At 57.5% G+C, this 55,572-nt stretch carries 59 protein-coding genes (2 of these 59 only partly in view); 25 read left to right on the forward strand and 34 right to left on the reverse strand.

Annotated features, from left to right (window positions below):
• The 3 genes from ACR0JG_RS05115 to ACR0JG_RS05125 all read right to left on the reverse strand — a co-directional run.
• Positions 1-80: the 5' portion of a DNA translocase FtsK gene (locus ACR0JG_RS05115; protein ID WP_480567900.1), read on the reverse strand. The gene continues 2,839 nt to the left of window position 1, outside the view; only the first 80 of its 2,919 coding nucleotides appear in the window; its start codon is at positions 78-80; its stop codon lies beyond the left edge, outside the window.
• A gap of 14 nt (positions 81-94) precedes the next feature.
• Positions 95-1,276: an aminotransferase class I/II-fold pyridoxal phosphate-dependent enzyme gene (locus tag ACR0JG_RS05120; protein WP_480567902.1), complete on the reverse strand. Its 1,182-nt coding sequence runs from the start codon at positions 1,274-1,276 to the stop codon at positions 95-97.
• Positions 1,277-1,384: 108 nt separating this feature from the next.
• The gene (locus ACR0JG_RS05125) at positions 1,385-2,713 is read right to left on the reverse strand and encodes an amidase (RefSeq protein WP_480567904.1); all 1,329 of its coding nucleotides are present in this window, start codon (positions 2,711-2,713) and stop codon (positions 1,385-1,387) included.
• An 88-nt stretch (positions 2,714-2,801) separates the two neighbouring features.
• On the opposite strand from ACR0JG_RS05125, the gene ACR0JG_RS05130 reads away from it, so the two are divergent.
• Complete coding sequence (locus ACR0JG_RS05130; RefSeq protein ID WP_480567906.1) at positions 2,802-4,028, forward strand: FAD-dependent monooxygenase; 1,227 nt, start codon at positions 2,802-2,804, stop codon at positions 4,026-4,028.
• Here the strand turns inward: ACR0JG_RS05130 and ACR0JG_RS05135 are convergent.
• The 5 genes from ACR0JG_RS05135 to ACR0JG_RS05155 form a co-directional block, all read right to left on the reverse strand.
• Positions 4,025-4,210 carry a Trm112 family protein gene (locus tag ACR0JG_RS05135; RefSeq protein WP_170398842.1) on the reverse strand — a complete coding sequence of 62 codons (186 nt, stop codon included), beginning with the start codon at positions 4,208-4,210 and terminating at the stop codon, positions 4,025-4,027. The two genes, ACR0JG_RS05130 and ACR0JG_RS05135, sit on opposite strands and share 4 nt — an antisense overlap.
• Positions 4,207-4,848, reverse strand: coding sequence for an LON peptidase substrate-binding domain-containing protein (locus tag ACR0JG_RS05140; RefSeq protein WP_170694078.1), 642 nt, complete (start codon positions 4,846-4,848; stop codon positions 4,207-4,209). Before ACR0JG_RS05140 ends, ACR0JG_RS05135 begins: the two co-directional genes overlap by 4 nt.
• 27 nt (positions 4,849-4,875) lie before the next feature.
• The gene (locus ACR0JG_RS05145; RefSeq protein WP_480567908.1) at positions 4,876-5,793 is read right to left on the reverse strand and encodes a tetratricopeptide repeat protein; all 918 of its coding nucleotides are present in this window, start codon (positions 5,791-5,793) and stop codon (positions 4,876-4,878) included.
• A gap of 87 nt (positions 5,794-5,880) precedes the next feature.
• The gene (locus ACR0JG_RS05150) at positions 5,881-6,669 is read right to left on the reverse strand and encodes an exodeoxyribonuclease III (RefSeq protein ID WP_170596801.1); all 789 of its coding nucleotides are present in this window, start codon (positions 6,667-6,669) and stop codon (positions 5,881-5,883) included.
• Positions 6,670-6,987: 318 nt separating this feature from the next.
• Positions 6,988-7,674 (reverse strand): response regulator transcription factor, encoded by a 687-nt coding sequence (locus ACR0JG_RS05155; RefSeq protein WP_170398869.1) that lies wholly within the window; start codon positions 7,672-7,674, stop codon positions 6,988-6,990.
• Positions 7,675-7,835: 161 nt separating this feature from the next.
• On the opposite strand from ACR0JG_RS05155, the gene ribA reads away from it, so the two are divergent.
• Positions 7,836-8,930, forward strand: coding sequence for a GTP cyclohydrolase II (gene ribA, locus ACR0JG_RS05160; RefSeq protein ID WP_480567910.1), 1,095 nt, complete (start codon positions 7,836-7,838; stop codon positions 8,928-8,930).
• Positions 8,927-9,427 (forward strand): L,D-transpeptidase family protein, encoded by a 501-nt coding sequence (locus ACR0JG_RS05165; protein WP_480567912.1) that lies wholly within the window; start codon positions 8,927-8,929, stop codon positions 9,425-9,427. Before ribA ends, ACR0JG_RS05165 begins: the two co-directional genes overlap by 4 nt.
• Here ACR0JG_RS05165 and ACR0JG_RS05170 read toward each other — a convergent pair.
• Positions 9,411-10,070: a YggS family pyridoxal phosphate-dependent enzyme gene (locus tag ACR0JG_RS05170; protein WP_480567914.1), complete on the reverse strand. Its 660-nt coding sequence runs from the start codon at positions 10,068-10,070 to the stop codon at positions 9,411-9,413. The two genes, ACR0JG_RS05165 and ACR0JG_RS05170, sit on opposite strands and share 17 nt — an antisense overlap.
• A gap of 101 nt (positions 10,071-10,171) precedes the next feature.
• Positions 10,172-11,179, reverse strand: coding sequence for a porin (locus ACR0JG_RS05175; RefSeq protein WP_170398881.1), 1,008 nt, complete (start codon positions 11,177-11,179; stop codon positions 10,172-10,174).
• Between the two features lie 278 nt (positions 11,180-11,457).
• Here ACR0JG_RS05175 and ACR0JG_RS05180 point away from each other — a divergent pair, with 278 nt between their 5' ends.
• The 4 genes from ACR0JG_RS05180 (at position 11,458) to holA (ending at position 16,068) form a co-directional block, all read left to right on the forward strand.
• Positions 11,458-11,940, forward strand: coding sequence for a DUF3576 domain-containing protein (locus tag ACR0JG_RS05180; protein ID WP_170398884.1), 483 nt, complete (start codon positions 11,458-11,460; stop codon positions 11,938-11,940).
• A gap of 72 nt (positions 11,941-12,012) precedes the next feature.
• Entirely contained in the window at positions 12,013-14,565 is a 2,553-nt protein-coding gene (gene leuS / locus ACR0JG_RS05185) for a leucine--tRNA ligase (RefSeq protein ID WP_480567916.1), read from the forward strand.
• Positions 14,552-15,043 (forward strand): LPS assembly lipoprotein LptE, encoded by a 492-nt coding sequence (lptE, locus tag ACR0JG_RS05190; protein ID WP_170398890.1) that lies wholly within the window; start codon positions 14,552-14,554, stop codon positions 15,041-15,043. Before leuS ends, lptE begins: the two co-directional genes overlap by 14 nt.
• Positions 15,040-16,068 carry a DNA polymerase III subunit delta gene (holA, locus tag ACR0JG_RS05195; RefSeq protein ID WP_480567918.1) on the forward strand — a complete coding sequence of 343 codons (1,029 nt, stop codon included), beginning with the start codon at positions 15,040-15,042 and terminating at the stop codon, positions 16,066-16,068. Before lptE ends, holA begins: the two co-directional genes overlap by 4 nt.
• A gap of 3 nt (positions 16,069-16,071) precedes the next feature.
• On the opposite strand, the gene ACR0JG_RS05200 is transcribed toward holA, so the two are convergent.
• Positions 16,072-17,250 carry a TIGR03862 family flavoprotein gene (locus ACR0JG_RS05200; RefSeq protein WP_480567920.1) on the reverse strand — a complete coding sequence of 393 codons (1,179 nt, stop codon included), beginning with the start codon at positions 17,248-17,250 and terminating at the stop codon, positions 16,072-16,074.
• 44 nt (positions 17,251-17,294) lie between these two features.
• Here ACR0JG_RS05200 and ACR0JG_RS05205 point away from each other — a divergent pair, with 44 nt between their 5' ends.
• Positions 17,295-17,591, forward strand: a complete 297-nt coding sequence (locus ACR0JG_RS05205) for an HNH endonuclease (protein ID WP_170514846.1) — start codon at positions 17,295-17,297, stop codon at positions 17,589-17,591.
• Here the strand turns inward: ACR0JG_RS05205 and ACR0JG_RS05210 are convergent, their stop codons facing one another.
• The 3 genes from ACR0JG_RS05210 to ACR0JG_RS05220 are packed head-to-tail and all read right to left on the reverse strand — an operon-like array spanning position 17,592 to position 19,680.
• Positions 17,592-18,329, reverse strand: coding sequence for a VOC family protein (locus ACR0JG_RS05210; protein WP_170636386.1), 738 nt, complete (start codon positions 18,327-18,329; stop codon positions 17,592-17,594). It abuts the gene before it with no gap.
• On the reverse strand, positions 18,326-18,934 hold the full coding sequence (locus ACR0JG_RS05215) for an enoyl-CoA hydratase/isomerase family protein (RefSeq protein ID WP_480567922.1): 609 nt from the start codon (positions 18,932-18,934) through the stop codon (positions 18,326-18,328). Before ACR0JG_RS05215 ends, ACR0JG_RS05210 begins: the two co-directional genes overlap by 4 nt.
• Positions 18,931-19,680 carry an SDR family oxidoreductase gene (locus tag ACR0JG_RS05220; RefSeq protein WP_170801501.1) on the reverse strand — a complete coding sequence of 250 codons (750 nt, stop codon included), beginning with the start codon at positions 19,678-19,680 and terminating at the stop codon, positions 18,931-18,933. Before ACR0JG_RS05220 ends, ACR0JG_RS05215 begins: the two co-directional genes overlap by 4 nt.
• Before the next feature lie 132 nt (positions 19,681-19,812).
• Here ACR0JG_RS05220 and ACR0JG_RS05225 point away from each other — a divergent pair, with 132 nt between their 5' ends.
• The 5 genes from ACR0JG_RS05225 to lpxK all read left to right on the forward strand — a co-directional run bounded on the left by ACR0JG_RS05225 (position 19,813) and on the right by lpxK (position 25,812).
• Positions 19,813-21,336, forward strand: a complete 1,524-nt coding sequence (locus tag ACR0JG_RS05225) for a DUF2125 domain-containing protein (RefSeq protein WP_170801502.1) — start codon at positions 19,813-19,815, stop codon at positions 21,334-21,336.
• Positions 21,337-21,461: 125 nt separating this feature from the next.
• Complete coding sequence (locus ACR0JG_RS05230; RefSeq protein ID WP_480567924.1) at positions 21,462-22,808, forward strand: TldD/PmbA family protein; 1,347 nt, start codon at positions 21,462-21,464, stop codon at positions 22,806-22,808.
• The gene (locus ACR0JG_RS05235) at positions 22,795-23,595 is read left to right on the forward strand and encodes a 3'(2'),5'-bisphosphate nucleotidase CysQ (protein ID WP_480567926.1); all 801 of its coding nucleotides are present in this window, start codon (positions 22,795-22,797) and stop codon (positions 23,593-23,595) included. Before ACR0JG_RS05230 ends, ACR0JG_RS05235 begins: the two co-directional genes overlap by 14 nt.
• Positions 23,592-24,827 (forward strand): 3-deoxy-D-manno-octulosonic acid transferase, encoded by a 1,236-nt coding sequence (locus ACR0JG_RS05240; protein WP_480567928.1) that lies wholly within the window; start codon positions 23,592-23,594, stop codon positions 24,825-24,827. Before ACR0JG_RS05235 ends, ACR0JG_RS05240 begins: the two co-directional genes overlap by 4 nt.
• Positions 24,814-25,812, forward strand: a complete 999-nt coding sequence (gene lpxK, locus ACR0JG_RS05245; RefSeq protein WP_480567930.1) for a tetraacyldisaccharide 4'-kinase — start codon at positions 24,814-24,816, stop codon at positions 25,810-25,812. The genes ACR0JG_RS05240 and lpxK overlap by 14 nt, the downstream gene beginning before the upstream one ends.
• Positions 25,813-25,850: 38 nt before the next feature.
• On the opposite strand, the gene ACR0JG_RS05250 is transcribed toward lpxK, so the two are convergent.
• On the reverse strand, positions 25,851-26,516 hold the full coding sequence (locus ACR0JG_RS05250) for a DsbA family protein (RefSeq protein ID WP_170562293.1): 666 nt from the start codon (positions 26,514-26,516) through the stop codon (positions 25,851-25,853).
• 14 nt (positions 26,517-26,530) lie between these two features.
• The gene (locus tag ACR0JG_RS05255; protein WP_170398930.1) at positions 26,531-27,037 is read right to left on the reverse strand and encodes a DUF721 domain-containing protein; all 507 of its coding nucleotides are present in this window, start codon (positions 27,035-27,037) and stop codon (positions 26,531-26,533) included.
• An 81-nt stretch (positions 27,038-27,118) separates the two neighbouring features.
• On the opposite strand from ACR0JG_RS05255, the gene mutY reads away from it, so the two are divergent.
• Positions 27,119-28,174: an A/G-specific adenine glycosylase gene (gene mutY, locus ACR0JG_RS05260; protein WP_480567932.1), complete on the forward strand. Its 1,056-nt coding sequence runs from the start codon at positions 27,119-27,121 to the stop codon at positions 28,172-28,174.
• A 59-nt stretch (positions 28,175-28,233) separates the two neighbouring features.
• The gene (locus tag ACR0JG_RS05265) at positions 28,234-29,370 is read left to right on the forward strand and encodes an alkane 1-monooxygenase (protein ID WP_480567934.1); all 1,137 of its coding nucleotides are present in this window, start codon (positions 28,234-28,236) and stop codon (positions 29,368-29,370) included.
• Positions 29,371-29,444: 74 nt separating this feature from the next.
• Here ACR0JG_RS05265 and ACR0JG_RS05270 read toward each other — a convergent pair whose 3' ends face one another.
• The 4 genes from ACR0JG_RS05270 to ACR0JG_RS05285 all read right to left on the reverse strand — a co-directional run bounded on the left by ACR0JG_RS05270 (position 29,445) and on the right by ACR0JG_RS05285 (position 33,375).
• Positions 29,445-30,827 carry an adenylate/guanylate cyclase domain-containing protein gene (locus ACR0JG_RS05270; RefSeq protein ID WP_170398937.1) on the reverse strand — a complete coding sequence of 461 codons (1,383 nt, stop codon included), beginning with the start codon at positions 30,825-30,827 and terminating at the stop codon, positions 29,445-29,447.
• A 132-nt stretch (positions 30,828-30,959) separates the two neighbouring features.
• Positions 30,960-32,063 carry a DNA methyltransferase gene (locus ACR0JG_RS05275; protein ID WP_480567936.1) on the reverse strand — a complete coding sequence of 368 codons (1,104 nt, stop codon included), beginning with the start codon at positions 32,061-32,063 and terminating at the stop codon, positions 30,960-30,962.
• 105 nt (positions 32,064-32,168) lie between these two features.
• Positions 32,169-32,786 carry a ribonuclease HII gene (locus ACR0JG_RS05280; RefSeq protein ID WP_480567938.1) on the reverse strand — a complete coding sequence of 206 codons (618 nt, stop codon included), beginning with the start codon at positions 32,784-32,786 and terminating at the stop codon, positions 32,169-32,171.
• Positions 32,787-32,895: 109 nt separating this feature from the next.
• Positions 32,896-33,375, reverse strand: coding sequence for a hypothetical protein (locus ACR0JG_RS05285; RefSeq protein WP_170425883.1), 480 nt, complete (start codon positions 33,373-33,375; stop codon positions 32,896-32,898).
• A gap of 175 nt (positions 33,376-33,550) precedes the next feature.
• On the opposite strand from ACR0JG_RS05285, the gene ACR0JG_RS05290 reads away from it, so the two are divergent.
• The 3 genes from ACR0JG_RS05290 to ACR0JG_RS05300 all read left to right on the forward strand — a co-directional run bounded on the left by ACR0JG_RS05290 (position 33,551) and on the right by ACR0JG_RS05300 (position 36,161).
• Positions 33,551-33,838 carry a hypothetical protein gene (locus ACR0JG_RS05290; protein WP_170398948.1) on the forward strand — a complete coding sequence of 96 codons (288 nt, stop codon included), beginning with the start codon at positions 33,551-33,553 and terminating at the stop codon, positions 33,836-33,838.
• Positions 33,810-34,511, forward strand: coding sequence for a winged helix-turn-helix domain-containing protein (locus tag ACR0JG_RS05295; protein ID WP_170398951.1), 702 nt, complete (start codon positions 33,810-33,812; stop codon positions 34,509-34,511). The genes ACR0JG_RS05290 and ACR0JG_RS05295 overlap by 29 nt, the downstream gene beginning before the upstream one ends.
• Before the next feature lie 90 nt (positions 34,512-34,601).
• A complete protein-coding gene (locus ACR0JG_RS05300) occupies positions 34,602-36,161 on the forward strand; it encodes a DUF427 domain-containing protein (protein ID WP_480567940.1) in 1,560 nt (519 codons plus the stop codon).
• Between the two features lie 119 nt (positions 36,162-36,280).
• Here the strand turns inward: ACR0JG_RS05300 and ACR0JG_RS05305 are convergent, their stop codons facing one another.
• The 6 genes from ACR0JG_RS05305 to ACR0JG_RS05330 all read right to left on the reverse strand — a co-directional run bounded on the left by ACR0JG_RS05305 (position 36,281) and on the right by ACR0JG_RS05330 (position 39,968).
• Positions 36,281-37,078: a DUF1217 domain-containing protein gene (locus tag ACR0JG_RS05305; RefSeq protein WP_480567942.1), complete on the reverse strand. Its 798-nt coding sequence runs from the start codon at positions 37,076-37,078 to the stop codon at positions 36,281-36,283.
• The gene (flbT, locus tag ACR0JG_RS05310) at positions 37,075-37,476 is read right to left on the reverse strand and encodes a flagellar biosynthesis repressor FlbT (RefSeq protein WP_480567944.1); all 402 of its coding nucleotides are present in this window, start codon (positions 37,474-37,476) and stop codon (positions 37,075-37,077) included. The genes ACR0JG_RS05305 and flbT overlap by 4 nt, the downstream gene beginning before the upstream one ends.
• The gene (flaF, locus tag ACR0JG_RS05315) at positions 37,476-37,850 is read right to left on the reverse strand and encodes a flagellar biosynthesis regulator FlaF (protein WP_170425892.1); all 375 of its coding nucleotides are present in this window, start codon (positions 37,848-37,850) and stop codon (positions 37,476-37,478) included. The genes flbT and flaF overlap by 1 nt, the downstream gene beginning before the upstream one ends.
• 77 nt (positions 37,851-37,927) lie before the next feature.
• Positions 37,928-39,145 carry a flagellin N-terminal helical domain-containing protein gene (locus tag ACR0JG_RS05320; RefSeq protein WP_170406757.1) on the reverse strand — a complete coding sequence of 406 codons (1,218 nt, stop codon included), beginning with the start codon at positions 39,143-39,145 and terminating at the stop codon, positions 37,928-37,930.
• Between the two features lie 210 nt (positions 39,146-39,355).
• Positions 39,356-39,703 carry a flagellar biosynthesis protein FlgN gene (locus ACR0JG_RS05325; protein WP_170425894.1) on the reverse strand — a complete coding sequence of 116 codons (348 nt, stop codon included), beginning with the start codon at positions 39,701-39,703 and terminating at the stop codon, positions 39,356-39,358.
• Positions 39,696-39,968 carry a rod-binding protein gene (locus ACR0JG_RS05330; RefSeq protein WP_170425896.1) on the reverse strand — a complete coding sequence of 91 codons (273 nt, stop codon included), beginning with the start codon at positions 39,966-39,968 and terminating at the stop codon, positions 39,696-39,698. The genes ACR0JG_RS05325 and ACR0JG_RS05330 overlap by 8 nt, the downstream gene beginning before the upstream one ends.
• Before the next feature lie 115 nt (positions 39,969-40,083).
• Here ACR0JG_RS05330 and ACR0JG_RS05335 point away from each other — a divergent pair, with 115 nt between their 5' ends.
• The 3 genes from ACR0JG_RS05335 to ACR0JG_RS05345 all read left to right on the forward strand — a co-directional run bounded on the left by ACR0JG_RS05335 (position 40,084) and on the right by ACR0JG_RS05345 (position 42,904).
• Positions 40,084-41,313 carry a flagellar hook-length control protein FliK gene (locus ACR0JG_RS05335; RefSeq protein WP_480567946.1) on the forward strand — a complete coding sequence of 410 codons (1,230 nt, stop codon included), beginning with the start codon at positions 40,084-40,086 and terminating at the stop codon, positions 41,311-41,313.
• Between the two features lie 3 nt (positions 41,314-41,316).
• Complete coding sequence (locus ACR0JG_RS05340) at positions 41,317-41,982, forward strand: flagellar hook capping FlgD N-terminal domain-containing protein (protein WP_480569024.1); 666 nt, start codon at positions 41,317-41,319, stop codon at positions 41,980-41,982.
• A gap of 121 nt (positions 41,983-42,103) precedes the next feature.
• On the forward strand, positions 42,104-42,904 hold the full coding sequence (locus tag ACR0JG_RS05345) for a phosphotransferase family protein (protein ID WP_480567948.1): 801 nt from the start codon (positions 42,104-42,106) through the stop codon (positions 42,902-42,904).
• Here ACR0JG_RS05345 and ACR0JG_RS05350 read toward each other — a convergent pair.
• From ACR0JG_RS05350 to ACR0JG_RS05370, 5 genes are all read right to left on the reverse strand, one after another.
• Positions 42,899-44,200 carry an NAD(P)/FAD-dependent oxidoreductase gene (locus ACR0JG_RS05350; RefSeq protein WP_480567950.1) on the reverse strand — a complete coding sequence of 434 codons (1,302 nt, stop codon included), beginning with the start codon at positions 44,198-44,200 and terminating at the stop codon, positions 42,899-42,901. The genes ACR0JG_RS05345 and ACR0JG_RS05350 overlap by 6 nt on opposite strands.
• On the reverse strand, positions 44,197-45,015 hold the full coding sequence (locus tag ACR0JG_RS05355) for an ABC transporter permease (protein WP_223117155.1): 819 nt from the start codon (positions 45,013-45,015) through the stop codon (positions 44,197-44,199). Before ACR0JG_RS05355 ends, ACR0JG_RS05350 begins: the two co-directional genes overlap by 4 nt.
• On the reverse strand, positions 45,012-45,902 hold the full coding sequence (locus ACR0JG_RS05360) for an ABC transporter permease subunit (protein ID WP_170508943.1): 891 nt from the start codon (positions 45,900-45,902) through the stop codon (positions 45,012-45,014). The genes ACR0JG_RS05355 and ACR0JG_RS05360 overlap by 4 nt, the downstream gene beginning before the upstream one ends.
• On the reverse strand, positions 45,902-47,029 hold the full coding sequence (locus ACR0JG_RS05365; protein WP_170425908.1) for an ABC transporter ATP-binding protein: 1,128 nt from the start codon (positions 47,027-47,029) through the stop codon (positions 45,902-45,904). The genes ACR0JG_RS05360 and ACR0JG_RS05365 overlap by 1 nt, the downstream gene beginning before the upstream one ends.
• A 70-nt stretch (positions 47,030-47,099) precedes the next feature.
• The gene (locus ACR0JG_RS05370; RefSeq protein ID WP_170508945.1) at positions 47,100-48,185 is read right to left on the reverse strand and encodes a polyamine ABC transporter substrate-binding protein; all 1,086 of its coding nucleotides are present in this window, start codon (positions 48,183-48,185) and stop codon (positions 47,100-47,102) included.
• A gap of 140 nt (positions 48,186-48,325) precedes the next feature.
• Between ACR0JG_RS05370 and ACR0JG_RS05375 the strand changes: the two genes are divergently transcribed.
• Together ACR0JG_RS05375 and ACR0JG_RS05380 are read left to right on the forward strand one after the other, a co-directional pair.
• Positions 48,326-49,009: a GntR family transcriptional regulator gene (locus ACR0JG_RS05375; RefSeq protein WP_170406782.1), complete on the forward strand. Its 684-nt coding sequence runs from the start codon at positions 48,326-48,328 to the stop codon at positions 49,007-49,009.
• A 75-nt stretch (positions 49,010-49,084) separates the two neighbouring features.
• Positions 49,085-50,482, forward strand: coding sequence for an aspartate aminotransferase family protein (locus ACR0JG_RS05380; RefSeq protein ID WP_480567952.1), 1,398 nt, complete (start codon positions 49,085-49,087; stop codon positions 50,480-50,482).
• Positions 50,483-50,522: 40 nt separating this feature from the next.
• Here the strand turns inward: ACR0JG_RS05380 and ACR0JG_RS05385 are convergent, their stop codons facing one another.
• On the reverse strand, positions 50,523-51,839 hold the full coding sequence (locus ACR0JG_RS05385; RefSeq protein ID WP_480567954.1) for a lytic murein transglycosylase: 1,317 nt from the start codon (positions 51,837-51,839) through the stop codon (positions 50,523-50,525).
• Between the two features lie 70 nt (positions 51,840-51,909).
• Positions 51,910-52,617 (reverse strand): helix-turn-helix transcriptional regulator, encoded by a 708-nt coding sequence (locus tag ACR0JG_RS05390; protein ID WP_170425977.1) that lies wholly within the window; start codon positions 52,615-52,617, stop codon positions 51,910-51,912.
• An 82-nt stretch (positions 52,618-52,699) separates the two neighbouring features.
• On the opposite strand from ACR0JG_RS05390, the gene ACR0JG_RS05395 reads away from it, so the two are divergent.
• Both ACR0JG_RS05395 and ACR0JG_RS05400 read left to right on the forward strand, forming a co-directional pair.
• The gene (locus ACR0JG_RS05395; protein WP_480567956.1) at positions 52,700-53,398 is read left to right on the forward strand and encodes a glutathione S-transferase family protein; all 699 of its coding nucleotides are present in this window, start codon (positions 52,700-52,702) and stop codon (positions 53,396-53,398) included.
• The gene (locus tag ACR0JG_RS05400; RefSeq protein WP_480567958.1) at positions 53,395-53,781 is read left to right on the forward strand and encodes a DUF1801 domain-containing protein; all 387 of its coding nucleotides are present in this window, start codon (positions 53,395-53,397) and stop codon (positions 53,779-53,781) included. The genes ACR0JG_RS05395 and ACR0JG_RS05400 overlap by 4 nt, the downstream gene beginning before the upstream one ends.
• Here ACR0JG_RS05400 and rnr read toward each other — a convergent pair.
• A protein-coding gene (gene rnr, locus ACR0JG_RS05405) for a ribonuclease R (protein ID WP_170465552.1) crosses the window boundary here: on the reverse strand, positions 53,772-55,572 show its 3' portion. The gene runs 458 nt beyond the window's last position; the window shows 1,801 of its 2,259 coding nt (coding positions 459-2,259); its start codon lies off the right edge, out of view; it ends in the stop codon at positions 53,772-53,774. The genes ACR0JG_RS05400 and rnr overlap by 10 nt on opposite strands.

A 55,572-nucleotide genomic window follows, 5' to 3' on the forward strand; every position in this document is an offset into this window, starting at 1 on the left:
TCTTTGCTACGCCGTTCAATGGCGGCTTGCGTGTTGCTGTCCAGCAGCGGGTCACGGTTTCGCGCGTTATATGATGCCATTTTGCCCTCGTACCTCACGAATAGATGCAGTCGCGGAGTGTAATCAGCCCGCGCTTCATCTCTGTTTTTGGGGCCACCATCGCGACCCGGATAAATTGCTCGCCCGGGTTTTGCCCCGGATCACCTTGAGAAAGATATGCACCCGGCAGAACCCGTAAGCCGGTTTCCTGCCAAAGCTTCAATGCGGTTTCTTCGCCGTTTTCGACGGGTAGCCACAGGAAGAACCCGGCCTCGGGCGGCATGTAGCCCTGTACGCCTGCGAAAACCTCATCCGCGACGGCGTATTTCTCCTGATACAGCGCGCGGTTTTCCTGCACATGCGCTTCATCCGCCCAAACCTTGACGGCGGCGGCCTGCAGCGGGGCGGGCAAAGGGGCACCCGCATAGCTGCGCAACAGTTTGACACGGCTGATTGTTTCAGGTCCACCTGCGATCAGCCCCGACCGCAGCCCGGCCAAGTTCGACCGCTTGGACAGAGAGTTGAACAGCGTGACACGTTCGGGGTCAGCACCCAGTTCCTGCGCAACGGTCAGCGCGCCAACCGGCGCGGCGTCGCGGTAGATTTCGGAATAGCATTCATCGGAAAAGATGCGGAAATCGTACTTTTCAGCCAATTGAATCAGCTCAACCCAGTAATCGCGCGAGGCGACCGCCCCCTGAGGGTTCGCGGGCGAGCAGATATAGGCTACAGCAGTACGGTTCAGAACCTCTTCGGGCAGGCCTGCATAGTCTGGCAAATGACCAGTGGCAGCGGTTGCCGGCACGAAATATGGCTGCGCTCCGACCGAAATCGAGGCAACCATGTAGACCTGATAGAAGGGGTTCGGGCACAGAATGATCGGTTGCTGCCCGTTTTTCTGCTCGGGGCAGAGCGCCATTGCAGCGTTATAAAGACCCTCGCGCGTACCGTTCAGTGCCATCACATTGGCATCTGCATCCATCGACACACCATAGCGGCGGTTGATCCAACCCGTGATCGCTGCGCGCAATTCAGGTGAGCCTTCGTTCGGGGGATAGCCCTGAAACCCGGCGGCGTTTTCCATGATCACGTCGGTCACCCAAGATGGGAAATCATGCTTGGGCTCGCCAATGGTCATGTGAACGACTTCACCACCCGGCTGATGATGATCCAACAGGGCGCGTAGACGCGGAAATGCGTATTCCGGTAGGTTCGAAAACCGCTCGGGGAAATTCATGATACTGCCTCAATTTCGGGGTCATTTTGCGCCCCGTTTTATGGCAGATTACAGATCGACCCGGGCTTCGTCCAGACAAAGAGGTGCCGAATCAGGGGATTGTGGCATTCAGGTCAAAGCGCTTTCGGCTGCTAACCCGAGCCGTAACAAGGCCTCTTCCGACCCCGGATAGCCCAACATCATCAGCCCGCAACCGGGTGTTCCCGTGGGCAAAGTCAGTGCCGCAAGCCCCATCAGATTACCGATCCGGGTGTTGCGGAGAGCCAAGAGATTTTCGGTAACATAGTAGTCATGATCATTCATCAACCGGTCGAGATTGGGCGGTAGGATCGGGGCCGTCGGCGCAAGCACGGCGTCAAAGCCCGCAGAGGCCGCATCCCAAGCCTGTCGACAAGCGGTTAGTTTCGACCAAGCGGCCACGTAATCGGGGCCGGAATAGGCCTTGCCCATTCGGAACCGTTCAAGGATTTCGGGATACATCGCCTCGGGGTTCGCTTCTATCACATCTCGCCACAAGCCGTAGGCTTCGGTTGTATAGAGCACACCCGACAGGCTCATCGCTTCGTTCAGCTCAGGCACGTCAAGCGTAACGATCTCGGCCCCGGCCTCTTTCAGGCGCGCCAGCGCATCTTCATAGGCGTTGGCTGGAGCTTCGCGCAGATCGTCCTTGGCCACGTTCTGCAAATCAGCAAAGCGGCGACCGATCAATGACGCCCCGCGCAGATCAGCCGGGGCGGTGCCCTCAAGCACAGCAAGCATATGTGCGGCGTCCTCAACTGATCGCGCCAGAGGCCCAACGGTATCGAATTTCAGACACAGCGGCACGACGCCCTCAAGGCTAATGCGCCCCGCCGTGGTTTTCAGCCCCACCAGATCGTTCCAGGCCGAGGGAATCCGCACCGATCCACCCGTGTCCGAGCCAACGCCGCCTGCAGCAAGCCCCCAAGCCACCGAAGCTCCTGCACCTGAAGATGAGCCGCCCGGCACTGCGTCTTCGTCATTCACGCATGGAGGCGTAGCCGTCACAGGGTTTAGACCCAAACCCGAGAACGCCAATTCGCTCATATGCGTTTTACCCAGACAGACCGTACCCATCGCGGTCGCGTTCCGCACCACCTGCGCATCGGATTCGGGCACGCGGCCTTCCAACAGGGCTGAACCGGCCTCGGTCCCTACGTCTGCCGTGTCAAACAGGTCTTTCCAGCTGATCGGGACGCCATCCAACAAAGACCGACGCAGGCCAAGTTTGGCCCGCTCTTGCGCCGCAAGGGCCTCGGCGCGGGCGCGATCGTGGGTCACCCGGGCATAGATCCGATCGCGATGTGGATGGGCGTCAATCGCGCTGAGATAAGTTTCTGTCAGTTCAACCGGATCGATCTGCCCCATTCCGATACCACGGCCCAAATCACATGCCGTCATGGTCAGCCAGTCTTGCATCCGGTCCCCTCCCGAGTAATTCCGTGATCGGACGGTAGCGACAGGACCGCACATGGACAATCCCGAAAGGGCGCGCATATTGCAGCACATGGAACACAGATCCGATATCCTGATCGTTGGTGGTGGCCTGAACGGCCCTGCCCTTGCGCTGGCGCTGGCCCAGACCGGGCATTCAGTCGTGGTTGTTGACGCTCTGGCAGAGAAAGTGCGCAAGAATGCGACCTTCGACGGGCGCGCTTATGCGCTGGCATTGGCGTCGCAACGTCTGCTCGACGCAATAGGCGTTTGGGAAAAGGTGGAAGAGCACGCCCAGCCGATGCTGGAGATCAAGGTAACGGATGGCCATGCCGGTGCCGGACCTTCCCCGTTCTTCATGCATTTTGATCATGCCGAGATCGAAGAAGGCCCGATGGGCTATATGGTCGAAGATCGCCACCTGCGGCGGGCTTTTCTGGAGACCATGACCGAACAAGACGGGGTTACCGAATTCAGCGGAAAAACGGTCGTGTCTCAGGACATCTCGGCAAACGGGGCAACACTTACACTGGATGACGGGTCCACCTTGTCCGGCAGCCTTCTGGTGGGTTGCGATGGCCGCCGCAGCGGGACCGCTATGCGCGCCGGAATCAAGCGAACCGGCTGGGACTATGGACAGACCGCTCTGGTCTGCGCCATTGAACACGAGCTACCGCATCACGGTATCGCCCATCAGTTCTTCATGCCCCCCGGCCCGTTGGCGATTCTGCCGCTGACCGGGAACCGCAGTTCCATCGTCTGGAGCGAACGCACTGAGACCTCCGCGCAGATCAATGCGCTGCCCGAGGCAGATTACCTACAAGTTCTGCGCCCGCGCTTTGGCGATTTCCTGGGGGATATCCGCCTGCAGGGTGACCGGTTCACATACCCGCTGAACCTAACCATTGCCAATTCCTTCATCGCCGATCGCTTGGCTTTGGTCGGAGACGCCGCCCACGGCATGCACCCGATCGCAGGGCAAGGCCTGAACGCAGGTTTGCGTGATGTCGGCGCTTTGGCCGAGGTTCTGACCCTTGCGGGACGACGTGGCGAGGATATCGGATCAACGCTGGTACTGGAGCGCTATCAGGAGTGGCGCCGGTTCGACACAGCCTCGCTTGCGATGGCGACGGATGTGTTCAACAAGCTGTTTTCGAACGATAACCCTCTGCTCCGTATAGGTCGGGATATTGGAATGGGTATCGTGGGATCGCTGCCCGGGCTACGCCGTGGTTTCGTGCGCGAGGCTGCAGGTCTGACCGGAGACCTGCCGAAACTGCTGCAGGGACGTCCGATTTAGTCCAGCTCGCGCGCCTCATCCACCAGCATCACCGGAATGCCATTGCGGATTGGAAAGGCCAGAGCGGCGGCTTTTGACACCAGCTCTTGCCGTTCGGCATCATAGTGCAGCGTCGTATGGGTTTGCGGACAAATCAACGCCTCAAGCATATGACGGTCAAAGGCGTGTTCAGTATCGCTCATTGCAGTTTTTCCTCATTCGATCCGCCGCGCATGGCGAATTCAATCAATGTCACCAATGTCTCGCGCCGGGTGCGCAGGCAGGGAGCCTCAAGCAGGGCCTGCTTTTCCTCGGGGTCAAACTCCAGCATCATCGACAGGGAATTGACCAAAAGCTCGTCATCGGCATCTTTCATCGTGTCCCAATCGGTGGACAACTGACGGGACGAGAAAAACCGTTCCAGCAAACTCAGGAACCTGTTCCGATCAAAACCGTCATCGACCTCGGCCTTGCCCAGATCACGGTCAAACCCATCCCAGGACACCGAAACCCGGCGATACGGGGTGAAACTGTCCAGCTCCGATCTGACCCTGAACCGAGAGATTCCCGTCAGCGTAATCAGATACCTGCCATCTTCGGTCTCGGAAAACTGAGTGACCCGTCCAGCGCAGCCAATCTGGTGCAGTTTGGTTTCGTCGCCCTGACAGGTGTTCGGCTGCACCATCCCGATCAGGCGCTCTTGCGTTTTCAGTGAATCGTCCAGCATCTGCAGGTAGCGCGGCTCAAAGATATGCAGCGGCAGGCGAGACCGTGGCAGCAGCAGCGCTCCGGGCAAAGGGAAAACGGATACCGTTTCCGGCAAATCGGCAGGATGCATCATGTACCCGATTTTAGTTCTGATCGGAGATTAGGCAAATATCATTGAGCTGAGCTTGCGCCGCCCGTTCAGAACAATCGGGTCATTGGGCTTGAGCGCATCGAAAATTGTGAAGAGCTGCGCCTTTGCTGCCCCATCATTCCACTCGCGATCGCGGCGGAACAATTCCAACAGTTGAGCCACTGCCTCTTCGACATCGCCATTGGCATGCAGGGCCTGCGCCAGATCGAAACGGGCTTGATGGTTGTCTGGCTCGGCCTCAACTGTTGCAGTCAACTCACCTACCGGACCAGCATCTGCAGCCTGCTTGGCCAATTCCAGTTGCGCATGGGCCGCTTCAACCTCGGATGAAGTGGAAATCTCGGCAGGAGCGCCATTGAGGATCGCCTCAGCCTGATCCAGATCCCCCGATGCAATATGCGCGCGCACCAACCCGCCATAAGCGGCAGCGTGATTGGGGTCTTCACCCAGTATGGCGGCAAAAGTCTGTGCCGCGTCTACAGCGGCCCCCTCGGTCAACATTTCTTCGGCAGCTTGCACAGCATCATCTAGTTGACCACCCGGGCTTTCACCGCCCGCGGCTTCGATCACACGATCTATGAAGGCCTTGATCTCGGACCCTGGCAAAGCGCCCTGAAACCCGTCGATCGGTTGGCCTTTGTGAAATGCATAGACCATCGGAATCGACTGGATGCGCAGTTGTCCTGCAATCATCTGCGCTTCGTCCACGTTGATCTTGACCATCTTGACCGCACCCTTGGCAGCGGTCACGGCCTCTTCCAACGCCGGGCCCAGCGTTTTGCAGGGGCCGCACCAAGGCGCCCAGAAGTCAACGATGATCGGCGTCTCTTGTGAGGCTTCGACCACATCGGCCATGAAGGTGGCCTCGGTCCCGTCTTTAATCAGATCAGTGGCTTGGGGGCTGCCTGCGCCGTTCAGAAGGTCCATGGCTTATACTCTCTGGTTCGAACTTGCGCCCTATATGCAGTCCAATGCGGCAGAAACCAAGGGGGGAGTTCGGCGAATTTGCTTCGGTCAGACGTCAAACGTGGCAAATACCGGGGCATGATCACTGGGTTTTTCCCATCCGCGCGCGTCGCGCAGAATGCGGCTGGAATGACCCGCGTTCGAGATATCGGGCGTAGCCCACACATGATCCAGCCTGCGTCCCTTGTCGGCGGCATCCCAATCTCGTGCCCGATAAGACCACCAGCTGTATAGCTGGCCTTCGGGAATATCCTGCCGGGTGATATCGACCCAGCCACCTGCATCCTGAGTCTCGGCCAGCGTTTCAACCTCGATCGGCGTATGTGAAACCACCTTCAGCAACTGCTTGTGCGACCAGACATCATCTTCGCGGGGCGCAATATTCAGATCGCCCACCAGAATGGACTTTTTCGGCTTTTCCGCACGGAACCAATCGCGCATGTCAGCGAGGTAATCCAGCTTTTGGCCAAACTTCTCGTTCACTTCGCGATCCGGCACGTCGCCCCCAGCGGGGACATAGAAATTATGAATGGTCACGCCATTCTCCAACCGCCCCGCAATGTGTCGCGCATGACCCAGACCCGCGAAATCCTTATCCCCTACTTCCTCAAGCGGAAGGCGCGACAGTATGGCGACGCCGTTATACCCCTTCTGGCCCCGCGCAATCATATGCGTATAGCCCAGCTCGGCGAACCCTTCGGTCGGGATTTTGTCGACCGGCGATTTGCATTCCTGTAGACACAGCACATCCGGCGCCTCTTCCTGCAGCAATTTCAGAACGATAGGCTCGCGCAGGCGGACCGAATTGATGTTCCATGTGGCAAGGGTGAAGGGCATATCCGGGGGTTCCTTTGTCGAAGTTGCCGCAGGTTAGCGCGGCGCCAAGCGAGGTGCCATCGAAAAACAAAGCAATGTTGCCTGACCCGGCGGTTACGGAAACTTGCAAAGTTTCCGGTCCGATTTCATTGAATGAAATCGGATGCCCGGTGCCGATATCGCCCTGCACGATACAGTTGCACCCTACGAAAAAAGCCGGGCCATCAGGCCCGGCAGTCCAACAGGGAGGTGCATGTCATAACCCGGACATGCGCGGGTTGGGAGTAATCTAAAGATGCCTACAGAGTATCACTTTGATCCAAGTCAATCCACCATTAGTCAAGCAACAAGGCGATATCCGCCCGATTCTGTGACCAAAAGGCGTGCATTCGACGGGTCGGGTTCAATCTTCTGACGCAGACGATAGATATGGGTTTCAAGGGTGTGTGTTGTAACGCCCGCGTTGTAACCCCAGACTTCGTGCAACAAAACATCACGTGCAACGACGCCGTCAGTTGATCGATAGAGGAACTTGAGAATGTTAGTCTCTTTCTCGGTCAGGCGGATCTTGCGATCATCTTCGGTCATCAGCATCTTCATGGCCGGTTTGAAGGTGTAGGGCCCCAGAACAAAGACCGCATCCTCGGATTGTTCATGCTGGCGCAGTTGGGCCCGAATCCGGGCCAGAAGAACCGGAAATTTAAAAGGCTTGCTGACATAATCATTAGCGCCAGCATCAAGGCCCAGGATCGTGTCAGCATCGCTGTCGTGCCCAGTCAGCATCAGCACCGGGCTTTTGACGCCCTGCTTGCGCATCAGGCGACACAGCTCACGGCCATCGGTATCCGGCAGGCCGACATCCAGAATCACCAGATCGTAAATTGCTTCGCGCGCGCGCTCCATTGCCGACGCGCCATCGGACGCCTCGAACACGTCAAAGTCTTCGGTCATGACAAGTTGCTCGCTGAGCGCCTCGCGCAGGTCTTCGTCGTCATCCACCAGCAGGATTTTCTTGAGCTGAGCCATGTACGGTCCTCCTAAGCCTTTTCCATCACTTGCGTATGAAGAATGCAATCAGCAAGATTTGCTGCAATCGTCTCACGCCCTCGTGTCTGACGCCGAGGAAATGTTTCACATTTTCCGGTGATCGGGGTAGGACAGGGTCTGATCGTTTCAAGGTAAACTGCATGAGTCTCACTCCCGACATCACCGAATTGCTGGCACGGGCGCGGGCTGACCTGCGTATGGGTGTTCCCGTTGTTCTGACCGACGAACTGGGATTTGGAGTACTCGCATTCGCCACCGAGACCCTGAGCCCGCAGAGGCTGGCTGATTTGCGCGGCTTGGGCGGAGATCCCGTTGTCGCCATCACGGTTCGGCGCGCTGAAACACTTAAAGCGCGTGCATATGACGGCGATCTTGCTCGCGTCATGATCCCGGCGGATGCTGGGCTGAGCTGGGTGCAGGCGGTGGCCGACCCGTCCGATGATCTGAACGCCCCGATGAAGGGCCCGCTGATGACCGAACGACAAGGCAGCGCAAATCTGCACCGGATCGCTATTGCGCTGGCCAAGTCGGCGCACTTGCTTCCGGCCGCCGTCGTCGCCCCAATTCAAGACGGGCGCGAATTTGCGGCAGATCATGGTCTGACCTGCATTGACCATGCCCGGGCCGCGCCACATCTGACAGATCGCAGCGCTCTGCACCCTGTCGTCGCCGCACGCCTGCCGATGGAAGTGTCGGAGGCCGGGCGCCTACATGTATTCCGCCCCGAAGATGGTGGAGAAGAACACTATGCGGTTGAAATCGGTCGCCCTGACCGCGACAAGCCCGTCCTCGCGCGGCTGCATTCGGCCTGTTTCACGGGCGATCTCATGGGCAGCCTGAAATGTGACTGTGGCCCGCAACTGCGCGGGGCCTTGGCCCAGATGGGGGACGAGGGTGCGGGCGTCCTGCTCTATCTGAATCAGGAAGGGCGTGGGATCGGGCTTGCCAACAAGATGCGCGCCTATTTTCTTCAGGATCAGGGATTTGACACTGTCGAGGCCAATCACCGGCTTGGATTCGAAGACGATGAACGGGATTTCAGGCTCGGCTCGGATATCCTGAAATCGTTGGGCTTCAATTCGGTCCGTCTGCTGACCAACAACCCTGCAAAAATCGCGATGATGGAACGCACAGGTATCGCCGTCACTGAACGGGTTCCGTTGAAAGTAGGTGAAACAGATTTCAACCGTTCGTATCTGGCGACCAAAGCAGCAAAGTCAGGCCACCTGCTGTGACACCAAGCGATCTGGTTTTGACACCGCGTGGCGTTCGGTTTCTCGGGCACCTGTTCCCCTGCGCTATAGGCAAAGGGGGCTTGAGCCCAACCAAGCAGGAAGGTGACGGAACAACACCTACAGGTGCGCATCACATTGTGGGTATGCTCTATCGCGCAGACCGAATGCCACGGCCGGCGCATTGGGCACGACCGATCGGACCCCGCGATTTATGGTCTGATGACATAGAGGACGATGCGTATAACCATTTGGTGCACGCGCCTCATGATTTCAGTCACGAAAAACTGCGTCGCCCAGATCCGCTTTATGACCTGATCCTGATAACCGATTGGAACTATCCCAATTCAGAACCCGGTCGGGGATCGGCCATCTTCCTGCATCAATGGCGACGTCCACGGTTTCCAACCGAAGGTTGCATCGCGTTCAGGCGCGATCACCTACGTTGGATTGCCCAGCAAATCACGCCGGGCACACGGCTGATCATCCCTGAGGCTTAACCCGCGCCCCGAAGATGGCAGACCCGACACGGACATGTGTGGCACCCAGGGCGATCGCAGATTCGAAATCACTGCTCATTCCCATCGACAAACCCTCCAGCCCATTCCGCTCTGCAATTTTTGCCAAGAGCGCGAAGTGCAGCGCGGGTTCTTCTTCAACCGGTGGAATGCACATCAATCCTCGGACGGGCAGGTCCATGCCGCGGCATTCTGCAATGAACGCATCAGCATCTTGTGGGAGAGTACCGGCCTTCTGATCCTCTTCGCCTGTGTTGATCTGTATAAAAAGATCGGGGCACTTACCCATCTCTTGCGCCAATCGCGCCAATGTTTTGGCGAGCTTTGGTCGATCAACTGAATGGATGGCATTGCAAAGCTCAATCGCCTGCCGTGCCTTGTTTGTTTGCAATGGACCGATCAGATGCAGATCGATGTCCGGAAAACTCTCGCGAAATGCAGGCCATTTGCCAGCGGCTTCCTGCACACGGTTTTCTCCGAAACACCGGTGGCCCTGCTTCAATACGGCTTCGACCCGGTCGTTAGGTTGCACCTTGGAAACCGCGATTAATTGCACCGAGCCTTCGGCGCGTCCTGCCGCAGATTCAGCTTTGGCTATTCGATCGGTGATTTCTTGCAGCGACATGGGTCCCTCATTCTGCGTTTGCAGCAGCAAAACACCATGTGGCGGCAAAAGAAAAGGGCAGGTCCGAAGACCTGCCCTTGAACCTTGTGGTTCAGATCAACTTAGAAGTTGAACTGAGCACCAAAGTCGGCACGCAGCTGGCTGTCGCCGTCGCCACGCTTCTGGTTGCCGATACCACCGCGCAGCGATGCACCGCCACCCAGGTCGTAGATGGCACCGATGCCGTACTGCTGCAGATCGTCGTCTGCCGAACCGTCACCGTAAGCGAAGGTCAGAGTGGTTGCCGCGCCCAGGTTGTAGGCTGCCGACAGACCGTATGCGGTGCCGTTGCGGTCATCGTTTGCAACGTCATCGTCTGCGACGAACAGAGTACCGGAGAAGTCACCGAATTCTGCACCCAGGGTCAGAACGGTCAGGCTCTGCTTGTCGGCGTCGCCCAGACCGCTGGTCTGACCGTAGGCCAGAGCGGCAGTTACGTTACCGAAGGTGTAGGTCGCGCTGATGTCCCAGCGGTCTGCATCATCAGTGTCCGCACCCGCAACAGCTTCGTCAGCAAATGTGCGCTGGTCATACGACGCGCCGAAGGCGAAGTCGCCAACTGCGTACTGGAAGAACACAGCGTTTGCGCCCGAACCGGTCGACGAATACGCCAGGAAGTCATAGTCGACGCCCGAGTACTGACCAATGAAGCTTTCCAGGCCAGGCTCGTTACCGTAGTAGTTTGCCAAGTTGTCGAACGAACCGGCTACGTTACCGGCGTCAACACGCAGACCACCGAAGATGACCGAGAAGCGTGCGCCGTTCAGGCCAGCGGAGTTTGCTTCGCCGTTGCCGGCATCTTCGTCTGCCTGCAGACGAACACGGCCTTCAAAGCGAACGCCACCGTCAGTTTCAACGATTCCGTCGATGTTGAGACGGAAGCGCGAGACCAGGATGGTTTCGTCGGTTTCTACGCCGGTCGCTTCACCACCACCAATTGCGTCAACGGTACCTGTACGGTCTTCCAGGTATCCCAGACCAAAGCGGCCGTAACCGCTGAACTTTACTTCGGCCGCTGCAACACTTGCGGTTGCAATCAGTGCGGTCGTTGCGAAGAGAACTTTTTTCATCTTGTTTCCCTCGGTTTCAAAGATTTTCTACTCGACACATGCAAAGCACGCGTCTCAGCACGGACACCGTTTCGCTTTTTTTGCCCCCGTTGCGCAAGCTTGGCATAAACGCAAAGACGTCATTCGGCCCAAATTGGTGCAAGGATGCCACAGTCGAATTCAACGGATCGTGCGGTTCGCGCGAGTCGATCATAAAAGAATAGGGTTGTTGCTGTACGGGTCCTTGTCTAGGAGTATCACTCGACAGAGCAAAACAAGTGACACGGGACCTTCCAACGATGCGCCGTATTACGATTCCAGGTTTGATCATGGTAACGGCTGCCTTATCAGCCTGCGGAGGGCCACCGCCCGGCGATGCAAGTGTGTTGACCGCTGATGGCAGCTCGACCGAGGAACGCGAACTGAATGACCCGAATCGTTCGACGATCTGGGACGTATTCGGCCCGAACACCTCAGAGCAGGTCACTCAGGTAAATCGCTATCTGTGGGCCGCATCGCTAGATGTACTGAATTTCTTACCGATCCAAGAGGTCGATCCGTTTACCGGAGTGATCGTAACGGGTTATGGCACACCGCCCGGCGGCGGGCGTTCCTATCGCGCGACAGTTCACATCAGTGATCCCGCTTTGGAAGCGCGTTCTTTGTCCGTAGCTCTTCAGACCAGTGGCGGTTCTCCGGTCAGCGCTGCAACGTCGCGCGCCGTCGAAGATGCGATCCTGTCTCGCGCGCGTCAGCTACGCATTGCGGACAACAAGTTCTAGAAACCCGACAAAAATCACACTATTACCACGCCGGGTTCCTACCCGGCGTTTTCATTCACGAAGGACCGCATGATGTCGCGCTACTCGGCCAACGAAATCGAAGCAAAATGGCAGGAGGCCTGGGACAAGGCCGGAATCTTCACCGCCAACCACAAGGCGGACAAGCCGAAATACTATGTGCTTGAGATGTTCCCCTACCCGTCTGGCCGTATCCACATGGGGCATGTACGCAACTACACGATGGGTGACGTGATCGCCCGCCACAAGCTCGCAACCGGTCATAACGTGCTGCACCCGATGGGCTGGGACGCATTTGGGATGCCTGCGGAAAATGCCGCAATGGCCAGCGGCGGCCACCCCAAAGATTGGACCTATGGCAATATCGCCGACATGCGCGGACAGATGAAGCCGCTGGGCCTGTCGATCGACTGGTCTCGTGAATTCGCCACCTGTGATCCGGAATACTACGGCCAGCAGCAGGCTTTGTTCCTGGATATGCTCGAGGCCGGTCTGGTTTATCGCAAGAACGCCGTGGTGAACTGGGACCCGGTCGATATGACCGTTTTGGCCAATGAACAGGTAGAAAACGGCCGTGGCTGGCGTTCAGGCGCCTTGGTTGAGCGTCGCGAGTTGACTCAGTGGTTTTTCAAGATTTCCGATTATTCCGAGGAACTGCTCGACGCGCTGGATACGCTGGATAACTGGCCCGCCAAGGTACGACTGATGCAAGAGAACTGGATCGGCAAGTCCCGTGGCCTGCAATTCGGGTTCGAACGCACCGATGGAGGTGAGCCGATCACCGTCTACACGACACGGCCCGATACGCTGATGGGCGCGTCGTTTGTTGGCATCTCGCCCGATCATCCGATTGCCAAGCAGCTTGAGGCAGAAAACCCGGAAGTCGCTGAATTCGTTGCTGAATGCCGCAAGGGCGGCACCACCGAAGAGGCGATCGAAACCGCCGAAAAGCTGGGTTATGACACCGGCATACGTGTAAAACATCCACTCGACCCCAGCTGGGAGCTGCCGGTCTGGATCGCCAACTTTATCCTGATGGACTATGGCACCGGCGCCATTTTTGCCTGCCCAGCTCATGATCAACGTGACCTCGATTTCTGTCGCAAATACGGCCTGCCTGTGGTCGACACATTCTTTGCACTGGATGATGACACTCCGGTCGACAAGATCGCGTTTGTTCCGCCGAAAACCGAGAAAGTCCGCTGGGTGAATCATTTTGCGGGTCTCACCGAGGCAACGGGTGACGAGGCCATCAATGCCACCGTTGATTTCGCCGAAAAGGCCGGTTGGGGTGAAGGTGTTACCAAATACCGCCTGCGCGATTGGGGGCTCAGCCGCCAGCGCTATTGGGGCTGCCCGATTCCTGTTGTGCATTGTGATCAATGCGGCACGGTCCCCGAGAAGAAAGACAATCTGCCGATCGAGCTGCCTTATGATGACGGCAACAGCAAACCCATAGATTTTTCGATCCCCGGCAACCCGCTGGACCGCCACCCCAGCTGGCGCGACACCCCTTGCCCTTCCTGCGGCGCTCCAGCCAAGCGGGAAACTGACACGATGGACACGTTTGTCGATTCGTCGTGGTACTTCGCCCGTTTCACCGCTCCACGCGCGGAAACGCCCACCGATCTTGCCGAAGCCGAGTATTGGATGAATGTCGACCAATATATCGGTGGGATTGAGCATGCGATTCTGCACCTGCTCTATTCGCGCTTCTTCGCGCGGGCGATGAACATCACTGGTCATTTGCCGAAGAAAGCGATTGAGCCGTTCAACGCGCTGTTCACTCAAGGCATGGTGACTCATGAAATTTATCAAACACGCGACGCCAACGGTCGCCCGGTCTATCACCTGCCCGAAGACGTGACCGACGGCAAGCTGACCGACGGCACCGAGGTTGAAATCATCCCCTCAGCCAAAATGTCCAAGTCGAAAAAGAACGTCGTCGATCCGGTCAGCATCATCTCGGCCTTTGGTGCGGATACTGCGCGCTGGTTTGTTCTGTCCGACTCCCCACCTGAGCGCGACGTGGAATGGACCGCGTCGGGCGCCGAAGCCGCGTTCAAACATCTCAGCCGCGTGCACCGCATCGCCGCAGAAATCGCAGAATCGGACTTGCCGGCCACAGCAGATGACGAAACGCTGCTACGTGAGATGCACAAAGCCATTCATGACGTATCGGGCGGGGTCGAATCCTTTGGCTTTAACGCATCTATCGCAAAGCTTTATGCATTCACCAACACGCTTGCCAAATCCAAAGCGGGCTCTGCAGTCAAGCGCGAGGCAGCCAAGACATTGGCGCAGCTGATGTCGCCGATGACGCCACACCTGTCCGAAGAACTTTGGCAGATGCTGGGCGGCGAAGGCCTAGTTGCAACCGCGCCCTGGCCCATCGCGGATGAGACGATGCTGATCGATGACTCCATAACCCTACCGATTCAGATCAACGGCAAGCGTCGGGCCGAGATCAGCGTAGCCAAAGATCTGGATAAAGCAGAGGTTGAAAAAATCGCCCTCAGCACCGAAGCTGTGCAAAAGGCGCTGGATGGCGCTGCACCGAAGAAAGTGATCGTTGTTCCGGGCCGGATCGTTAATGTCGTCGTTTGATCGTAGAACCCTGCTATTGATGCCGCTGGCACTCGCCGCTTGCGGGTTCGAGCCGGTTTATGCGCCCGGAGGATCAGGCTCGGCCTTGGATGGCAAGGTCGAGGTGTCCGCACCAAATACGGTCGAAAGCTTTCTGCTGGTCCAAAACCTGGAACGTAAATTAGGTCGAAGCGCGACCTCGGGCAACGAATACAAGCTGGATGTCGGGGTATCGACGGTCACCCGCAGGGCCTCGATTACCACAGCGAATGAAACCAATCGCTATACGATCGACGGGAATGCGACTTACGCGCTGAAATCCAATGCGACCGGGCAAATCATCGCCTCGGGCAACGTTACCGAATTTGTCGGTTATTCTGCTGCAGGCTCGACCGTGTCTACACTGGCAGATGAACGCGACGCGACCGAGCGCTTGATGGTGATTCTGGCCGATCAGATCGTAAATCGCCTTTACGCCACGCCGGGCCTGTCCACATGAAGCTGAGCCCGCGCGAGGCTGATGGGTATTTTGCCAAGCCGGACGCGGACAAAGCCGGGCTGTTGATCTACGGGGCGGACGCGATGCGCGTTGCTCTAAAGCGTCAGCAAGTTCTGGCGGCTTTGTTGGGATCCGGCGCTGAAGAGGAAATGCGCCTGACCCGCATTCCCGGAAGCGATCTACGCAGCGATCCGGCCCTGTTGCTGGACGCGGTCAAGGCTGTCGGATTTTTCCCCGGTCCCCGCGCGGTGTTTGTTGAAGACGCCACCGATGTCGCAGCGCCTGCGATTCTCACAGCCCTTGAAGACTGGGATCATGGTGATGCACAGATCATCGTGACGGCCGGGCAGCTCAAACCCAGCTCGAAAATCCGCAAAGCATTCGAAGCGAACCCTGCCGCATACGCTGTTGGCATCTACGATGACCCGCCCTCGCGTGCCGAGGTGGAGCGCATTCTGGCGCAAGCCGGATTGAAGAATATTCCGCGCGATTCGATGTCGGCGCTTAGCGAACTTGCAATGGCGCTCAGCCCTGGTGATTTCACTCAATCAGTTGAGAAACTGTCGCTTTACAAACGCGGTGACGCCGGTGAACTGACGATTGAAGACATTGAAGCCTGTGCGCCGCGGTCGACCGAGGCGGCGCTGGATGATGTATTGAACGTCGTTGCCGAGGGCCGGGCACAGGAAATCGGCCCCCTTATCCGACGCCTTCAGGCGCAGGGCACCAACGGGGTCACCTTGTGTATTGGGGCGACGCGGCATTTCCGAACGCTCTATGCCTGCGCATCCGACCCTGGAGGCGCGGCGCAGGGAATCGGCAAGCTGCGCCCTCCGGTCTATGGCAAACGACGTGACCGGATCCTGAGGCAAGCTCAGGGATGGGGGGCGCCCAAGCTGCAGACCGCTTTAACCGTCCTTACAGATACGGACCTATCCTTGCGCTCGGCAGGTCAAACCGCACCTGCGATGGCACTGGTAGAGCGTGCAATGATCCGACTGGCGATGCTGGCCCGATCGGGTTAAGGCCTAGCGCGCCAACCACGTTGCCGCCGACTGACCGGCCCAACGTCCCGTCGCCAGACAGGCGGTCAGAAGATAACCACCGGTCGGGGCTTCCCAATCCAGCATCTCGCCCGCGCAAAAAACGCCCGGACACGCTGTCAGCATCAAACCGCTGTCCACGGCACCCGGTGCTACCCCGCCAGCGGTTGAGATCGCCTCATCCATCGGGCGTAGCCCAGCATACCTGATGGGCAGGTTTTTCAGCGCACCGATCCATTGCGTTTGCTTCAATGCGCGGCCCTTAGTCATTTCGTGGAACAAAGCGACCTTTTGCGGAGACAGACGCAGACCATTCTTCAACCAATGCGAAAGCGTTGCCTTTGATTTCTTCGCGTCCAATCGTGCCTGCATCCCTTCAGCCGTCACATCCGGGACCAGATCAACAAACAGCGGCGCCCCCATCCGCAGCGCAGGGGTCAGGGCATACATACCGCCACCTTCGAGGCCTTTTGCGGAAATAGTGGCCTCACCACGGCTATCCAGATCGCCCGCCATCCACCGCACCGACTTGAGCGCCGCGCCAAAATGTGGCTGCATATAGGGGCTCCAATCGACTGACAGAGCGGCGTTAGCCGGTGCAAACGGTGTTAGATCAACTCCGCTGTCCGCAAGCCATTGGGCCCAAGCCCCATCCGAGCCCAACCGCGCCCAGCTGGCACCCCCTAATGCCAAAACCGTCGCGTCGGGCGAGCAAAACTGCATGCCATCTGGCGTCTCAAAAACCAACGCCCCACCTTGCCATCCCTGCCAGCGCCAGCGTGTCTTGATCTGAACGCCGGCCTGATCCAATCTGGCCAGCCAGGCCCGCAGCAAGGGTGAGGCCTTCATGACTTTCGGAAACACGCGCCCGGTAGAGCCCGTGAACATCTCTTGCCCAAGATCACCGGCCCAAGCCTTCACCGCCTGTGCGTCAAACGCTTGTATCATAGGATGCAACCAATCCTTTGCATCCCCGTATGCGCCCATAAGCATGTCAAAAGGCTCGTCCTTGGTCAGGTTCAGGCCGGACTTACCCGCCATCAGGAATTTACGCGCGACAGACGGCTTGGCTTCGGCCACTACAACCTCGTGCCCGGCGGCGGCAAGCTGTTCGGCGGCCATTAGCCCCGCTGGCCCTGCTCCGATGACCATGGTTTGCGCCATTGTGTCCCTCTTGCCCTGTACACGCATCAGCGCGAAGTTAGGTCATGGCAAATTCCGATCCGATCTGCCCGCTCTGCAACCGTCCGATCCCCGAAGGTGGCGGAAGCCTGCACCATCTGATCCCAAAGCTTAAGGGAGGCAAGGGCGGGCCCACCGTTTTGTTGCATCAGATATGCCACAAAGAGGTCCACGCGACGTTGACCGAGTCCGAACTGGCGCGCGACTTCCACACTGTCGATGCGCTCCGCACCCACCCGAGGCTTGAGAAGTTCCTGATTTGGGTGCGCAAACGCCCACCGGGGTTTCGCTCAAAAGTGCCGGGCAAACGGCGCAGACGTTGATCAGGCCGGAAGCCAGGGATCACCGAATGCATCCTTTTTCGGGTCGGTCAGCCCTTCAACCTCGATCCCAAGATAATCCGGCACCGGTGCAAACCGAGCATTCGGAATATGCTGGTATTCCAACGTGGTATATGGGCGTTTCCACAGCCATTCGCGATTTTCAACCGCCCAGAGATTGGGGTTGGGAGGCTCCTCTGCGGTGAACGCGTAGAAATGCAGATCGAACCCGTGAGGTTCGACATCCTGCAGAGACAGCAATGACATTCCCATGGATCGGCAGAACGCATCTTCGGCAGCAATATCGCCAGTTCGCAGGGTGATCTGGCCGATACAGGCCTTGGCGAAGGGGGCGTCTGGGCTTGTAGCATCAACCGGTCGGTTGCCCTCGAAATCCTGCTGCAACAGCTCGATGGCAAAACCTTCGGGGTCATTCAGATGGCACATATAGCCGATATCCAGAAACTGCCGCGGCGCGCTGACCAGGATGCCCTTCTGGCGCAGGTGTTCTGCAGCAAGATCAACATCCGGCAGCGTGATCCCGATCTTCCAATACCGTTGCCCCGGGTCATGGCGGTAGCCCCCGCCGCCCGGCATAAGCAACAGATCGGCATCCTGACCCGGATACCCAAGACGACGATTGGCGCCTTCAACCCTGACAGACATGCCAAGCACATCACGATAAAACGCTGCCAACGCATCCGGGTCCGCCACCCGCAATCGGAGCGCGGCCAACCTCATGGACACAATCCAGCTATGCCCGCGGCAACCGACGGATCCGCAGTCAGACTGTCGGCCACAAGCTCTTGCGCAGTTGGCATCAACTGTTCGGGCTCAACCACCCGATCAACCAGCCCAAAGTGATAGGCTTCTTCGGCAGAAATCTTCTGACCTGCCATCAGGATAAGCCGGGTTCTGGCCGGACCGATCAGGGCAGCCATCCGCTTGGGGTCCGAAGGTTGCGGCAAGAACCCCAGCTTCATGACCGGATAGAAAAACTTGGCCGAGGGCACTGCGATACGCAGGTCACAGGCCAGCGCCATACCGTTGGCTCCACCGGCCAAAGTGCCGTTGAGCGCGGCCACCGTCAGACAGGGCAAGGCGGCAATGGCACCCGACAACCTCTCCCAAAGATCGGAGGTCGCAAGGCCCGCCCGCGCTTCTTCAAGATCGGCGCCCGCACTGAAGACCCGGCCCGCCCCCGTCAGGATCAACGCACGTGCCTCGGTTGCCGCCTCTGCGATGCGAACCAGTTCGCCTAGCATCGCCGAGGTCAGCGCATTGGCCTTGTCCGGATTGTTCAACGTGACGGTCCACAGCCCATCATCTTGTGTCAGTTCGATCACGTCAGCCCGACCCTTTTGCGGATGTCTTCGTTGCGCAGCGATATCTCGGTCCCCAAGAACTCATCCGCATCTGCCGAGCACATCCACATCAACGCCTGCGCGGGCCAGTCTGCGGGGATGTGATCGTCCCAATCCAGTTGGCTAACAGGATTGATGCCGCTGGCCTTGATGACCCGCTGCATGTCGGTGGCCACGGTGCCCGGGGACAGACCCATTGCGCGAATACCGTGATGCGCCTCTTCCAGATGCAGGCATTCGGTCAGCATCTTGGCCCCGGCTTTTGATGCGCAATAGTGGCTCCAGGCTTCGACCGGGTTCGACGCGGCACCGGACGAGACCGTCAGAACGGTCCCGCCGCCTGCTGCCCGCATAATGGGCAGGACGGCACGCATTCCGTAAAAGACACCTTTCAGGTTGATGTCGATAGCTTGGCTCCAGGCCCGGGTGTCGGCATTCGAAAGATGAAAGATCGGATCAATGACGCCCGCGTTCCCGATTAGCACATCCAGCTTGCCGAACCGGTCGATGCAATCGGCAACTGTCTGTTCGACCTGGGAAAAATCGCTGACGTCGCAGGCCAGCGCCATGGCATTTTCACCCAATGCCGCAGCCAGAGCGTCAATCTGATCGCGGCTGCGTGCGACCAAGGCCACATTGGCCCCAGCTGCGGCAAAAACGCGCCCGGCTTCCGCTCCGATGCCTCGGCTTGCCCCTGTGATCAGTACCGTTTTCCCTTGCATATGCATCGTTTAAATCCCTGCATTTGAAATTGTCTTAACTCGTACCCTGCAAATGGGGAATTGGTCCACCCCTTCCCCCTTGACGCTGGCCGCTACAGGCACGACCATGCCGGCAAATTGATCAAGAAGGGTTCTATTATGACTGTTTTCCTTCGCCGTAGCTGCGGTGCAGCTTTGGCCTATGCTGTTGCAACCAACGGCGCCTTTGCAGATGTTACCGCCAATGATGTCTGGGCCGATTGGCAGGCTTATCTGGGCGGCATGGGCTATGACGTCACTGGCGATCAGAGCGTTTCCGGCAACGTCACCACCATCGCGAACATGACGATGGCCATGGCCATTCCGGACACCGAAGGCACCTTCGACATGGTCATCCCCGAGATGACGTTGACCGAAAATGGCGACGGTACAGTCAATATCGGCTTTCCTGCCAGCTTCCCGATGACAATTTCGGGTGAAGCCGAGGGCGAGACATTTTCGGCTGATCTGATGTACGCTCACGACGCCTTGGAAATGGTCGTTTCGGGTACCCCCGAAAACATGACATATGACTATACGGCGAACAGCCTGACTCTGTCGATGGACTCGATGGAGTTTGATGGCGAAACCGTATCCAGCGACATGTTTGCCTTGAACGTTCAGATGGACGAAATCGCAGGCACATCGCAGATGCAGATCGGCGAGATGCGCGATATCGCGCAGCAGTTCACGGCCAGCAGCCTGTCCTATGATGTGGCCTTCAACGAGCCCGAAAGTGAAGACACGGGCCGGATCAGCGGTAAATTGGATGGTTTGAAATTTGATGGCGAAACAATCATCCCACCCGGTATGGATGTCGCCAACATTGAAGACATCTACAAGGCCGGATTTGCCGCTTCAGGTACATTCACATACGCCGCGGGCAGCACCGAAATGGCAGGCACTGCCGAGGGTGAGCCATTCTCGCTCAGCAGCAGTTCCGAAGGAGGCAGCTTTACCGGCAGCATCGATGCACAGCGCCTTGTCTACGATCTTGCGCAGAACAGCACCAAACTAGCCGTCACCACGTCGGATCTGCCTTTTCCAATCGAAATCGCGATGGCAAATGCAGGGCTGAAATTCGAGCTTCCGGTGCAGGCCTCGGAAGAAATCCAACCATTTGGATTTGGCATGAACCTGACGGATTTCACCATGTCCGACGTGTTGTGGAGCATGTTCGACCCTGCTAGTGCGCTGCCGCGCGATCCGGCGACCATCGCGTTGGATGCAACCGGCACCGCCAAAGTTCTGGTCGATTTCATGGACCCGGAAGCCGTCGAAGAGCTTGAGACATCTGATATCGTTCCGGGCGAGCTGCATTCGCTGAAGATCAACAAGCTTCTCGTATCATTGGTCGGAGCCCAATTGAGCGGTGATGGCGACTTTGCGTTCGACAACTCCAACACGGAAGAGTTTGATGGCCTGCCTGCCCCGTCGGGTGTCGCCAACTTGAAACTTGTTGGGGCCAACGCTCTGCTGGACAAGCTGATCGGCATGGGCTTTGTGTCGGAAAACGACGCGCTGGGCGCGCGTATGATGATGGGTCTGATGGCTGTTCCGGGCGAAGAACCGGACACGTTGAACTCGAAAATCGAGTTTACCGAGGATGGACAGATCCTGGCCAACGGTCAGCGTATCAAGTGACAAACAAATCGGGAAAGGCCGCTGCGCTGGCCTTTCCCGCCCGAGGCACATAAAGCCAGTGGGCTGCAGGCCTTGCGGGACAGGCTATCCGAGGCTAGGTCCAGAACAACAAGACCGGAGGCCTCATGACGCGAACACCTCAAACAATCAGTGAAGAGCTGCTGAATGCAGCCCGCAAGGCAGGTGCCGAGGCAGCGGATGCCATAGTAATTGATGGCTCATCCGTTTCTGTGGAAGTACGTAGTGGTGCATTGGAACATGCCGAACGCTCGGAAGCGACCGATCTAGGGCTGCGGGTCTTCCTTGGCAAACAGCAGGCAATCGTATCCAGTTCGGATAGTCGCCCCGATACGCTTACCGCGATGGCCGAGCGCGCCGTGGCCATGGCACGGGAAGCGCCGGAAGATCCGTTCACCGGCTTGGCCGCGCCTGACCAATTGGTCGCCAACTGTAATATCGACGCGCTGGAGCTGTTTGACCCAGCCCCTGAACCCAGCGCTGAAGCTCTGATGCAGGATGCGCTGGCGGCAGAGGCAGCAGCGCTGGACGTTACGGGAGTCTCACAGGTGTCAGACGCTGCGGCCGCCTATGGTACCCACCGGGTCCATCTTGCCGCGACAAACGGCTTTTCGGGTGGCTACATGCGCAGCAGCCGTTCAACCTCATGCGTCGCCATTTCCGGCGAAGGGACGGGAATGGAGCGTGACTATGACGGTGACAGCCGGACTTTTCAGTCTGACCTGCGCAGCCCCGCCGAGATTGGTCGCACGGCTGGTGAACGTGCGGTTCAAATCGTGGGAGCACGCAAGCCCCAGACCGGCAGTTTTCCGGTGGTGTTCGACGAACGGATTTCATCATCCCTGATCGGCCATCTGCTGGCCGCCAGCAATGGTGCGGCGATAGCCCGCGGGGCCTCGTGGCTGAAGGAAAGCCTTGGGCAACAGGTTCTACCGGCACATTTGTCTTTGATTGAAGACCCGCATCGCCCGCGCATTTCGGGCTCGCGCCCGTTCGATGCCGAAGGGCTGGCAACACGGCGCAGGACGATCGTTGAAGATGGCGTTCTGACCGGTTGGACGTTAGACCTGTCCAGCGCCCGCAAATTGGGAATGACCTCGACCGGCAACGCAGCGCGCGGCGTATCCGGGCCGCCGTCGCCCAGCAATTGGAACCTGAGCCTGACGCAAGGCGAGAAGACCCGCGCCGAGTTGTTGCGCGACATGGGTACCGGGCTTTTGGTCACTTCGATGATCGGATCGACCATCAATCCGAATACCGGCGACTATTCACGCGGCGCTTCGGGATTTTGGGTTGAGAACGGCGAGATCACCCATCCCGTCAATGAGTGTACCATCGCTGGCAATCTTCGCGACATGCTGATGCGAATCATTCCGGCAAACGATGCGCGGCCTTACCTATCGCGCGTTGTACCCTCGCTGTTGATCGAAGGGATGACACTTGCCGGCAACTGACCTGCCCCTGCTGATCGACGCTGCGCTTGAGGCCGGAAAGATCGCCACGCGCTATTCGGGTCCTGATGCCCAGCGCTGGGATAAACCCGAAGGCGCAGGCCCGGTGACCGAGGCCGATCTGGCCGTCAATGCGATGCTTGAACGTGATCTGCAGGCGGCCCGCCCGGATTATGGCTGGCTGAGCGAAGAGACCGAGGATTCCCCCGACCGTCTGACGTGTGATCGGGTCTTCGTCATCGATCCCATCGACGGCACCCGCAGTTTTGCCGAGGGGTCACGCACATGGGCCCATTCGCTGGCCGTAACCGAGAACGGTGAGGTCACGGCAGCCGTCATCTACCTGCCCTTACGTGATCTGCTGTATGCGGCTGCAAAAGGGCAAGGTGCAACGTTGAATGGCACTGCCATCCAAGTGTCAGGGCAAGCGCACCTGCCCGAAGCCGAGATTTTGGCGGCAAAACCCAATCTAGATCCGCGCCACTGGCAATCCGGTGCTGCACCTGACTTTCGCCGTGTATACCGCCCGTCTCTGGCCTATCGGATGGCGCTGGTTGCGCAGGGACGGTTTGACGGGATGCTGACGTTGCGACCCAGTTGGGAATGGGATATCGCCGCCGGAGATCTGATCCTGCGCGAGGCAGGCGGGCTCTGTACTGATCGTTTGGGGCAACCTCTGCGCTTCAACAATACCCACCCGCGCCTGAACGGCGTGGTGGCGGCAGGTTCAGCGGTGCATTCGGACCTTCAGACCCGACTTAACCCGAATGGGGCCGGAATTCCGGCATGAGCAAGCCGCGATCTCTGAGCCTTGCGGCCTATCGAGTCCTGTCCTGGGGCGTCCCGCAAAGCACGGGTCACCCCGAGATTGCGCGCCCGGAAGGTGAACTTCTGTGGGTCCATGTCAGTACACCCGATCGGTTGCGGGCCGTCGACAATATTTGCCGTCGGCTGCTGTCTGTGCGACCAGAGCTTTCGCTGTTGCTGACCGCCCCACCCGATGTTGATCTGAAGGACTGGGAAGATTGCGATACCCCGATCACAATGCTGCCCGCCGAGCATACCGGCGCGGCGCGCACGTTCTTGGATCACTGGCGCCCTGATATGGGGCTGTGGTTTGGCGGTGGGCTGATGCCCAATGTCATAACACGCGCACAGGAGCGGGGCATTCCGCTAATTTTGCTTGAGGCTGTGGTCGACGTGAAAACCGCAAGGGGTGGACGTTGGCTACCTGATATCACGCGATACACGCTGGATTGCTTTACAGCGATACTTGCGCCCAATGATGACAGCGCACGCCAAATCCGACGCCTGGGAGTGAACTCGGCAAAAATCTCGGTCGCGCCACCACTTCATATCAGCCCCAACCCAGAGCCCTGGCCCGAAGATGAATTGATCGAGACCACTCACACAATGGCCGGGCGCCCAGTTTGGCTGGCCGCATGGGTTCAGGACAAGGAATTCATCTCGGTTCTGACGGCCCATCGTCAGGCCTTGCGGATGCTGCCACGTCTGGCTTTGGTCCTGCATGTGGCGGATATGTCCGAGGCATCGCCCCTGTATAAACGCCTCGAAGCGATGGACCTTCGATGCGCCAACTGGGATGAAGGCCATCCAATCGAAGACACCACACAAGTGATTCTAACAGCCGAGCCCGAGGATCTGGGCCTTTGGCATCGTGTATCCGCAGTTACCTTCATAGGAAGTTCACTGGAACGCGGGGCGCGGGGGCACGACCCTCTGACCGCAGTCGCCTTGGGATCTGCGGTAATCCATGGGCCTCATGTCAGCAAGCATCGCAGTCTCTATGACAGATTGGGGCAGGCAAAAGCCGCGTTGAAGATACGAACCGCAACAGAGTTGGGCGATGGCGTTGTCGAATTGTTGGCACCTGACCGCACAGCAGACATGGCATTGGCCGGATGGCGGATTGTCACCGAAGGGGCTCCACAGGCGGACCAACTGATCGATATGGTACAGGATACACTGGACCGGCGAGGGCGTGACGATGCGGGCACCTGACTTCTGGAACTCAGCCCCTGATCGGTTGGATCTGCGCGCCAGGCTGTTGGCGCCACTTGGTCGCCTCTATGCCGCTGCAACCGCCCGTCGCGTGGCGAGCGGGCAAGGCATCTCGCCGGGCGTACCGGTTATCTGCGTTGGCAACCTGAATGCCGGTGGCACAGGGAAGACACCCACGGTGATCTGGGTTTTAGAATATTTGAGGGATACCTGGCATCAACCTCATGTCGTGACCAAAGGCCATGGTGGCTCGCTGGAAGGCCCGGTGCAGGTCGACCCGCGCAAACACACAGCGGCTCAGGTCGGGGATGAACCCCTGTTGCTCGCCGCGTTTGCCGAGGTCTGGGTCGCCAAAGATCGTGCAGCGGGCGCGCAGGCAGCCGCAGCGGCAGGGGCGACCGCGATCGTGCTGGACGACGGTTTTCAGAACCCCGCAGTTGCCAAGGATTTTTCGATCATCGTAGTGGATGCGCAGCGCGGATTTGGCAATGGCCTTTGCCTGCCTGCCGGTCCACTGCGAGAGCCCGTGGCCGTTGGATTGAAACGTGCCGATCTAGTGTTGTCGCTTGGGGACGCCGCAGCGCAGTCAACATTTTCAGAAAGATGGGAACCTGCCCTGACGGTCCCACACGCCACCGGCGAGGTGTATCCGCTCCAAACCGGAATGGACTGGAACAATACACCCGTTCTGGCCTTTGCGGGCATAGGATATCCGGACAAGTTCTTTGGAACTCTGCGACAGCAAGGCGCGAAACTGCTGCGTGCTGAAGCACTGGATGATCACCAACTACTGACTTCAGCACTGATGGCACGGCTTGAGAACGAGGCCAAAGCACTGGGCGCGCAACTGGTGACAACCGAGAAAGACGCCGTGCGCCTGCCCGCCACTTTCCGCAGCAAAGTTCTGACCCTACCGGTTCGGTTGCAAATCAATCAGGATGACAAAGTCAAAGAGTTGTTGGCGAAGGCCGCGCCTTCACCTTAGGCAGATGGCCAGCCCAAAACAGGCTGACCATTCAGGATTTAGCTGCCAAGCTCGGCTTCGATCAGCGTCTTGAAGTCGTCATAAGGCTGATTTTCAACCTTCTTCCCATTCACGACGAAAGTAGGCGTCGCCTGAATTCCATCGCGTTCGGCATTTTCCTGATACCAGGCCACCAGTGTCTGCGCGCGGGTACCGTCCTGCAGGCAAGCCTCAAGCTGATCATTGTCTATGCCAGCGAGACGCCCGATCTTGCGCAGTTCATCAACGATTTCGGCAGGACCTCCGGCACGGGTCCACTCCGACTGGCCTTCATACAGCAGGTCGGTGATGCCAAAGAACTTGTCAGGTCCTGCACAGCGCGCGACCATTGATGCCCACAGGCCATAGCGGTCGAAATACACCTCGCGGTAAGTGAACTTTACCTTTCCGGTGTCGATGAAGTCCTTCTTGAGCTGCTTGTACGCGCCCTGATGGAAATTCGCGCAGTGCGGGCAGGTGTACGATGCATATTCGATGATCTCGACTGGCGCGTCTTCGGCCCCCTGCACCATCTCGACGATGGTCGAGGTGTCCAATTCCGCCTCTTGCGCCTCAGCAGCACCAACAAGCGGGTTCGAAGGGATCGTGTTACTCGACGTTGTCAGCCAATAGCCGCCAGCGGCCACGGCGACAGCCGCACATATTACGGTTGCAATCCGGCTCATTCATCAGCCCTTTCTTAGCGTTTCTGTCTGGATAAAACGTTGCGGCCCAAACGTTCAAGGGCCGCGCGCAAATCTTCATCATCAACCGCGCGCGACACATTGTCGGCCTCAGCTGCGATTTCTGGTGAAACAACCGGTTTCGTCTGTTTCGGTTTGTGATCGAAACTCGCCTGCCCCTCAGCAAATCCGGTAGGCGCGGTCTGGGTGATACGCACCCGATTGATCGCGTTGTAACCATAGACCGCATTCACTTTGTCGCGCAGCTGTTCTTTCTGCATCTCTAGCATTGGCGCCTGCGGCCCGGTTGTCAGCACCGTCAGTGTCGCGCCAAAGCCACCCTTGGCGTATCCCACATTCACCGGCCGGGCGATCGACGCGATGTCCTGGCCCACAATCTCGGCCCAATGGGTCAAAAGGCGCGAGACGGCAAATCCCCGGCTTTCCCCGGCCTGCCTGATCCGGTCGTTCAGCAAAGTGGCGGTGCGCTTGAACCCGCGGGTCGAGGAACGTCTGCGTTGCATCTGGTTTCCAACTCCTGCGCCGCTATTGTAATAGGCTGATACCCGGACGCCAGTGAAACCCGACAGAGAGTTACATAAAACTTGCGTGACTGCACCGAATCTGACCTGAGCAATACGCTGCTGGATTGGTACGACCGCCACGCACGTGAAATGCCTTGGCGTATTGGCCCGGCAGCGCGTGCCGCAGGCGTAGCACCAGACCCCTACCGCGTCTGGCTATCCGAAGTGATGCTGCAACAAACGACCGTTGCCGCTGTTCGCGACTATTTTGTTCGTTTCACCACGCGCTGGCCAACCGTCGAAGCCCTTGCCAATGCGCAAGATGATCAGGTCATGGGGGAATGGGCTGGCCTGGGCTATTACGCCCGCGCCCGCAACCTTCTGAAATGCGCGCGGGTGGTTGCGTCCGCGCATGACGGGCAGTTTCCCAACAATTACGATGCACTACTGGAACTGCCGGGCGTTGGCCCCTACACGGCGGCGGCCATCGCAGCCATCGCATTTGATCGACCAGAAACTGTCCTGGACGGCAATGTCGAACGGGTCATGGCAAGGCTCTATGATATTCACGAACCCCTGCCCGCCTCAAAACCCCTGTTAAAGAAAAAAGCCGCGGCATTGACCCCGCAGCACCGGCCCGGAGATTACGCGCAGGCTGTCATGGATTTGGGTGCAACGATCTGTACTCCAAAATCTCCGACCTGCGGCATTTGCCCCCTGCATGCGGCCTGTCTGGCGCGGAAGGCGAGGACGCAGGTGGAACTGCCGCAAAAAACGCCCAAGAAGCCCAAACCCACCCGGCTGGGCCACATCTACATCGCCCAACGCGGAGATGGTGCCCTGCTGTTGGAACGCCGCCCCGATAAGGGTCTGCTGGGCGGAATGTTGGGCTGGCCCGGCTCGGACTGGTCCGAAACACCGCTGGAAAGCCCTCCGTTCCCGGCGCGATGGCACGAAATCCCCGGTGAAGTGAGACACACCTTCACCCACTTTCACCTGATCCTGCGTATTTGGACAACCGAATTGCCAGACGGTTGCGATCCGAACGGTCTGACAGTCATGGACAAACACCAATTCAGGCCCAGCGACCTGCCCACGGTTATGCGCAAGGCTTTTGACCTCTGGCGCGGCCAATAGACCGCTGGGCAAAGCCCAGTGCGCGGTCTACGGTGCCGCCAACGTTTCGGAGCCCCAACATGATCGCATCTGACACCCTGTCCCGATGGCAATCCGCCCTTCCCTTTTGGGTCTCATACCTCCTGATCCCACTGATCTGGATGACCACTACGGCAGGCGGATGGTGGGTCCTGCTGGTACCGCTTTCGACATGGTGGGTCTTTGCGGTGCTTGACCGGCTGACCGGCCTAAACCTTGAAAACGCCGACCCGGATACGCCAGATACGGGGCTGCAATGGTATATCTGGCTGACCAAAGCCTGGGCACCGGTGCAATTCCTCACGCTCTATGGGCTGATCTGGTACACTACCCGAGCCGTAGATATGAGCTCGGTCGAAAAAATCGGCGTGTTCTTCGGCATGGGCGTCCTTTCCGGAACGATCGGGATCAACTACAGCCACGAGCTGATGCATCAGAAAGGCAAACTGGAACGCTGGCTGGGCGATTTCCTGTTGTCGATGGTCCTTTATTCCCATTTCCGGTCCGAGCACCTGCTGGTTCACCACCGCTACGTCGGAACTCCGCGCGATCCGGTAACCGCGCGCTACAACGAAGGTTTCCACCGGTTCTATCCGCGCGTTCTGCGCCAAAGCCTCATCTCAGCCTTTCGCGCCGAGCGGGAAAAACTGGCCCGCAAAGACCGCCCGTGGACCGATCCGGCAAACCCGTTCTGGCGCTATTGGAGCCTGCAAGGAGCCATGCTGCTGCTAGCATTTCTGATCGGCGGATGGGCAGGGCTAGGCCTGTTTTTGGTACAGGCCGGCACCGCGATCTGGCAGCTTGAACTTGTTAACTATGTCGAGCACTACGGGCTGACGCGCAAATATCTGGGCGATGGCAAGTACGAGCATGTGCACCCGCGCCATTCCTGGAACGCGTCACAAAAGGCTTCAAACTGGCTGTTGATCAACCTGCAACGCCACTCGGACCACCACTACAAGCCAAACCGCCGCTTTCCACTGCTGCAACACCATTCGCAGGATGCAGCGCCGCAACTGCCTCATGGATATCCGGTCATGACCCTTGCCGCGATGATTCCGCCCTTGTGGCGGCGTATCATGAATCCGAGGGTCCGCGCATGGCGGCGTCAATACTATCCCGAAATCACCAACTGGAAGCCTTACAACAAAGCGCACAACCCTGCCCCTCGCACCTGACTGCAGCGCGCTGCCCGGCCCAACGGGAAGGATCGCATCTTTGATGCGCTGCTGACAGGCGGGAGCCCTGGTTGCTACAGCACCCAGACATCCATCGGGGCTGTAACACCGCGAACAGGCTGGTCCGAGTGCTGTGCAAACCCGGTCATCATGTCTTGCGCATTTGGCGTCTCGCTTAGGGCCTGAGACCGCAATGCATCACTGACAATGATGCGCGCTTGAAAATCGCGCGTCAGGGCCTCTAGCTTCGCGGCAACATTCACCGCATCGCCGATCACTGCAAATTCCAGCCGGTTTGCACCGATATCCCCCAGTACGACCGAGCCATAATGAACCCCGACCCCGATCCGAATCTCTGGCTCACCCGCGCGCTTGCGCTCCAAATTCCAACGGTCGATCATCTCGACCATGGACCGCGCGCATGCCAGCGCATTGCTTGCATCCAGCTCTCCAGGTACGGGGGTTCCAAACGTGGCCATCAGCCCATCGCCCAAGTATTTGTCGAGTGTTCCGTGATGGCGAAACACCTCGGTCTCCATTCGGGCGTGGAAACCACGCAAAACTTCAATAACCTCATATGGATCACGGCCAGCCGAGAACTTGGTGAAGCCAACGATGTCGATAAATAGAACCGCGATATCCTCTTTGCGGACCTGCTTCAGAGGTTCGTCGTTCTGGCTCAGCTCATCCACCACATTCGGCGAAAAGTATCGAGACAGATTCGCGCGTTCACGTTCAAGCCCAGCATTGGACATCAGCAAGCGATTGAGGCGGCGCATCGACACCCCAAGCGTCACTGCGACCATGACAAAAACGATCACCTGCTGGATGCGTAGGGTTGGCATGAAACTGTTGGGATCCATGAACTCGGCCACATCCGGGTAGCCTGACAAAGCCTCGGCTACACGCTCGCTAATCCCGGGGATCGGGGTGGCGACCCACCAAGCGATCACCCATCCAGCCGTCCACATCATCGCCGTCCACGAACCGATCGCAATGACAGTGCGCCAAGAATAGGCAAGCGTCCCTGCTGCCAGGATAATGAAGAAATATTGAAAATTGTCGAACCGATACTGCATCGCCAGTGGTCGCACATCGTCGCTGAACGGGTTTGGCACAATCATCCCCAGCGTCATGATCAGCAGATCGACAAAGATCAAAAGCAACTCGGTCCGGGATTGCCCCACACGACCCGCGCGTTGGATCAGCCAACCATTGGCGCAGATCAGAAGCAGGATGAAATGGTACCATAGGACCTCCCACTGGGGATTCAGATAGATCAGCAACAGCCCGGTCAACGCCATCGCGATCCAGCGTGCACGAACAGCCAGTTCAAGCCCCTCTCGCTTGTGTCGTTCCAGTGCTGCCTCGGTATATTTGTTGTCCAGATCGAAGTTGTCCGGTTGCGTAACAAAGAACCGGCTAAGGCGGGATTGACTGGCGGTGGTCTCGGTCATTGCCTTTATCTCCCAAATGGGCTGTCAGGGGCTGCCCTATGCAACCATCTCACAGGCAAAAACAAAAGACCCCGCCGGTAACGGCGGGGCAAGGCGTAGTGCCTTGTGTCAGGCCACAGGCACCGGCGGTATTCAGTTATGCAATTCGGCCCTGATCTGCTGACGCAACACGTCGATGGGCACGGTTTTGCCATCGCGTTTGAAGCACCAATAGGTCCAGCCGTTACAAGACGGTGCATTTTCCAGATGCGCGCCAACCTGATGGATTGAACCTTTGACGTTCTGCCCTACCAGAGTCCCGTCGGCGCGGACCTTGGCTTTATGGCGTTGGTTCATCGAATACAGTTCCTCACCCGGGCGCAGCATGCCGCGTTCGACCAATTGGCCGAAGGGCACGCGCGGCTCAGCGCGCTTGCTGGCGCTGACTTCCAACGCTTCGCGGTCAAACTTACGGACCTTTGAGATACGCTTTTCAGCCACCTTGCGATAACTTTCTTCGCGCTCAATCCCAATGAACTCACGCCCCAGCATTTTCGCTACAGCACCTGTGGTGCCCGTGCCAAAGAACGGATCCAGCACCACGTCACCAGGATTGGTCGAGCCAATCAGGACACGATGCAGCAGTGATTCCGGTTTCTGTGTCGGATGCGCCTTATCGCCGTTTTCGTCCTTGAGTCGTTCATGCCCGGTGCAGATCGGCAGTACCCAATCGCTGCGCATCTGCACACCTTCGTTCAGCGCTTTCAGTGCTTCGTAGTTAAACGTGTATTTGGCCCCTTCACGCTTGGACGCCCAGATCATTGTTTCATGCGCATTGGTAAACCGCTTGCCACGGAAGTTTGGCATCGGGTTGGACTTGCGCCACACAACGTCGTTCAAAATCCAATAGCCCGCATCCTGCAGGGCGGAACCCACGCGGAAAATGTTGTGATAAGACCCAATCACCCAGATCGCACCATTGGGCTTCAGCAGACGATGCGCAGCCTTCAACCATTCCCGCGTGAACTGGTCATAAGCCCCAAAGCTGCTGAACTGATCCCAGTGATCATCGACCGCATCGACCTGAGAATTATCGGGCCGGTGCAATTGACCTTTCAACTGTAAATTATACGGGGGGTCCGCAAAAATCAGGTCAACCGACGCGTCGGGCAGACTGTTCATCGCCTCGATGCAGTCACCGGATAGAATCGTGTTTAAAGGGAGCGCGGCTGCGCCCTTTGTCTTGATTGTGGTCATATCACTGCCTCAGTTCCACGGCGCTTTTGCGCTCATTTGGTTGAGACAAGGATGAGTCAAAGATGATTCGCCGTCAATTTCTTTTTTGAATCAGCGACTTACGATTTACTCTTGATACAAGATATTGTGGACCGGTTTGAACGAACGTCTATGGTGTGGGGTCACGCCAAGATTTTGCAACGCCTCGCGGTGCTGTTTTGTCGGATATCCGGCATTCGCCTCCCACCCATAGCCGGGATGCTGTTGCGCCAAATCCACCATCAGCTGATCACGCCAGATTTTTGCAATGATCGACGCTGCCGAAATCGACACCGACCGTGCGTCGCCCTTCACCACCGCCTGCGAGGGTAATTTCATACCGCGCGGGATCATGTTGCCATCAATCAGCAAGAAATCCGGAGCCGGGTCCAGCGCAGCTACCGCGCGTACCATCGCCAGATGCGAGGCGCGCAGGATGTTATGCTCATCGATCTCTGCAACCGTGGCTTCGGCCACCGCGACCTCTGCCCGGTCGCGCAATATCTCATCCAAACCGCCGCGACGCTTGGCCGTCAGTTTTTTTGAATCGTTCAACCCAGCGGGAATGTCATCCGGGTTCAAAATAACCGCTGCGGCTACAACCGGGCCGGCCAGCGGACCGCGCCCAACCTCATCCACCCCGGCAATTCGGACATATCCGCGTGCCAGCAAAGCCCGTTCGAGTCCATAATCAGGTGTCGTCATACCCTTGGCAAATCGTGTTTCGCAGCGCTTCGCAAGAAAAAAGAGAGGGCAGCTTGCGCCACCCTCTCCCGCGCGGCGCTTCTATGGCGCCACTCCTGCTCGAAACCTGTTACTGGTAAACGACGCGGTATCCTTTCTGGCGCAGGCAGGCGGGTTCGTATGCCCGTTTTACCTTTTTACCATTCCAGAAACCAACCTTGCATTGGTGTGGCAGGCTATCGGCATGTTTATAGTACTTCTTCAGGCAATTTGGCCCAAGCAGCGGACGCTTGTTCGAATAGGCATTGAACGTGCGCAGGCAACGCTGCGGTAGGTCATACCGCGCCACCCGCTTTGGCAACGGGCGTACAGCATGTTTTTTCTTGGCCTTCTTCGCCTTGGCTTCAGCCTGCTTGTGACGCTTGCGGCGCTCTGCCTCTTCGTCGCGCTTTTTCTCCTGATGATAGTGGTTGACCGCAGCACCTATGAGCGCGATCGCAGCCAATCCGCCGAGAATATCTCGGGTATCTGCCGCCCGTGCCTGCGACGCTGAGATCCCCGTAATGGCGACGGCGGTTGCTATGATCAGAGCGATAAATTTCCGGTGCATGATGCGTGTCCTTTCGGATAATGGGCAGGCCGGTTACCGACCGCGAATTTGATAACCTGACACTGCGACCACCCCGTTCAGACAAGCAATAACGGCATACTGTTATTCAATATCAGCACCACAAACCCCCTGAGGTTATTGAATATCCACCCAACCCATGCGCAGGATGCAGCCCATGAAACAGATCCTCTCTTCTCTGGCTCTGACGGCCCTGATATCGGTTGGGTCGCAAGCCATCGCGGCAGATTGCTATGCCGACTACAAGGCCAAGCAGGACAATCCCTTACGCCTGCACTATGGCGTCATGCAGGTCTCAAGCTGCGATAAAGGCTCGGCCCGGAAAGAAGTCGCCAAGCGGCTGAAATCAAACGGCTGGACCCTGCTGAACGTGATGACCGTTTTCGAGGCGGGTGGATTGGATCAAAGGAAGGCCAATGCCGGAAAATACTATCTCCGTTACTGAGGCGCGTCGTTCGGGGGTTCGGCTGGTTGGTCTGGGGATTGCGGCAATCGTCGCGATCCTGGTGACTGCAGCGGTTTTCCTGTTCTGGACGCTACCGGACGCAAATGCCTTCAACGCGCGGGTTGAACGGCTGTTTGTCGAGGCTGACCTGACCTCGCAATCGGAAATCCGTCTGCTCGAGATTCTGGCGCAATCGGGCACCGCCTTTGCCGATACGCTATCCAGCTATCGAATGGTCATCTTCGTGCTGTTGGTCTTTGCCAGCGCCATGCTGATCACCGCGCTTGTTTTTCTGGTCATGCTGGTTCTGCTGAACCGCCGCATGGCCCAGATTGAGCGGACGGGGATCCAGGTAACATCCCTGCTGATCAGCCGTGAAGAGAATACCGTTTATCTCAACAACATGGATTTTAAGTTGACCCCCGCCGCGATGGAAACGCTTTCGGTTCTGGCTGAATCCCGGCTGGATGACGAGGTCCTGTCGGGTGCCCAGATTGAAGCGATGATCTCGGGCAGAAACGCTGCAGATTGCGATGAGGCCGCCGGGGCAACCCGGATCAAACGCCTGCGCGACGCCTTGGGAAATCAGATGGTCAGTGAGCTGCTGGTGAAGAACATCGCCAAGAAGGGCTATATGCTATCGATTGAGAAAGACGTTATTCAAATGGTCTGAGGATGCCATTGCGGTAAAATCTACGTGCGCATCTTGGAATTCTCGCCCTCAAGACCCATGATATAAGGGCTTGGCCAAGGGAGGTTGCAGATGAACGTCCATGCCACACCGAATGTCAAAGGCTATGGGATATCAGTTGAGCCGCTGCAGGGACGGATCGCGATCTACCGTGGTGATATACTGCTGGCCGAAAGCCACAACGCCAAAGTGATGTACGAAACGCGGCTACCTCCCGCGATCTATGTTCCGCGCGAAGACCTGTGCGTCGAACTCAGCCCTGAGACCGAATTGCAGACGTTCTGCCCCTTCAAGGGCACCGCAACCTATCACGACATTAGCCTTCCGGAAGAGCGCCTTACGAACTCGATCTGGGCCTATGAAGACGCCTTCCCTGAAAGCGCGGCCATTCAGGGCCATTTTGGATTCATGCCGGATACTGCGACGCGGATCGACCTTGGCGACAACCAACTGCGTCAACCCGACGATGGCAATATCAGCGGCCCCCTGATCGATTGGCTGATGCGCAGTGCGTCCGAAATTGACACTCCTGATGCCTTCACAAAAGCGCTGGCCGAGAAAATGCTGGAACATGGCATTGCTATTCAACGCCTGAGCATTCTGGTCTGGTCGCTGCATCCGCTGATCGCAGGCAAACACTACATCTGGGAGAAAGACTCGGCTGAGATTTCGACCCACACTCCAACCTATGAAATTCATGATCATCCTGCCTTTACCAACAGCCCCCTGCGTCACGTTTCAAACGGGTTGGGTGGTGTCCGGCAGCGCCTGAACAACGACAATCCGCATAACAGCTTTCCGATCATCGAAGACCTGCGCGCAAAAGGGGCCACCGATTACGTTGCCATGCCACTGCCTTTCTCGGATGGGCGAACGAATGTCCTGACCCTGACTTGTGATCATCCCGATGGGTTCACGACTGAGAATCTGGGTCTGGTTTTTGAATGCTCTACCGTCATCGCGCGGTTCTACGAGGTCTTCATGCAGCGCGAAAACGCGCAGGTTCTGCTGGAAACCTACGTAGGCAAGCGCAGCGGTGCGCGCGTTCTGGGGGGCGAGATTCGCCGCGGTGATGGCGATGACATAGATGCGGCGATCATGTTTTGCGATCTTCGAAATTCAACCGCATTGGAAGAAAAACTGGGGCGTGATGACTATATCGAGCTACTGAATGCGTTTTTTGAGACAGTTTCAGGGATCGTGCACGACCATGACGGAGAAGTTCTGAAATTCATCGGCGACGCTGTTCTTGCCGTCTTCCCGGCGGGTGACGATGCCGCCAACGCCCGATCCAGCGCGCAGCTTTCGGCAACTGAGATCGTCGAAAAACTGGGTGAATTGCGCAGTGACGGAAGTGATCATGATTTCGACTGCACGATTGGTGTCGCCTATGGCCGCGTCACCTATGGCAATGTGGGCTCGCGCGAACGGTTGGACTTTACCGTGATCGGTCAGGCCGCCAATGTCGCTGCCAGATTGGGCGAATATGGCAAAACCGTCGGACATAGAATTGTTGTCTCGCAAGATATCGAACCTGTTTGCAAACAGGCGATCCCTTTAGGGGCGATCAAGCTGCACAACGTCTCGCAACCGATCAAATCATTTGCCCTGCAAACCTCAGCCGATGCCTGATTTGACAGTTTACTTCGCAAGAGTTGAACCTCAAAATGTGCCACCCACTATCTCGGATCGGGCAACCTAGGGCCTTACGCGAGATACCGTACACACCGTGTCTGGTTGACATCAATGGTTCAAAAACCACCGCCCAGCAGGATCAGAGCCGTCTGCGCAGGTGAGATCGTCTGTTGGATTTGATTGATCTGATTGCGGGCCAGATACGTGTCGGTCAGCTTTTCGATTGCCTCACTTTCAGTGAACTGCGCCAGATCGGATGAACCCGTAACGCGCTGCAACCGATCCTTGAACACCTCAAGCTGCTTGTCGATATCCAGTTGCGCAAATGCTGATGGCAGGCCCAATGCAGTTTCCATCATACTGCGCAAGGGGGGCAGCCCCATCAGATCAAACCACCGTCTGTCCTCACTGCCACCCTGGCCAGCCAGATCGCGCAATGCATGCTGGGTGTACAACGCGATACGCATCGATTCATCTGCTTCACCAACCGAGATTTCAAATCGCGCAATCAAGTTGTCGTCGGCGATCTTTTCCATGGCGTCCACCAATCCGGTCTTGCGCACATCGCCGGGACCAAGTCCAAAGGCATTGGCAAAATCACGGTACCTGCCGTCGGCCAGCCTGTTCGCAAGCGCATCGTCAGCCTGCGTTCCATCGGACAAGATTTTTTGGACAAAATACCGATTGTCGAGATCACCTTCCAAGCCAAACGCACCCAAAGCCACCTGCAACAACCGTCGGTCCGAAACCAGATCCTCGGCCGTCTGGACCTTGCCAATATTGTCGAGAAAATACCTTGAGTCCCGTTCGTTGATCCCCGAGGTGGAATAGCTTTGAAGCTGCGCATCATAAGTACGCTGCAAAAAGCGCCAGCCAACTAGCCCACTTGATGGTATGACCGGCTGAAAGGTCACTGCTGATATGCCATCAGACGTTCTTCGCGCGGCAACAGTGAACGCAAAGCCTTCAAACACTTATAATATTGCTCTGCCACCAACGCTTCAGTTGCGTTGGCCAGGACCCGGCGACTGTCGGCATCCGTGAAAACCTGGCTCAGCTCTTCCACGCGCCGCAGAAGTTGCTGGCGCGCCAGCTCAGGTTCGGTATCGCCTGACAGAACCAACTGCGCGGCATAGCAGACACGGCGTACCGGCGTGTTGACCTCTTCCGGGTGAATGGCATCGCGCAGGCGCAGGACATTTGCCTGAGGTGTCATGATCGAAAACCGACTGCGTCGATCCCCGTTTTCAATTACAACACCATTGATCAGAACCCGTTCCTTTGGGGCAAGTTTCAGGACCAGACCCCCCATCAGTTGCCCCTCATTTGACGTAACCCGCGCAACACGGCCATGTTGATCTCAAGCAGCGGCTCAACGGTCGCCTTGTTCGCCAGCACCTGGCTGCTGTGTTGTTCGGTAAACTCAGCCAAATAGAAAATCCGCGCCCGCAGATTGCTCGGCAGCCCGTTATCCGCATCCGCCACATCGGTTGCCAGCACAGTCCACAGGCGGCGATTTTCGTGCAAGGCTTGAACGAACCCTCGGAAATCAGCCGTTTTCCGCGTGGAAGCAGCCTTCAACCGATGTGTAATCCTGGAAATCGCCTCATACTCTGTATCCCGAGGTGTTCGCGTCGGTGCAGCAGATTGCGCATAAGCGCGGTGAGCAAGCGTTTGCGGTGTCACTTGAAATCCTTCCAATTGTCCTTCAACGGGCGATCAAGTCCGGGGCACGGCGTGCGTGCCCCGGATCAGTTCCAAAGTTAACGGAACAGCGACAGGATGGACTGTGGCGCCTGGTTCGCGATCGATAGCGATTGGGTTGCCAGCTGTTGCTGGACCTGCAACGCTTGTAGTCGCGCCGAGGTTTCTTCCATGTCAGCGTCAACCAACGAGCCGATACCGGATTTGAACGAGTCAGACAGGTTCGAGATGAACTCTTTCTGGGTCTCGATCCGACCCTGCGCCGAACCAAAAGCCGCCGAGGCATCAATCGCAGTATCGATGAGGCCTTCGATCGCGCCAAGCGCTGCGGATGCGCCGGCAGAAGTCGACACATCAATCGAGGCCAGAGCGCCTAGACCGCCAGAGTTCGCATTGGCATATTGACCGCTGATCTGCAGCGAATCTGACCCTTCGTTGGTGATATCGAGTTGCGCAGCATTCGTACCCGGATCATAGACGACCGAAACATTGGCATCCGAAGCTTCGATGGCAGCTTTTAGCCCCGCAGCGATGATCTCTTCGGGCGCGTTGCCTGCGGCGATATCCTCAGCCCGGACTGTATAAGACGCGACATCGTCGCCCAGTCGGACCGTGAAAGTATCGCCAGCGGACAATGTGCCCGGATCAGCGATCACGATGCTTCCATCATCATCGCTTCCGCCGTTTCCATCCAACGAAAATCCGAATGCGTCGGCCGTATCCGCGGTGACCCCGTCAGTTCCAGTGAACACGTCGGCAGCAGTGTAACCACCTGTCGACAGGTTTTGCGCCGATACGCTAATGGAAGACGCTGTCACATTGCCTGCATTGTCTCGATCCAAAGAGGACAGAATGCTTGCGCCAGCCCCACCGTTCACCAGATTGAGGCCGTTGAACTGGGCAGCGCCGACAACCGATTCGATCTGATCCCTAAGCGCGGCCACATCGGTGTTGATCTTAGCACGATCAACGTTGTCTTCCTGCGCCGCAACGATCTTGCCTTTCATCTGGTTCAGCAGATCCGTCACAGTTTCTGAGGCGTTTCGTGCAACTGCGACAGTGGATTCACCCAAGGCCAGGCTGTCCTTGATCGCATTGAAGCCGTTGACGTCTGATTCCATCACCTTCGAGATGGCCCAGACAGCCGAGTTATCCTTGGCTGTAGCCACATCCTTGCCGGTCGAGATCGCGTTTTGCGTCTGTGCGAGGTTCTTGTTGACCGATTTGAGAGTTTGCAGCGCAACCATTGCGCCATTGTTCGTCAGAATGCTGGACATATTTGTCATCCTCTTAGCGTTCGGGCGCGTTTGACGCCCATGTTGGACCCACCAAACCGGCAGGCATTCTGTCGTTCTGACCTGTGCGTCGTGCCTTGTGGCCTTCGCGCCACCCGTTGTTTCAGGTGCATCGCCACATTTGCCCCCGATCTCCTAACGGAGTGCTAAGACGGGCAAATCCGAAATCTCGGATTTGAATCAAACCTGATGCTATGCCCGTTTTTCCAGCTTTGCCCGCGATCGCAAGGCAAACCCACTACGCTGCCCCGAGGCGTCATAAGTGCTGAACTCCTGCCGGACCTGTTTCAGTTCCGCCATTCGGTCCGCCACAGCCCGAATACCCTCGGCCGCACTGTTCAAAAGGGCTTGGTTGCGCACGACCTTCTTCTGGATCCGGATCAGATCATCGCTTTCCAACACCTGCAGATCATTTATTGCACCGATCAAGTTCTCTTTTTCAGGCACCAATCGATCCAGATCGGTCAAATCCCCCTGGACCAGCGCTGTGCGCTCCAGATCCAAAAGGTCTTCCAGTGCATGAATCGGATCTTTATTCATCGGACTTCTCCATCATTGCATTGAACAAAATTTCCGAAAGGCCGATTCCACCCGCCTTTGCCATTTGCTGTGCCTGCTGTTGCACCAGAAACGAAGCAAACTGATCTTCGCCTGCACCACCGCCAAAGGAACTTCGTGCTTGGCCGAGTCCTGCTGACTTGAGCATTTCAGCCAGAAAAGCGGCCTCCAGCTCAACAGAGGCGGCTTTCAGCTTCTGTGGAATCTGGGCGGAGTGCATGGTCGCACTGGTAGATGTAATCGTCATCGGATTCTCCGAAAATTGCTATGAACTTTCTCGATCAAAGGGGAAAGCGGTTAAAATAAACGTAACTTCCTGTGGGCACAGTGCCGGCCAGATCAAAGAAACCCCGGAGCGAAAAATGACCAACCCGCTGACGATCATGTCGCCTGCATCTGCCACGGGTGACAAACCGGGGGCATCTCAGGGTAAAGAGCGTGATACCAAAGGTGGGTTTGCCTTTGAGGAAGTGCTCAATGAGGATGTCGAACAAATCGAATTGAAGGATGTAGATCCGTTTGTGGCTGATTCAAACCTGCCATCCGAACAATCAGAAATTCCATCTGTTTCTACGGCAGATTCAACTGAGACAATCAAAACCGACGAACTAGAGCCCGCCCAACTGCAGGTGGCTGCGCAAGAGGTCGCAAATGCGCCGAAACACCAAGCGGATTTTGCCGTCGGTGAGACGAACCATGTTGCCGCTCCGCCCAGCCCGGTACCGCAAATTTCGCAGTTGGCCTCTGAAAATTCAACGCTAAGACAAAATGCAGGCTCACCCGAAGCGGCTGCCCCAAGGCCTGACGCAAACGTGCTTCGAGCGCCAACCCAAGTTCCGATCCTTGATGTTAGCGGAAATGGATATCTACACCATAGGCCGGCCTCACACGCGCTAAATGCTAGCTTTATGGGGGATACGTTTTCGAAACTGGAACCGCCAAGTCCCGAACCAGAGGTGCCACTCGTCGCACGCGCAGTTGAGCCTGTAGAGGCTCGAATAACCCGGCAAACTGTCATTTCTGCCGCCTTGAAACCGCAGACAACAGCTTGGAATCTCGACCGGGCTCCGGGCGATGCTATTGCTGAAACGGCGATCAGCGCGGAAGTTGATGACCTTTTTGCAGTCAAAGACACAGCGGTGGGCCACACGATACGCGACACGACGCAAGCGATGCCCATCGCCGCAGCCCGCGCGGAAACGGCACGCACGATTGCGGGGCAACTGGCCGCTTCGATTTCGACCCGACCAAATACCGGTGGCGTTGAAATAGCCCTGAACCCCGAAGAGCTTGGGCGCGTATCAATCTCGCTCAACGGTCGAGAAGACGGGTTTCATCTATCGATCGCGGCCGAACGGCCCGAAACACTGGACCTGATGCGGCGACACATTGCGATCCTGTCGGCTGAGTTCGAAAAGCTGGGTTATGGGGATCTGTCGCTTGACCTTAGCATGTCCGGGGACTCGTCCCAGCATGGTGACCCATCAGAGCCTGACCCTTCCTCAGAAACGGTCGAAATGGTTCGCGACGCGGACCATAAGGCACCCACACTTTCGGCTGGCCCTGAAAGGGGCCTTGATATGAGGCTTTAATTGATGATTTCAGCGACCAATTCAGTGACCGCAACGGGTGCAAATCCCGGCGCAAACAACAATTCGGAACGCTCGGCACTGACGTCAGATTTCGAGACCTTTCTGCGCATGCTGACCGTGCAGGCGCGCAATCAGGATCCGCTTGAACCTCTGGATTCCTCCGAATATGCCTCTCAGCTGGCGCAGTTCTCGATGGTCGAACAACAAGTCAAAGCCAATGAGCTTCTGTCTGGCCTCGCGCTGACAATGGGGGCAGTCGATCTTAATCAGCTCACCGGGTGGGTTGGGATGAATGTCAAAACCGATGCACCGTTTCGCTTTGTAGATCAGCCTGTTCCGATTTTTGCTCAGGCCGAACCCACTGCCGACCGGGCCGAGTTGGTCATCCGCAACGACCAGGGCACCATTGTCGATCGCATCCCTGTGCCTACTGACAAGGCCGAATTCGAGTGGGCCGGGGTCAGCAGTGCCGGTGATCCCTTTCCCGCTGGCAGTTACTCAGCCACATTGGAGAGCTTCAAAAGAGGTGAGTTACTAACCAGCACGCCCGCATCTGCCTTCGGTCGGGTGGTAGAGGCACAGGTCAGCGAAGGTTGCATCATCCTGAAACTGGAGAGCGGTGCAGAGGTGTCCGCCGAAATGGTCACGCAAATCCGCACGGGCGCTTGATCTGGAAGGCAAGGCGGGCCAAAGCTTGGCGCATCGCGACTCGCCCCCTAACCCGGTATCTCTCCTGTCTGATCATCACCAACCTCCCCCGGGCCTTGTTGCCCAGCTCAGCACCCAAGGTTTGATCCGCCACGACGTGACCTTCGAGGTGTTGTACGGTGGGCGGACCAATCATGTCTGGAAGGTTTTGTCCGGCAATAGTGATGCCGTGCTTAAGCTATACAGTGCGCGGTTTCAGAACCCCTTGTTTCGCAACGATGCCCGGCTTGAGTCAGAATGTCTGCGCACGCTCAACAGCTTTGGCTTCGTGCCCAATTTACGTGCCACGGGTTCCTTTGGAGACGACAGCTGGGTCTACTATGACCACGCTCCGGGCGTCCCTTGGCAGGACGATGTTTCGGGCGTGGCCCATCTGCTTGGAAGGTTGCACCAAATTCCGGTCAATCTGGACCTCCCTAACGGCTGCAATGGCAGCGAAGATCTGGAACAGCACGCGTGTCAAATTCTGGCTGATTGCCACGCGGAAGAGCGGCGATCGTTGCTTGCAAAAAAACCTCAGGCCCAAGTACCGCCATTATCCGCGCGGTGCTTGATCCATGGCGATCCGGTCGCGGGAAACATCCTGCAATCGAAAAATGGGCTGACGCTGATCGATTGGCAATGCCCGGCCTTCGGTGACCCATGTGAAGACTTGGCGATATTCCTTTCACCTGCGATGCAGCAACTCTATCGAGGCGCGCCCTTGTCCGAGGCCGAAGAGACGCTGTTTCTTAAGGCCTACGACCAACCCGATATCACCGAACGCTATCTGTCATTGAGGCCTTGGTTTGCCTGGCGCATGGCCGCTTATTGTCTTTGGCGGGCCGAAAACGGTGCGGCTGATTATGCCATTGGGTATGAGTTGGAAGTTGAGGCCTTATAGGTCCGCCAGACCCAGATACGCATAGGCTGGCGGCATGACAGCGCGACGCCAACGGCCAAAGGGAAACCGCCCCGGCGCACCCGCAATAGGGGACGGAATGTCTGCGGATTGCCCCAGCACCAGTCGCGCCAAAGCACGTCCACAATAGGTTCCCATCGCCACACCATTGCCGTGGTAAGCAAACCCTGCATACATCCCCGGATGCTCAGGAACCGGGCCCACAAAGGGCACAAGGTTCCGGGCAAGGCAAACCATGCCGGACCACATATGTGTGACATCGACCGTGTCCCAGGCGGGGAACATCCGCCTGAAATCCCCGAAGGCCTTTTGCCGAATGCGCGCCTCAGCCCCAGGGGATGAAAGCAGCCCCCCTCGTGTCCCAAACAGAAATCGTCGATTGGGCATCAATCGGAAATAGTGCAGCAAATTACGCGTGTCATAGGCCATCTGATCCGACGTCCAGCCTTGCGCCTGCAGCTCGACATCAGTCAGAGGCCGCGTCACAAGAACCGTTGACTGTGCAGGCATATAACGCGCGGCCAACCAGGGCGGCAGATCCTCGCTTGAGTAGCCATTTGTGCACACCAGAACGTTCGAAGCACGAACGTGACCCGCAGGCGAGGTCAGCACGAATCCCGAGGTGGCCTGTTTGATCTGCGTGATCGGGCTGTTCTGGAACAGAGTTGCGCCCTTTGCCTGGGCAGCGCCTGCCAAGCCGAACAGATACTTTCGGGGGTTCAGGGCAAAACCAATCGGAGTTGTATAGCCGCCGAAAAACGCACCGCCCAACCCAAGGCTCCTCAGTTCGCCGATTTCGTGCAATTGTCCGGCCGGATCGGCCGACCGGCGCAATCGTTCCATCGCGCGCCGTGAATGGGCCAGTTGAGTTTCACCCTTGGAATGCGTTTCGGCGTCGATTTGGTTATCACGCAGAAGGTCAGCAACCAGTGAAACGGCGTCTTCTTCCGCTTGGTAATAGGCCTGCGTTGCCACCTGACCATAGCGACGGGTCAGACCAGCCTTGCTGAGCTTTGACCCGCCCAGACAACAAAAGCCCCCGTTTCGACCGGACGCCCCCCAGCCCGGTGTTTCCGCCTCGAACACAGCGACCGAAACCCCTGCCTCGGACAGATGCAATGCGGCGGACAAGCCGGTAAACCCGCCCCCGATGACGGCGACGTCAACGCTGATATCGTCTTCGAGCTTTGGCCAAGCAGGGGTCGCGATCGTCTCATCCCACCAACACCCCGCGCGTGGCGCGGGGCCGTAGGCATAATCAGGAAATATACGCCTCATTCAGCGCTTGCCGCGGCCAACTCATCCTGTTTCTGCCGAACCATCGCCCGCTTGGTCACCAGGGACGCGGTAATAACGCCCACCGTGACAACGGCGATCATTAACGTCGACAGCGCGTTGATCTCTGGACTGACCCCCAGACGCACAGCCGAGAAAATCTTGATCGGCAACGTGGTGGCAGAAGGTCCAGATGTAAACGAGGCAATCACAAGGTCATCCAGCGATAGGGTGAAAGCCAGCAGCCATCCCGAAATCACTGCAGGCGCGATGATTGGCAGTGTGACCAGACGAAACGCCTGCGCCGGAGAGCAGCCCAGGTCCAGCGCCGCCTCTTCCAACGACCGATCAAAGGTCACAAGACGCGAGGATACGACGACCGAGACAAAACACATCGAAAACGTCGTGTGCGCCAGAACGATGGTCAAGATCCCCCGGTCCAATCCGATGCCAATGAACAACAACAGCAGCGACAGACCCGTGATCACTTCGGGCATCACGAGCGGGGCATAGATCATCCCGGAAAACAGCGTGCGCCCAAAGAACCGTCCGCCGCGCACCAGAACGTAAGCTGCTGCGGTGCCCAGAATCGTGGCCAACGTTGACGAGAACACAGCCACACGCAGCGTGACCCAGGCTGCATCAAGAAAGGCTTGGTTCTGCATCAACTCGCCGTACCATTTGGTCGAAAAACCGGCCCAAACAGTGACTAGCTTGCTTTCGTTGAAGCTGAAGATGATCAGGATGATCATCGGGATATACAGAAAGGCAAATCCCAGCGTCAGTGAGACAGTGTTGAACCAGCTCAGCCTGTTCATTGTTCTGCCTCCGTCTGCTTTTGCTGGTTGCGCTGGAACAGCACAATCGGGATCACGAGGATGAGCAACAGAACCACGGCCACCGCGCTGGCGACGGGCCAATCGCGGTTCGAGAAGAACTCTTCCCACAGCACCTTACCGATCATCAAGGTCCCCGATCCGCCCAGTAGCGAGGGGATTACGAATTCCCCAATCACCGGAATCATCACGAGGAAGCAGCCCGCGATAATACCGGGGCGCGACAAGGGGATTGTGATCAACCAGAATGCCTGCAGTCGCGAACACCCAAGGTCTTCGGCGGCTTCGATCAGCGACCCGTCCATCCGTTCAAGCGACGAATAAATCGGCAGGATCATAAAAGGTAGGTAGGTATAAACGATACCGATATAAACTGCGGTATTCGTGTTCAGAATGGTCAACGGGGTCGAGATGATGCCCGTCCACAGCAACAATTGGTTCAGATAGCCTTCGTTGCTGAGGATACCCATCCATGCGTAGACCCGGATCAGAAACGAAGTCCAGAACGGCAGGATGACCAGCATCATGAATGTAGGTCGCCACTCTTCAGGTGCGCGCGCCATCGCATATGCGATCGGATACCCGACAATCAGCGTCAACACCGTTGAGATCAGCGCGATCTTTACGCTGGACAGATAGGCCTTCCAATAAAGATCATCTTCAGTCAGCCAGACAAAGTTTTCCAGATCAAGCTGGCTGAAGAAATCCCTGATACCCGCCCAACCTGCGGACAGGTCCAGCGTCGGAGTGTAGGGCGGAATGGCAAGTGCGGTGTCTGAAAGCGATATCTTTAGGACGATAAAGAACGGCACCAAGAACAGTGCCAGCAACCAGACATACGGGACAGCGATAAGAACAGCGCGGCGCATCAGTTTTCCAGCAGAACTGCGGCAGTCGCTGTCCAGGACAGCCAAACCGGGTCTTCCCAGGTGAATGAGCGGCGCGAGATGCGGCGCGTATTCGCTGTTTGCGCCTTGATGATCGTGCCGTTTGGCAGTTCGACATGATAGGTCGACAAGTTGCCCAGATAGGCGATGTCATGCACCTTGCCTTGAATGGCGTTGATCGCATCGACCGGGCGCTCGGCAGAGATCGCGACCTTTTCAGGCCGGATCGCCAGATGACAGCTCTGACCATTGGAAAGTTGGGTCGCGGAAGACGCCGCTAACGGGGGTTGCCCTTCTGCCCACTCGATCTGATAGCTTTCGTCGCCTGCTGCGGTAGCGCGTCCCTCAATGATATTCACATCCCCAATGAAATCAGCAACATAAACCGAGTTTGGCGTCTCATAGATGCGATCTGGAGTTGCCACTTGCATCAGTTTGCCCTGATCCATCACGGCCACTCGGCTGGCAACGGTCATCGCCTCTTCTTGATCGTGCGTCACGATGACAAAGGTCGTGCCGGTTTTTTCCTGAATGTCCATCAACTCGAACTGAGTATCCTGACGGAGTTTCTTATCCAAAGCGCCCAAAGGTTCGTCGAGCAATAGCAGTTTTGGTGCTTTGGCCAATGACCGGGCCAGCGCTACGCGTTGGCGTTGACCACCCGAGATCTGGTGCGGCTTGCGGCGTGCGAACTGTTCCAGCCGGGTTAGGCGCAGCATCTCATCGACCCGCTCTTCCAGATCGCGTTTGGGCATGTTGTCCCGGCGCAGGCCAAAGGCGATGTTGTCCCAGATGCTGAGATGAGGAAACAGCGCATACGACTGAAACATCATGTTTACCGCCCGTTTGTTGGGCGGGATCGGGTCGATATCCTGTCCACCCAGAAGGATGTGACCATCGGTAGGGGTTTCGAATCCGGCCAGCATCCGCATCATCGTGGTCTTGCCGCAGCCCGACGGGCCGAGCAGCGCAAAGAACTCACGCTCGTAGATATCCAATGAAAGATTGTCGATTGCGGTGAATGCGCCAAAACGCTTGGTGACGTTCTGGAACTGGATCAAGGGTTTCGCCTGCGGGTCATCCCACGGCGCAAAGACTTCAGAATTCAAGGCGGCCCCCGTTTATCGGTCAGGATAAAAATGGCGCAAGGCAGTGGGCCCGCCTTGCGCTATGATCAGATCAGGTGCCTGATTTCACTTTGGTCCAGAGACGTGTCACCACCCGCTGGGTCTTTGCCGGATAAGGTGTGGTGATGTAGAGGTTCTGCATGGTCGCATCATCCGGATAGATCGCCGGATCACCGATCACGTCCTCTTCAAGAAACTCCTGCGAGGCCTTGTTGCCGTTGGCGTAGTACACATAGTTCGACGCCGCAGCCATGTTGTTGGCATCCAGGATAAAGTTCAGGAACTGGTGCGCGCCTTCGGGGTTTGGTGCGTCGACCGGAATAGCCATCTGGTCAAACCACATCAGCGAGCCTTCCGCAAAGGGATGGTATTCAATGTCCACGCCGTTATCCGCTTCCGCCGCACGGTCGCGTGCCTGCAAGATGTCGCCCGACCAGCCGACAGCAACGCAGATATCACCATTGGCGAGCGCATTGATGTATTCCGAACTATGGAATTTCTGAACATACGGGCGCACACTGGTCAGAATTTCTTCGGTTTTCCCAATTACATCCGTGTCGTGGCTGTCAGGGTCTTCGCCGATATACTGCAGCACCATCGGAATGATCTCAGACGGTGCGTCGAGGAAATGCACCCCACACGAGGCCAGCTTTTCCATGTTCTCGGGCTTGAGCACCAGATCCATGCTGTTAAGCGCAACATCGTCGCCCAGCACTTCTTTGACCTTGCCGACATTCAACCCGATACCTGTCGTGCCCCACATATAGTTGATCGAGTAGGCGTTGTTGGGGTCATACCCTGCGGTTCGTTCCTGGATCACATCCCATAGGTTGCCTGCATTCGACAGCTTGGCGGCATCCAGTTCCTGGAATGCGCCGGCCTGGATCTGGCGTTGTAGGAACGTGCCTGAAGGCACAACCACATCATAGCCTGACCCACCGGCCAGCATTTTTGTTTCCAGAACCTCGTTGCTGTCGAACACATCGTAGATCAGGGTTAGCCCTGTTTCTTCTTCGAATTTGCTCAGCAGATCTTCGTCGATGTAGTCGGACCAGTTATAGACGCGCACTTCTTCAGCAAACGCGGCCGAAGTCCCCAATGCGACGATCGCTGTCATCCCCAGCGTTTTCAGTTTCATATTTTTCTCCCTGCAACTGTGCGGCCATTTTGACCTTTTTTTGGATTTGATCAAGTTTTGCGTTTCATGGCGGTTTCACCTATGGTCGGAATAGGTGAAGATTCTGGCAAGACAGAAACACTTGGATTGGGGCAAACCTTTTGGATTTGATCAAAAATAAAGCAGATACACCTCCGGTAGATGAAGAAAAACGCCCAGCGCACGAACAGGTCTATCGGACACTGAAATCCCAGATTCTGTTTGGCGATCTCGTGCCCGGGCAGCCGGTCACGATCCAGGGCCTGACTGATTCGCTTGGTGTCGGCATGACTCCGGTGCGCGAGGCAATACGCCGTCTGATTTCCGACGGCGCGCTCATTTTTCAGGGCAATCGTCGCGTGAGCGTCCCGCTGCTTTCAGCCAACGACATCGAGCAGATGATTTTCGCAAGAATTTCAATAGAAACAGAGCTTTCCAGGCGATCCACAAAGAACATATCTATAACCGAGATCGACTATCTTGAGCAGCTGGATCAACGATTGGACAATATGATCGCGGATGGGGACGTAGGGGGTTACCTGCGTTTGAACCACGCCTTTCACCAATCTTTGTATTCCCATGCGGACGCTCCGATACTTGTTGATCTAGCCGAACGGCTATGGCTGCGATTCGGCCCTTCGTTGCGCATCGTTTGCGGTCGCTTCGGCACTCAAAGCCTGCCCGACAGACACAAAGACATTATTGCCGCGCTACGTGAGCGAGATGCAGAAAAGGCCGCGTTAGCAACAGCGCAGGACATTGAGCAGGGTATGGGAATGATGGGCGATGCTTTGCCAAGCACCTAGAAACCAGCGATTCGATTGACAGCATAAAATTTGATCATATTCTATCTGGCAACGACGCTTGCTGGAGAATCCGAGATGTCCACCATCACCAATCACATGCCCACTGCCGAATTGCAGGCGCTGGACGCAGCACACCATTTGCATCCTTTTTCGACCAATGAGGCGCTGGCAGACGAAGGTGTCAGGGTCATCACCCGTGCCAAGGGCGTCTATCTGACCGATAGCGAAGGTCATGAAATTCTGGATGGTATGGCCGGATTGTGGTGCGTAAATATCGGATATGGCCGCGACGAGCTGGCCGATGCAGCCGCACGTCAAATGCGCGAGCTGCCGTATTATAATACTTTCTTCAAGACGACCCATACGCCCGCCATTGCGCTGGCTGCAAAACTGGCTGAGCTTGCGCCAGGTGATCTGAACCATGTCTTCTTTGCCGGAAGCGGGTCCGAGGCCAACGACACCAACATCCGTCTAGTGCGCACCTATTGGGCCGAAAAAGGTCAGCCGGACAAGAACATCATCATCAGCCGCAAGAATGCCTATCACGGTTCTTCTGTTGGATCGGCGTCGTTGGGTGGCATGGCAGGAATGCATGCGCAGGGCGGCATTCCAATCCCGAATGTCCACCATATCAACCAGCCGAACTGGTGGGCGGAAGGCGGCGATATGAGCCCCGAGGAATTCGGCCTTGCCCGCGCGCGCGAGCTGGAAGAAGCCATTCAGGAACTGGGCGAAGATCGCGTCGCTGCCTTCATCGCCGAACCTGTGCAGGGCGCAGGCGGCGTGATCATCGCACCCGACACATATTGGCCCGAAATTCAGCGCATCTGTGACAAGTACGATATACTGCTGATCGCGGATGAGGTGATCTGCGGGTTTGGCCGAACCGGCAACTGGTTCGGCTCGCAAACCGTCGGGATCAAACCGCATATCATGACAATCGCCAAGGGCCTTAGCTCAGGCTATGCACCTATTGGCGGATCGATCGTCTGCGACGAAGTCGCCCGTGTCATCAGCGCCACCGAGTTCAACCATGGCTACACCTATTCCGGCCACCCGGTTGCCGCAGCAGTTGCGCTCGAAAATCTGCGCATCCTAGAAGAAGAAAACGTCGTCGATCACGTGCGCAACGTGGTCGCGCCCTATATGAAAAAGAAATGGGACGCATTGGTCGAGCATCCGCTGGTCGGAGAGGCAAAGATCGCAGGCTTGATGGGGTCCATCGCATTGACGCCTGAAAAGGCAAGCCGAGCCAAGTTCGCATCAGATCCCGGCACGATCGGATATATCTGCCGCGAACATTGCTTCAAAAACAATCTGATCATGCGTCATGTGGACGACCGCCTGGTCATCTCTCCGCCGTTGGTCATTACCCCGGCCGAAATCGACGAGATGTTCGTGCGCATTCAAAAATCGTTGGATGATGCGTTGGTTGAAATCAACGAAAAAGGTCTGATGAAGCCTGCGTCCTGATCATTAGATCATGGGCGACCCAATTGGGTCGCCCTGATTATCAGCGCATCCTTTCCAGCAGGCCGAGCGACGGGTATCCATCCGGGATCAACCCCTGAGCAACCTGAAACGCGCGCACCGCGTTAATCGTATTTGGCCCGGTGCGCCCATCGATCCCTTGTGTATCGAAGCCCGCCTGAGTCAGCCGACGCTGTAGTTCTTTCTTTTCAGTAAAGCTCAATACGCGATCGCCACGCGGCCAATCGGCCTCAAACGGAGAGCCTCCTGCAAGCCGGTCGGACAGATGCCCGATGCCGATCACATAGGCATCGGCGCCGTTGTAGGCCTCGATCACTTTGAAATTATTGAAGATCATCAGGGCGACACCCCGACCACCCGCCGGTAACAAGATTGCTGCTTGCCCGTGATCGGGCACTGCCTTGCCCGAGTAAGCAAGAACCCCTCGGGCCGCCCATTCCGACGGCATCAGAGTGAAATCTCGCCGCGCGTTGGCGTAGTCAAAGTCGGATGGTAGTTGCACTTCGACCCCCCAAGGTTGGCCTTTGGTCCATCCATGTTTTGCCAAATAAGAAGCGGCTGATGCTAAGGCATCAGTTGGATTATCCGACCAGATCTCGCGACGCCCATCTCCATCGAAATCAACCGCGAAATCAAGAAACGAGGTCGGCATGAACTGTGTATGCCCCATCGCCCCAGCCCAACTGCCTACCATATTCTCAGGGTCGACATCCCCTGCCTGCAGTATCTGCAACGCGGCGATCAGCTGTCCCTCAAAAAAGTTTGCTCGTCGAGCATCAAAGGCCAAAGTCGCCAGCGACCGAATGGTTTGCTTGCTTCCTCGGTAGGTGCCGAACGAAGTCTCAAGACCCCAGATCGCGGTCACGACCTCTTTTTCGACGCCGTACCGGGCTTCGATCCGTGTCAAAGTCTCTCGGTGCTTGTCTAGCCCAGCGCGACCGTTGGATATCCTCGTTTTTGAAACCGCTCCGCCCAGATATTCCCAAATCGGTTTGGAAAACTCCGCCTGATTGCGATCACGTTTGATGATGTCACTGTCATAGGTCACCCCAGCCAACGCCCGATCCAGCGTATTGACCGAGATGCCCTGCTCTTGCGCCCGCTTGCGAAATGCCCCCAGCCAAGCCTGAAATCGGGCATTCCCGTCTGCCGATACACGTTGCACCTCGACCTTAGGCCGCAGCACGGGCCGTACCGAGACCGTCACGTCCGCCGAGGCCAGTTGCACATTGTCGACCATAGGTCGGGCCAGAGGCCGTATCGAATTTTCTGTTGTATCCGCCTGCACGATGGATGCCCATAATGCGGCGGTCATAACGCCACCTACACACTTACGCATTCCGTTTTATCCTGATTACTGCTCAGGGTCGATGATAGCGCACAATCGGGATTTCTCAAAACGCAGAACGTCAGGTTTCCTGATCCTGTTCCTCACGTTCCGCGCGAATACGCGCAATGGCATCACGCAACAGCGATACGCGATTGGGTCGGAAGCTATCCTCGGTCACATCCATGCCCTGCATACGATCCAGCCGAAACACTCGGAAATCCTGTCGCAGGTGGCACCAACTCAGCAATACGCTGGCACGGTCCATATAGACGATGCTCAGCGGATTGACCCGACGACGGGTGTCTGCGCCTTTGGCATCGGTATAGGCAAACTCGATCACGCGTTCGTCCCACGCGGCTTGGCGCAGTTCGGCGACATCGATGGTTGGCACGGCCGGCCTGTCAAATCGCGTGGCGGTCAAAACGGCGTGGCTCAATCGGTGCGACTGGCGCTGCGGCAACCGGCCCTGCAGCTTGCGTAGGGCCGCGCTTGCGGCATCCGACAGCGCCGGGTCACCAATCAGCTGCACCTCGCGCAAGCCCAGAACCAACGCTTCAAGCTCATCATTGGTAAAACCCAGCGGCGGTAGGGTCGCATCCTCGATTAGGGTGAACCCGAACCCGGCCTCTCCGTCGATTATCGCCCCGAGACCACGCAATGCATCGATATCCCGGTGCACTGTGCGCGGCGAAACGCCTAAATCCTGCGCCAATTGAACCGACGTTCTGGGCGAGGGGCCAGATCGTAGGGCCTGCATCAACTGAAAAAGACGGGCGGTGCGGGACATAGTATAGTCTACTCTAAGCCTAATGTCAGAATCTGTCATCAGTCCGGCGTATCCATCAGGCGTCCCAACTATGGAGCTGATGATGCTGACCCTTCTCACCTTCCCCTCTGCCTTTGGCCTGTTCAGCGCCAGCCCATTCTGTGTGAAAACGGCCCTGATGCTTCAAAACGCGGGCCTGCGCTGGCAACGGTCCGATCTGCTGGATCCACGCAAGATGCCACACCAGAAGCTGCCGGTTCTGCGCACGCCTGAACGTCTGATTCCGGACAGCGACCTGATCCGCGACTGGCTTGAGGCTCAGGGGGCCGATTTCGATGCTGGCCTGACCGACCTGCAAAAAGCCCAGTCCCGCGCACTGGTCCGCATGGCCGAGGAACACCTTTACTTTCATGTCGTGCAGGACCGTTGGGCCAATGATGAGGTTTGGCCAATCCTGCGCGATACATTCTTTACCGTCATTCCCGCACTGATCCGCAAGCCGGTTTCGAATTCGATCCGGAAATCCGTTCTCAAGGGGCTCGCGTTTCAAGGTGTATCCCGCTTTTCGCCCGTCGAACGACAAGACCGGCTGGAGCGCGACTTTGAGGCGATCTCGGCCTATCTTTGGCAATCGCCTTATCTGATGGGAGAGAAACCTACCTCGGCGGACATGAGCGTCGGTCCAATGCTGGCGGCGATGCGCGCGACACCATCAGACACCCCCCTGACCCGGCGGATTAAACAAGATAAGCTGCTCAACAGATATATCGACCGAATGGAGCAGGCGATCCCGCTATCATGACAGCCTTTGAGGACAAAAAAGTCGCTGCAGCCTATGAGGCGCTTCCGGAAGAGACGCGCAATGGGGCACTAGCGCTGCGCGAGTTGATCTTCGAAACTACGGCCTCGCTGCCACGCGCTCAGCCTCTGGAAGAAGCGTTGCGGTGGGGCCAGCCCGCCTATCTGGCGCCCAAAGGCTCGACGATTCGTTTGGGCGGACACAAGGCGGCTTGCTTTGCGTTGTTCGTACACTGCCAAAGCCGACTGATGGGGGATTTTACCTCCGCCTTTCCTGGAGAGGATCGGATCGACGGCAATCGCGCGATTCTGTTCGACCGGCCCGATCAGATTGATCCTACGCGCCATGGCTGGCTGATTGCGCGCGCGCTTACTTATCACCTCTGACGGCGTTTGCGTTCGACCTTGCGCTTGATCTTGTCCTTCTTGCGCTTGGTGCTGGCGGCCTTGCGCCGCGTTCCGCGCTTGGCGGGGCCACGGCCGCGCGGCAGCGCCTGATCATCGATGGACAACAACTCCAATTCCAATCCGCCCGTCACCGGCGTCGCCTCGGTCAACCGCACCGTGACACGCTGGCCAATGGCGATGATCAGCCCGGTGTCCGAGCCCATCAGCGTCCCGGCCTCTCGGTCGAAATGGAAAAACTCTCGCCCCAGCGAACGCACTGGAACCAGACCGTCCGCTCCGGTCTCGTCCATCTTCACGAAGGCACCGAACCGGGCAATACCGCTGATCCGGCCAGAAAACTCATTGCCGACCCTCTCGCTGAGATAGGCCGCCAGATAGCGATCAGTCGTATCGCGCTCGGCCATCATCGAGCGGCGCTCGGTATCCGAGATATGGGTTGCCGTTTCTTCCAACCGTGCAATCTCATCCTCGGTCAAACCGTCCTTGCCCCAGCCATGGGCTGAGATCAGCGCGCGATGCACGATCAGATCAGCATAGCGCCGGATGGGAGAAGTGAAATGCGCATAGTTCCGCAGAGCCAGTCCAAAATGGCCGAAATTTTCGGGGTTGTAATAGGCCTGCGCCATCGACCGCAGGGTCGTCAGGTTGATCAGTTCCGCATCCTCGGTACCAGCAGCAGCGTTTAGCAGCGCGTTCAAATGTCGGGTCTGCAATACCTGTCCTTTGGCGAGATTTAGTCCCGCCGCCTGCGCCGTCTCTCTCAGGCTTTCCAGCTTTTCAGGCGCGGGCTCTTCGTGGACGCGGAACAGTAGCGGGCGGCGTTTGGCGATCAGGGTCTCGGCAGCGGCGACATTGGCGAGGATCATGAATTCCTCGATCAGCTTGTGCGCATCCAGCCGGTCACGGAACGCGACGCTGGTCACCTCTCCCGCATCGCTGAGTACGATTTTGCGCTCAGGCAGGTCCAGTTCCAGCGGCTGCCGCACGGAACGTGCCTTTTTCAGCGCAGCATAGGCGGCGTAAAGCGGATTCAGCACCGTATCCAACAGCGGCCCGGTGCGGTCGTTCGGGTTGCCGTCGATGGCCTCCTGCACCTCGGTATAATTCAGCGAGGCGGCAGAGCGCATCAGGCCGCGCACGAACCGGTGGCCGATCTTGTTGCCTTCGGCATCAATCTGCATCCGAACCGCGATACAAGCGCGCGGGACGCCTTCGTGCAGGGAGCATAGATCGCCGGACAGGCGATCCGGCAGCATCGGCACTACGCGGTCCGGGAAGTAACTGGAGTTGCCTCGCTTGCGTGCCTCGCGATCCAGAGCCGTACCGGGTTTCACATAGGCGGCGACGTCAGCTATGGCGACCCAGATCACATGGCCACCCGGGTTCTTGGGATCGTCATCAGCATGGGCATAGCAGGCGTCGTCGTGGTCCCGTGCATCCGCAGGATCGATGGTCAGCAAGGGCATATCCCGCAGGTCTTCACGCCCTTTCAGTCCAACGGGTTTGGCCTTGTCGGCTTCTTCGATCACCTTGTCCGGGAAATCGTCGGGAATACCGTGTTGGTGAATGGCAATCAACGAGACAGCCTTGGGCGCGGTCGGATCGCCGAGCCGTTCAACAATACGCGCACGCGGCAGACCCATGCGGTTCTTGGGTCCGGCCTGTTCGGCCTCAACCAACTCACCATCCTTGGCCCCCAGAACGGCCCCGTCCGCGACCAGCCATTCTGTCTGACCAGCCTTGTCGATGGGCACGATCCGCCCGCCTTCG

Source organism: Ruegeria sp. AD5, assembly GCF_056542345.1.

Coding starts and splice junctions, on each gene's coding strand:
- ACR0JG_RS05205 (WP_170514846.1), top strand. CDS start 17,295: ATGGCAAATTCCGATCCGATCTGCCCGCTCTGCAACCGTCCGATCCCC.
- ACR0JG_RS05350 (WP_480567950.1), bottom strand. CDS start 44,200: ATGAGGCGTATATTTCCTGATTATGCCTACGGCCCCGCGCCACGCGCG.
- ACR0JG_RS05125 (WP_480567904.1), bottom strand. CDS start 2,713: ATGCAAGACTGGCTGACCATGACGGCATGTGATTTGGGCCGTGGTATC.
- ACR0JG_RS05145 (WP_480567908.1), bottom strand. CDS start 5,793: ATGGACCTTCTGAACGGCGCAGGCAGCCCCCAAGCCACTGATCTGATT.
- ACR0JG_RS05285 (WP_170425883.1), bottom strand. CDS start 33,375: ATGCACCGGAAATTTATCGCTCTGATCATAGCAACCGCCGTCGCCATT.
- lptE (WP_170398890.1), top strand. CDS start 14,552: ATGTCGTCGTTTGATCGTAGAACCCTGCTATTGATGCCGCTGGCACTC.
- ACR0JG_RS05175 (WP_170398881.1), bottom strand. CDS start 11,179: ATGAAAAAAGTTCTCTTCGCAACGACCGCACTGATTGCAACCGCAAGT.
- ACR0JG_RS05325 (WP_170425894.1), bottom strand. CDS start 39,703: ATGAATAAAGATCCGATTCATGCACTGGAAGACCTTTTGGATCTGGAG.
- ACR0JG_RS05250 (WP_170562293.1), bottom strand. CDS start 26,516: ATGAGCCGGATTGCAACCGTAATATGTGCGGCTGTCGCCGTGGCCGCT.
- ACR0JG_RS05265 (WP_480567934.1), top strand. CDS start 28,234: ATGATCGCATCTGACACCCTGTCCCGATGGCAATCCGCCCTTCCCTTT.
- ACR0JG_RS05275 (WP_480567936.1), bottom strand. CDS start 32,063: ATGACCACAATCAAGACAAAGGGCGCAGCCGCGCTCCCTTTAAACACG.
- ACR0JG_RS05140 (WP_170694078.1), bottom strand. CDS start 4,848: ATGATGCATCCTGCCGATTTGCCGGAAACGGTATCCGTTTTCCCTTTG.
- ACR0JG_RS05180 (WP_170398884.1), top strand. CDS start 11,458: ATGCGCCGTATTACGATTCCAGGTTTGATCATGGTAACGGCTGCCTTA.
- ACR0JG_RS05155 (WP_170398869.1), bottom strand. CDS start 7,674: ATGGCTCAGCTCAAGAAAATCCTGCTGGTGGATGACGACGAAGACCTG.
- ACR0JG_RS05270 (WP_170398937.1), bottom strand. CDS start 30,827: ATGACCGAGACCACCGCCAGTCAATCCCGCCTTAGCCGGTTCTTTGTT.
- ACR0JG_RS05135 (WP_170398842.1), bottom strand. CDS start 4,210: ATGAGCGATACTGAACACGCCTTTGACCGTCATATGCTTGAGGCGTTG.
- ACR0JG_RS05370 (WP_170508945.1), bottom strand. CDS start 48,185: ATGAAACTGAAAACGCTGGGGATGACAGCGATCGTCGCATTGGGGACT.
- lpxK (WP_480567930.1), top strand. CDS start 24,814: ATGCGGGCACCTGACTTCTGGAACTCAGCCCCTGATCGGTTGGATCTG.
- ACR0JG_RS05210 (WP_170636386.1), bottom strand. CDS start 18,329: ATGAGGTTGGCCGCGCTCCGATTGCGGGTGGCGGACCCGGATGCGTTG.
- ACR0JG_RS05230 (WP_480567924.1), top strand. CDS start 21,462: ATGACGCGAACACCTCAAACAATCAGTGAAGAGCTGCTGAATGCAGCC.
- ACR0JG_RS05400 (WP_480567958.1), top strand. CDS start 53,395: ATGACAGCCTTTGAGGACAAAAAAGTCGCTGCAGCCTATGAGGCGCTT.
- ACR0JG_RS05295 (WP_170398951.1), top strand. CDS start 33,810: ATGCCGGAAAATACTATCTCCGTTACTGAGGCGCGTCGTTCGGGGGTT.
- holA (WP_480567918.1), top strand. CDS start 15,040: ATGAAGCTGAGCCCGCGCGAGGCTGATGGGTATTTTGCCAAGCCGGAC.
- ACR0JG_RS05320 (WP_170406757.1), bottom strand. CDS start 39,145: ATGTCCAGCATTCTGACGAACAATGGCGCAATGGTTGCGCTGCAAACT.
- ACR0JG_RS05335 (WP_480567946.1), top strand. CDS start 40,084: ATGACCAACCCGCTGACGATCATGTCGCCTGCATCTGCCACGGGTGAC.
- ACR0JG_RS05150 (WP_170596801.1), bottom strand. CDS start 6,669: ATGCCCTTCACCCTTGCCACATGGAACATCAATTCGGTCCGCCTGCGC.
- ACR0JG_RS05255 (WP_170398930.1), bottom strand. CDS start 27,037: ATGCAACGCAGACGTTCCTCGACCCGCGGGTTCAAGCGCACCGCCACT.
- ACR0JG_RS05170 (WP_480567914.1), bottom strand. CDS start 10,070: ATGTCGCTGCAAGAAATCACCGATCGAATAGCCAAAGCTGAATCTGCG.
- ACR0JG_RS05380 (WP_480567952.1), top strand. CDS start 49,085: ATGTCCACCATCACCAATCACATGCCCACTGCCGAATTGCAGGCGCTG.
- ribA (WP_480567910.1), top strand. CDS start 7,836: ATGAGTCTCACTCCCGACATCACCGAATTGCTGGCACGGGCGCGGGCT.
- ACR0JG_RS05330 (WP_170425896.1), bottom strand. CDS start 39,968: ATGACGATTACATCTACCAGTGCGACCATGCACTCCGCCCAGATTCCA.
- ACR0JG_RS05300 (WP_480567940.1), top strand. CDS start 34,602: ATGAACGTCCATGCCACACCGAATGTCAAAGGCTATGGGATATCAGTT.
- ACR0JG_RS05395 (WP_480567956.1), top strand. CDS start 52,700: ATGCTGACCCTTCTCACCTTCCCCTCTGCCTTTGGCCTGTTCAGCGCC.
- ACR0JG_RS05360 (WP_170508943.1), bottom strand. CDS start 45,902: ATGCGCCGCGCTGTTCTTATCGCTGTCCCGTATGTCTGGTTGCTGGCA.
- ACR0JG_RS05200 (WP_480567920.1), bottom strand. CDS start 17,250: ATGGCGCAAACCATGGTCATCGGAGCAGGGCCAGCGGGGCTAATGGCC.
- ACR0JG_RS05280 (WP_480567938.1), bottom strand. CDS start 32,786: ATGACGACACCTGATTATGGACTCGAACGGGCTTTGCTGGCACGCGGA.
- ACR0JG_RS05390 (WP_170425977.1), bottom strand. CDS start 52,617: ATGTCCCGCACCGCCCGTCTTTTTCAGTTGATGCAGGCCCTACGATCT.
- ACR0JG_RS05290 (WP_170398948.1), top strand. CDS start 33,551: ATGAAACAGATCCTCTCTTCTCTGGCTCTGACGGCCCTGATATCGGTT.
- ACR0JG_RS05340 (WP_480569024.1), top strand. CDS start 41,317: ATGATTTCAGCGACCAATTCAGTGACCGCAACGGGTGCAAATCCCGGC.
- ACR0JG_RS05240 (WP_480567928.1), top strand. CDS start 23,592: ATGAGCAAGCCGCGATCTCTGAGCCTTGCGGCCTATCGAGTCCTGTCC.
- ACR0JG_RS05120 (WP_480567902.1), bottom strand. CDS start 1,276: ATGAATTTCCCCGAGCGGTTTTCGAACCTACCGGAATACGCATTTCCG.
- ACR0JG_RS05220 (WP_170801501.1), bottom strand. CDS start 19,680: ATGCATATGCAAGGGAAAACGGTACTGATCACAGGGGCAAGCCGAGGC.
- ACR0JG_RS05130 (WP_480567906.1), top strand. CDS start 2,802: ATGGAACACAGATCCGATATCCTGATCGTTGGTGGTGGCCTGAACGGC.
- ACR0JG_RS05355 (WP_223117155.1), bottom strand. CDS start 45,015: ATGAACAGGCTGAGCTGGTTCAACACTGTCTCACTGACGCTGGGATTT.
- ACR0JG_RS05385 (WP_480567954.1), bottom strand. CDS start 51,839: ATGCGTAAGTGTGTAGGTGGCGTTATGACCGCCGCATTATGGGCATCC.
- leuS (WP_480567916.1), top strand. CDS start 12,013: ATGTCGCGCTACTCGGCCAACGAAATCGAAGCAAAATGGCAGGAGGCC.
- flbT (WP_480567944.1), bottom strand. CDS start 37,476: ATGGGGGGTCTGGTCCTGAAACTTGCCCCAAAGGAACGGGTTCTGATC.
- ACR0JG_RS05225 (WP_170801502.1), top strand. CDS start 19,813: ATGACTGTTTTCCTTCGCCGTAGCTGCGGTGCAGCTTTGGCCTATGCT.